This is a genomic window from Streptomyces sp. ISL-10 (genome assembly GCF_018614575.1).
Taxonomy (GTDB): Bacteria; Actinomycetota; Actinomycetes; order Streptomycetales; family Streptomycetaceae; genus Streptomyces.
This window is the reverse complement of the sequence record NZ_JAGGOJ010000025.1, coordinates 56145-112169: the sequence shown is the minus strand read 5'-3', so window position 1 is coordinate 112169 and position 56025 is coordinate 56145. Positions and strand designations below refer to the sequence as shown.

Here is a 56025-nt window from a genome sequence, read left to right as displayed (position 1 = left end):
TTCGGCCAGGGGATCACCGACGCGTGGTCCGCAGTGGCCAAGTTCATCCCGAAGTTCGTCGCCTTCCTGGCGATCCTGATCATCGGCTGGCTCATCGCCAAGGCGATCGCCAAGGTCGCCGATCGCCTCCTGCGCAAAGTCGGCTTCGAGCGCATGGCCGAGCGCAGCGGCATATCGAACAACCTGAGGAATGCGAAGTACGACGCCACCGGCATCATCAGCAGAATCCTCTTCTACGCGGTCATGCTGATCGCCCTGCAGCTGGGCTTCGGCGTCTTCGGACCCAACCCGGTGAGCACGATGATCAACGGCATCGTCTCGTGGATCCCGAAGGCGATCATCGCCTGTGTCATCGTCGTCGTCGCCATGGCCATCGCCCGCGCCGTCCGCGACATCATCCAGGGCGCCCTCGGCGAGACCTCGTACGGCCGGGTGCTCGCCACCGTGGCCTGGGGCTTCATCGTCGCGCTCGGCGTCATCGCCGCGCTCAGCCAGGCGCAGATCGCGACGGCGGTCACCGGTCCCGTCCTCATCGCCGTGCTCGCAGCCATGGCGGGCATCCTGATCGTCGGCGTCGGCGGTGGTCTCATCAACCCGATGCGTGAGCGCTGGGAACGCTGGCTGGCGACGGCGGAGGCCGAGTCCGGCCGCGCCAGGGATACCCTCACCGCCTACCAGCGCGGACGCGCGGACGCCGCAGCCGGGCAGCCCGTCACCGAGCGCCGGCCCGGCCGTACCGGTGGGAGCCGGATGGGCGGCAGGGAGATGGGACGCGACAGGGACATGGGCCGCGGCGAGGAGGACATGGGCCCCGGCACCGGAACCGGCCGCGACCCGATGTGACGCCTGCCGGTCCGTACGCCCCGCTCGACACCTGCGAGAAGACCGGACCCGGTCGGCAGTCGCCGTCCGGGTCCGGTTTTTCTTCGGTCGTCTCAGGTCGCGAGCAGATCGTGCTCACGGATCAGCCAGCACACCGCCGTCAGCCGCAGGGTGGCGAAGTCGTAGCCGACCGGCTCCAACCAGTCGATCTCCGTCAGCCAGTCGGTGAACCCCAGGACGTAGTCCGCGAGATCCTCGCGCCGCACCTTGTCGAACCGCTCCTCGCGGCGCGGCGGCGATCCGGCGCGGCGCTGGCCCGGCACCAGCGTCACAAGAAGGTCCCGGACGGCTGCGGCGTGCTGATCGACGGCCGCGACGAGCCCCGGCTCGAAGGCGAATTCCGAGAGCCGGGGCATGTAGGTGGCGGCCACGCCGACCAGTGGGCAGCCGGGTGGCCCGCTGAAGGGCGAAGCGTCCATCCCCCCACGTTAAACCGGGAGCAGACTCCCCAAGGCGTGACGTCTGTCGCATACCGTCCGTCAGACACCGCGCCGGCCGTCCGGTCATGCCCGGCCTTCCTCCACCCACAGCGCCGCCATCACGCCGGTGGCCACCGCCTGCCAGTGCGCCCTGCGGCGCTCGCGCTCCTCCGCGCCGGCCATGCGCTCCTGGTGGAAGCGGAGCACCGCCCCGTTCCCCGACCGGGCGGCGGAGACGGCGACCTGCACGGTGCTCGTGCCATAGGTCACGCGGATGCGGTCGCCGGGACGGTAGGAGCGGACCTCGCCCGTGAATGCCGTCGGCCGTCTCGTACGCCTCTCCCTTCCGCGTGGGCAGCCGGACGCCCTCGCCCAACCACAGCGCCACTCCCTCGGCGCTCGCGATGAAGTCCCATACGGCGGCGGGCGGCAGGGGCAGCGTCCTGAAGACGCCGATCTCCCAGCCCGCGTCCTTGGTCAGTCCGGTGGTCATGATCCGTCTCCCATGGCCTGACGGGCGCGGTGCGCCCGGACCTTGTTGCGGTTGCCGCAGTGCTCCATCGCGCACCAGCGGCGGCGGCCCGGGCGCGAGGTGTCGACGAAGAGCAGATGGCAGTCGGGCGCCGCGCACTCGCGGACGCGGTGCGCGTACGGCCCGGTGAACAGCTCCACGGCGTCGCGCGCGACGGTCGACAGCAGCTGGGCCACACAGGCCCGGCCCGGTGCCCACTGCCGTGATCCGTCGCCGGCGATGCCGAAGACCAGAGGCGGCTCGGCGGCGGCCGCGTTGACCGTCGACACGTCGGCCGGGTCGGGATCGCAGGAGTGCACCCGGGCGCCGGCCATCCGCCACAGCGCGTCCCTCAGCCGCCTGGCCTGGGCGACCGCGGCCTCGTCGACGTCCAGGCGAAGACCCCCGGGCAGGCGGCTGGCCGCCACCCAGCGCAGCAGGCTGCCCGGCTCATCGAGCACCTCGTAGCGCGCGAAGTCCCCCGGCCCCCCGGTGGTCAGCAGCTCCAGGCACAGCGCCCCCGCGTCGAAGCGGTAGGGGCGATCCTCCGCTGTCCGCAGGAGCACTCCCGGCGTTTCCGTTGCAGCCTCACCCACGTAACCACTATAACCGGTTACCATGACACTGCACTGGAAACTCGTGGTCGACGCAGCCGACCCGCACGCGCAGGCGGACTTCTGGGCCGACGCCCTCGGCTATCTCGTCGAGGACCACAGCCGGCTGATCGAGCAGGTCCTCGCGCACGGGGGCGCGCCGGTCGAGGCCACCGCGGAACGGCACGGCCGGCGCGCATGGCGCGATCTGGCCGCCGTCCGCCATCCGGACGACCCGTACGACGAGAACAGCGGCGCCGGACTGGGGCGGCGCATCCTCTTCCAGCGCGTCCCGGAGGCGAAGACCGTGAAGAACCGGATCCACATCGACGTGCACGCCGCGCCCGGCACGAAGGACGCGGAGTCGGAGCGGCTGCGGCGGCTCGGGGCGACCGTCGTACGGGAGGTGAGGGAGCAGGGCGGGGAGTGGGTGGTGATGGCAGACCCGGAAGGCAACGAATTCTGCGTCCAGTAAGGGGATTCAAAGGGGGCGGGGGCGATTGAGCGCGCCGAGGGGCACTTGAGGGGAATTCAACCGTTCGCCATGCGAACGTACGTGTCCGGATCCCGCTCTTGACGGTGTGTCAACCTCTCACTGACCATTCAGCACGCACAGCACACGCACAGCACACGCGCAGCGCACATCCAGCTCCAGCGCCCCGGGCCCCGCCGGTCCGGGGCGTCACGCACGTTCCGTCTCATCCCCGTACGGAATCCGGAGCCCCCACATGAACCTCTCCGTTCCCAGACGCACGCTCGCGGCCGCCGCCTTCGCCCTCGCCGGGCTGCTCGCCGGCGGCGCACAGGCGGCGACCGCCGCACCGAGCGGACCCGCGGCCGCCCTCGCCGCGCCGGACATACCGCTCGCCAACGTCAAGGCGCATCTCAACGAACTCCAGTCCATCGCCACCGCCAACGGCGGTAACCGGGCGCACGGCAGGCCCGGCTACAAGGCCTCCGTCGACTTCGTGAAGGCGAAGCTGGACGCGGCCGGATTCACCACGTCCCTCCAGCAGTTCACGTACAACGGCACGACGGGCTACAACCTGATCGCCGACTGGCCGGGCGGCGACGCCAACCAGACGGTCATGGCCGGCGCCCACCTCGACTCGGTCGGCTCGGGCGCGGGCATCAACGACAACGGATCCGGCTCGGCCGCCGTGCTGGAGACCGCGCTCGCCGTCTCCCGCGCACAGCTCCAGCCCGCGAAGCACCTGCGCTTCGGTTGGTGGGGTGCGGAGGAGCTGGGCCTCGTCGGCTCACGGCACTACGTGAACAACCTGCCGTCGACGGAGCGTTCGAAGATCTCCGGCTATCTGAACTTCGACATGATCGGCTCGCCGAACCCCGGCTACTTCGTCTACGACGACGACCCGGTGATCGAGAAGACCTTCAAGGACTACTTCGCCGGACTCGGCGTCGCGACGGAGATCGAGACCGAGGGCGACGGCCGCTCCGACCACGCGTCGTTCAAGAACGCGGGCATACCGGTCGGCGGCCTGTTCACCGGCGCGAGCAGGACGAAGACGAGCGCCCAGGCGCAGAAGTGGGGCGGCACCGCCGGCCAGGCCTTCGACCGCTGCTACCACTCCTCGTGCGACACGACGTCGAACATCAACGACACCGCGCTGGACCGCAACAGCGACGCCGTCGCCCACGCGATCTGGACCCTGTCGGCCGGCACGACCGTCCCGCCCGGTGACTTCTACGAGAGCACCGCCGACGTGGCCGTCCCGGACGCGGGAGCCGCCGTCACCTCGGCCCTGACCGTATCGGGCCGCTCGGGCAATGCCCCGGCCGCGCTCAAGGTCGGCGTGGACATCAAGCACACCTGGCGGGGCGACTTGGTGATCGACCTCGTCGCGCCGGACGGGACCGCGTACCGGCTGAAGAACTCCAGCAGCAGCGACTCGGCCGACAACGTCATCACGACCTACACGGTGGACGCCTCGTCCGAAGCGGCCAACGGCGCATGGAAGCTGCGAGTGCAGGACGTCGCCCGATACGACACGGGTTACATCGACAGCTGGAGGCTCACCTTCTGACGGCACCGGGCCGAGGACACGACCGCCGAGGCGGGCCGGTGAGGCAGGCCCGCGCTGACGTCCTCGCCGATGGCAAGCGCCCCGCCGTACGCAGCGTACGGCGGGGCTCACGACCTGCTTTGGTTCAGCTGTCCTCGTTGGCGGCCTTCACCAGGGCGTCCTTGGTGACCGCACCGACGTAGACCGTGCCGTCGTCCGTCATCAGGGCGTTCACCAGGCGGGTGCTGAAGACGGTGCCCGAGCCGAACTTGCCGGTGACCTTGTCGCCGAGCGCGTCCATGAACTGCTGGGCCTCGGCCGGGACATCGCCCTTCTCCGGAGCCTTGGCGTCCGCCCCGCCGGGCGCCTCGATTTTGGCGATGGACGTCCAGCCCTCGCCGATGACCTCCGGTCCGGCGAAGTGCTCGGGGCCACCCTCGAACTCCTCGCGCGCGTGCTCCTCGCCCACCGTCTCGCCGGCATCCTCCTCCGTCACCTTCGCCCCCTTGGGCGGGGTGAAGTCGAAGGTCGACGCGGCGGGCCGGGAGAAGTCGACCTTGGTGAAGCCCGCGTCGACAACGGCCTTGCCGCCGCTGCTCGGTGTCAGGGTGAACTTCAGCGGAGTGCCGGTCCTCGCGTCCACCGCGATGGTGACCGCACCGACCGTCGAGCCCTTCTGCTCCGGCTTGACGACCAGCTTGTACGCGTCCCGGCCGGCCACCTTGGCCGTGCCGCCGACGGTGATCGACGTGGTGCCCTCCGACGCCTTCAGCACCTCGTCCGCGAGCTCCTTCGGCGTGGCCGGCAGATCCTCGGGGCGCTTCTCCCGCTTGCCGGAGTCCTTGCGCGTGCCGTCGCCCTCGGCGTGGAAGACCTCGTTCGAGGCGCTGTCGTAGCCCCACACATCGTCGCCGTTGTGGATGAGGCTGTACTCGTCCGAGTCCCGCAGGACGGAGATCTTCTGCCGGTCGGGGCCGTCGGCGGCGATCCGCAGCGTGTGCGTGCCCGAGGCGAGTTCGGCCAGCTGGGCCTGCGGGTCGGCGGAGGATCCCGTGCCGTTCTCGCCGGCGGCCGCTCCCGCCAGGGAGCCGCCCAGCGCGTCGAGCGCGGGGAGCCCGAGGTCGGTGGTGATCTTCACGGTGCCGGAGAGCTGCTCGGTGTCGGACGCGGCGATCTTCTCGATCAGCTCCTGCGCGGTGATCTTCGGCAGATCGGGGTCACCGGAGTCGGCGAGCGCCGGGACGAGCCCGATGGTCCCCGCCGCCACCCCGGCCACCACGAAGGGGACGAGATAGCGGGAGGCCTTGCGGCGCCCCACGGCGAGGCCCTCGGCCTCATCGGTGGAGTGTGCGCTGTCGTTCGGTGCCATGGTGTGCCCTACCTCCGTGGTTGGCCGGGTGGTCATCACCATCTGACCAAAACGGCCGCGCGGAAGCGTCAACCCGCGGGCGCAAAACCGTGTACCCCTCCGGTATGACGCCGCCGGGCCCCAAGTCCCCCGACCCGTAGGGGTCGAGGGAACCGGATGGCAGGGGTCGAGGGCCGGACGGCAGGCGTCGAGGAACCGGACGGCAGGGACGAGGGGCCCGACGGGACCGGGGCTGGACGACAGGCGTAGAGGAAACCGGACGCCAGGGGTCGAGCAGTCCGGGCCGGTCAGCCGGCGCGGTGGACCACCGCGTCGCACAGCTCCTCGAGCGCCGCCTTCGCGAAGCAGTCGGGCAGCGGGCCCAGCATCGCCCGCGCCTCCTCGGCGTAGCGCACGGAGTCCTGCCGGGCCTGCTCCAGCGCCGGGTGCTCGCGCAGCCGGCGCAGCACCTCGGCGTGCCGCTCGTCGTCGCTGAGGTCGCCGTCGAGCAGGGCCAGGAGCTCCAGGTCCTCGGGGCGGCCGTGCGCCTCCGCCGCGGCCCGCAGGTGGAGCACCGGCAGCGTCGGAATGCCCTCGCGCAGGTCGGTGCCCGGCGACTTGCCGGACTCGTGTGAGTCGGAGGCGATGTCGAGGACGTCGTCGGCGAGCTGGAATGCGACGCCGAGCCGCTCTCCGTACTGGGTGAGGACGTCGACGATGCGCTCGTCGGCGCCGGACATCATCGCGCCGAAGCGGCAGGACACGGCGACCAGCGAGCCGGTCTTGCCGGCCAGCACGTCGAGGTAGTGCTCCACCGGGTCGCGGCCGTCGCGCGGGCCCGCCGTCTCCAGGATCTGCCCGGTGACCAGCCGCTCGAACGCCTCCGCCTGGATGCGCACGGCCTCCGGGCCGAGGTCGGCCAGGATGTGCGAGGCGCGGGCGAACAGGAAGTCGCCGGTGAGGACGGCCACGGAGTTGCCCCAGCGGGTGTTCGCGCTTGGCACGCCGCGCCGCACGTCGGCCTCGTCCATCACGTCGTCGTGGTACAGCGTCGCGAGGTGGGTGAGCTCGACGACGACGGCCGAGGGCACGACACCCGGCGCATGCGGGTCCCCGAACTGGGCGGTCAGCATCACGAGCAGCGGGCGGAATCGCTTCCCCCCGGCTCGTACGAGGTGCTGCGCGGCCTCCGTGATGAACGGAACCTCGCTCTTGGTGGCATCGAGCAGGCCCGCCTCGACAGCCGACAATCCGGTCTGGACATCGGCCTCAAGAGCCTGGTCCCGCACGCTCAGCCCGAACGGCCCGACGACGGTCACGAGGGGGTCTCCTGTCTGCTGACGATCACACGGATTGTCGATGTGTCGCTGGATTCACTCAAGTCAGCGTATCCGGTCGCCTTTCGATCACCATGAGCGCCTTCCCGCCACCCCCGGTATGTTCGTGATCAGCCGCAATGACCTGGAACAGGGGCATTCGCCCGTACCCGTGATGGTCCCCGCCGACCCCTCGGCGGGGCCGCGCCGCCGAGGTTCAGCCATGCGTATCCGCACAGATTTCCCGTACGAGACGGCTCACGAGGACGTCCGCGTCCGCCTGCCCGACGGCATCGCCCTGTACGCGCGGATGTGGCGGCCGGTGACGGACGAGCCCGTGCCCGCCCTGCTCGAGTACGCCGCGGACCGGCTCACCGACGTGACGGCGGTCCGCGACGGCGAGCGCCACCCGTGGTACGCGGGCCACGGCTACGCCTCCGTCCGGGTCGATGTACGCGGACACGGGAACAGCGAGGGGGTGCCGGGCGGCGAGAGCGACGCGGCCGAGCTCGCGGACGGTGCCGCGGTGGTCGAGTGGCTGGCCGGGCAGCCGTGGTGCACCGGCCGGGTCGGCATGATCGGCATCGGTCCGGCCGGCCGGACCGCGCTGCAGATCGCGGCGCTCGCACCGCCGGCGCTGCGGGCCGTGGTCGCGGTGTGCGCGAGCGACGACCCGTACGAGACCGACGGGCCCTTTCTCGGCGGATCGCTCACCTGCCGGTCGCTGCACTCCCGTTCCGCCGCCCGGCTCGCGCAGGCCGCCCGGCCGCCGGACCCGCTGCACACCGGCGACGCGTGGCGCACGATGTGGCTGCGCCGGCTGGAGGCGTTTCAGCCCGCCGTCCCTGACTGGTCGGAGCATCCGCTGCGCGACGTGTACTGGCGGAGCGCCGGGATCCGCGACGACACCGACGCGGTGCGGGCGGCGGTACTGGCGGTGAGCGGTCTGCACGACCCCGCCCGCGACACCGTGCTGCGGCTCGTGGAGCAGCTGCCGGCGGACCGGGTCCGCGGACTGCTCGGGCCGTGGCCGCGCCAGTACCCGGACCGGGACCCCGAATGGGGGATCGGCTTCCTGCAGGAGACGCTGCGCTGGTGGGACCAGTGGCTGAGGGACCGGGACACGGGCGTGCTGTCCGAGCCCCTGCTGCGCTGCCTGCTCGGGCCGGCCGCGCCGGGGCCGCGCCGGTGGACCGGGGAAGACGTCTGGCCGTCGCCGGACGTCACCGTCGTCCCGCACACGCCGGCCGGCGACCCGGTGCCGGTGCGCTCCCCGCAGCACACGGGGACGGACGCGGGCGCGCCGTGCCCCGTGGGCCACCCCGCCGACCTGCCGCCCGACCAGCGGGAGGAGGACGCTCGCTCCGTCTGCTTCGATTTCCCGGTCGGCGGCGCACCGGTCGTCGTCCTCGGACGGCCCCGGGTCGCCCTGCGACTGCGCCTGCAGACACCGCACGGACACGTGGTGGCCCGGCTCTGCGACATCGCACCGGACGGCGCCTCCACGCTCGTCACCCGCGGCGCCCTGGACCTCGCCGCCCCCGCGGGCCGTCGACGGGCGCTCGCGTGGCGCCCCGGTACGGCGGAGGACGTGTCCTTCGACCTGTCGCTCGCCGGGCACACCTTCGCGCCCGGCCACCGCATCCGGCTCGCGGTCTCCTCGGCGTACTGGCCGTGGCTCTGGCCGGATCCGGAGGCGGCGGGCTTCACCCTCGACCCGGCGGGCTCGCGCCTCGACCTGCCGGTCCGCGAACAGACCGGTGCGAGCGGCGCGTTCGCGGAACCCGAGCACAGTGAGCCGGCCGCGGTCGCGGTCCCGCAGACCCTCGACGGCGACCCTCCGCGCCTGCTGCTCACCCGGGACGTGGCGGCCGGGCTCTGGACCCTCGACGCCACGCCCCATCGCGGCGGCACCCATGTGCACCCGGACGGCCTGGAACACACGGAGGAGGCCCACGAGACGTACACGATCCAGCAGGACGATCCGCTCTCCGCCCTGGCGGAGACCACCTGGACGATCCGCCTCCACCGGCCGGAACTCGGCTGGGACGTCCGCATCGAGACCCGCTCCGCCGCCGGCTGCGACGCGACCGGCTTCCTGGCCACGGACGAGCTGGTGTGCCGCGACGGCGGCGAGATCGTGTTCCACCGCACCTGGGAGAAGCACGTGCCGCGCCCGGCGCGCTGACGGAGCGGCGGCCCGCGCCGGAGCGCGCGGAGTGTGATCCATTGGGCCCTGCCGCGGCGGCCGGGCGGGGACGTAACGTGTCACCCACACCCGTGGAAAGCGAGGCAGGCACCGATGTCCGAGCAGAGCCCGCTCGATCTGGCCGAGGGCGATCCCTTCGGCCCGCACAACCTCCCGTACGGCGTCTTCACCACGGCCGACGAGCCGGAGCGCCGCAGGCTCGGCGTCCGGATCGGTGGGCATGTGCTCGACGCCGGGGCCGCCGCCATCGTGCTCGGCTCCCCGTACGCCGAGGTGCTGGCGCAGCCGAGCCTCAACCCGCTGCTCGCCGCCGGGCGCACGGTCTGGCGCGATGTGCGGCGCGCCCTGACCGCGTGGGTCACCGTCCCCGCGCACCGCCTAGACATCGAGCCGCTGCTCCACCCCCTGGACTCGGTGACGATGCATCTGCCGTACGAGGTCGCGGACTACGTCGACTTCTACGCGAGCGAGCACCACGCCACCAACGTCGGAAGGATCTTCCGGCCCGACGGCGACGCGCTCACCCCCAACTGGAAGCATCTGCCGATCGGCTACCACGGCAGGTCGGGCACCGTCGTCGTCTCCGGTACGGACGTCGTCCGGCCGTCCGGGCAGCGCAAGGCACCGGCGGACGCGGCACCCGTCTTCGGCCCGTCCGTGAAGCTCGACATCGAGGCCGAGGTCGGCTTCCTCGTCGGCACGCCGTCCGAGCACGGCAGGCCGGTTCCGCTCGACGGCTTCCGCGAGCACGTCTTCGGCCTCTTCCTGCTGAACGACTGGTCCGCGCGCGACATCCAGGCGTGGGAGTACGTGCCGCTCGGCCCGTTCCTCGGCAAGTCCTTCGCCACCTCGGTCGCCGCCTGGGTCACCCCGCTGGAGGCGCTGGAGGCCGCCAGGACCACGCCGCCCGCACGGGACTTCCCGCTGCTGCCGTATCTCGACGACTCGGCCGAGGAGGAGCCCGGCGGCTTCGACGTGCACATCTCGGTCGCGCTCAACGGCCATGTGGTGGCCGAGCCGCCGTTCGCCACGATGTACTGGACGGCCGCGCAGCAGCTCGCCCATATGACGGTCAACGGCGCATCGCTGCGCACGGGCGACCTGTACGGCTCCGGCACCGTCAGCGGCCCCGAGGTGAACCAGCGCGGCTCGCTGCTGGAACTCACCTGGAACGGCCGCGACGCCCTCGAACTCCCCGACGGCAAGCGCACGTTCCTCGAGGACGGCGACGTGGTGACCATGACGGCCTGGGCCCCCGGCCCGGACGGCGTCCGCGTGGGCCTCGGCGAGGTCACGGGCCGGATCACGCCCTCCGTATGAACCGCGCCGTCCGGGGACGGCGGGACAAACCGGCCCGTAGGGCGGCCCGTCGAACCGGTATGCGCCGGCGTCGCAGCAGACATGGGGGCGCAGGGCGGCGGGTGGTCTGGTCAGCGCCCGCTCAGCCTGACACCGAGCATGAAGACCCCCGTAGCCACTAGGAGGACGACCCAGACCGAGGCGAGCATCCGCCTGCGGCGCAGCAGCGAGCGGATCGCGGCGACGAACTCGAAGACCGCGATGACCGTACCGGTCACACCGATGACCGCCGCTGTCCAGTAGCCCCAGGTGGACTCGCCCAGGAATCGCAGGAGCAGGAGTGCGGGGCCGATGAGCACCAGCGACACGGGGGCGGAGAACACCGATGCCTTGGGCTGCTCCTGGTCCTGTGCCGGTTCCCGCTCCTCTGCCGGTTCCCGCTCCTGGCCCTGACCCTGTGCCTGGTCCTGTGCCTGTGCCTGTTCCCGCATGACTCCCCCGTGTGAACGATCAAGGTCCAACGCCTTCCTGGGATGACGCCGGACCCTGATCGTTGGTTGCCTCCAGCGGGCGGCTCGGCGCACGACCCGGCCCGTCGCCGCCGCACGCCGCGACGGCGGAGCGCGGACCAGGCACGGCAACTCGCCGACCTGCTGCGCCACCAGGTGCGCCGGCGGTCTCCGCGGCAGCGACCGCCCCGTACGTCAGAAGGTCCGGCCCCTCCCCCGAGGAGACGCCGGACCTTCGCCGTGAGGCGGGACGTCAGCGCACGAACACCCCCGCCTGGCTCGCCAGATCCAGGAAGTACTGCGGCGCCACACCGAGCACCAGCGTGACGGCCACGCCGACCGCGATCGTGGTCATCGTCAGTGGCGACGGCACGGCGACCGTCGGGCCCTCCGGCTTCGGCTCGCTGAAGAACATCAGCACGATGACCCGGATGTAGAAGAACGCCGCGATCGCCGAGGAAATCACACCCACCACGACCAGCGCCCCCGCGCCGCCCTCCGCCGCCGCCTTGAAGACCGCGAACTTACCGGCGAAGCCCGACGTCAGCGGGATGCCGGCGAAGGCGAGGAGAAACACCGCGAAGACCGCCGCCACGAGCGGCGAACGCCGCCCGAGGCCCGCCCACTTGGACAGGTGCGTCGCCTCGCCGCCCGCGTCGCGGACCAGGGTGACGACCGCGAACGCGCCGATCGTCACGAAGGAGTACGCGAGCAGGTAGAAGAGGACGGACGAGATGCCGTCAGGCGTCGTGGCGATCACACCGGCGAGAATGAAGCCGGCGTGCGCGATCGACGAGTACGCCAGGAGCCGCTTGATGTCGGTCTGGGTGATCGCGACGATCGCGCCGCCCAGCATCGTCACGATGGCGATGGCCCACATGACCGGCCGCCAGTCCCAGGTCAGGCCCGGCAGGACCACGTACAGCAGCCGCAGCAGCGCGCCGAACGCGGCGACCTTGGTGGCCGCGGCCATGAAGCCGGTCACCGGGGTCGGCGCGCCCTGGTAGACGTCCGGCGTCCACATGTGGAACGGCACCGCGCCGACCTTGAACAGCAGGCCCATGAGGATCATCGCGCCGCCGATGAGCAGCAGCGCGTCGTTGCCCATGGTGTCCGCGAGCGCCGGGTCGATGGTGCGGATGCTGCCGTCGACGACATCGGCGATGCGGGCGTACGACACGGAGCCCGCGTAGCCGTAGAGGAGGGCGATGCCGAAGAGCAGGAAGGCGGAGGAGAACGCGCCGAGCAGGAAGTACTTCACGGCCGCTTCCTGCGACATGAGCCGCTTGCGGCGGGCCAGCGCGCACAGGAGGTACAGCGGGAGGGAGAAGACCTCCAACGCGATGAACAGCGTCAGCAGATCGTTGGCGGCCGGGAAGACCAGCATGCCGGTGATCGCGAACAGGACGATCGGGAACACCTCGGTAGTGGTGAACCCGGCCTTGACCGCGGCCTTCTCGTGGTCGCTGCCGGGTACCGCTGCGGCCTCGGCGGCGAACGAGTCGATCCGGCTGCCGTGCAATGCCGGGTCGAGGCGGCGCTCGGCGAAGGTGAAGACGGCGACCAGCGACGCAAGCAGGATGGTGCCCTGCAGGAACAGCGCGGGTCCGTCGACCGCGATCGCGCCCATGGCGGCGATGCGTGCCTTGGTGGTGCCGTATCCGCCGGCGGCGAGCCCGACGACCGCCGCGAAGGCGGCCGCGAGCGCGACGACGGTCAGGAACACCTGTGTGTGGTACCGGGCCTTGCGCGGGACGAAGGCCTCCACGAGCACACCCAGAACGGCCGCGCCAACGATGATCAGCACGGGTGCGAGCTGGGCGTACTCGATGTGGGGCGCGGGGATCTTACCGAGCGGCTCGACCTCCGCCGCTGTTGTCCACAGGCTGTGGACAGCTGTAGCGCTCACTTGGCCGCCTCCACCTCGGGCCGGGGGTCCTGCTTCTGTACGTCGGACATCGTGTGCTCCACTGCCGGGTTGACGATGTCCGTCAGCGGCTTCGGGAAGACGCCGAGGAAGAGCAGCAGCGCGATCAGCGGTGCGACGACCACCAGTTCGCGCGCCTTGAGGTCCGGCAGGGCACTGACTTCTGCCTTGACCGGACCGGTCATCGTGCGCTGGTAGAGCACGAGGGTGTAGAGCGCGGCGAGCACGATGCCGAAGGTCGCGATGATCCCGGCCACCGGATACGCGGCGAACGTGCCGACCAGGACCAGGAACTCACTGACGAACGGCGCCAGTCCGGGCAGCGACAGGGTGGCGAGGCCGCCGATCAGGAACGTGCCCGCGAGCACCGGGGCGACCTTCTGCACACCGCCGTAGTCGGCGATGAGCCGCGAACCGCGCCGCGAGATCAGGAAGCCCGCCACCAGCATCAGCGCGGCGGTCGAGATGCCGTGGTTGACCATGTACAGCGTCGCGCCCGACTGGCCCTGGCTGGTCATCGCGAAGATGCCCAGGATGATGAAGCCGAAGTGCGAGATCGACGCGTACGCCACCAGGCGCTTGATGTCCCGCTGGCCGACCGCGAGCAGGGCGCCGTAGACGATGCTGATCAGCGCCAGCGTGATGATCACCGGTGTTGCCCACTTCGACGCCTCCGGGAAGAGCTGGAGACAGAAGCGCAGCATCGCGAAGGTGCCGACCTTGTCGACAACTGCCGTGATCAGCACGGCGACCGGGGCGGTCGCCTCACCCATCGCGTTGGGCAGCCAGGTGTGCAGCGGCCACAGCGGGGCCTTGACCGCGAAGGCGAAGAAGAAGCCGAGGAACAGCAGCCGCTCGGTGGTGGTCGCCATCTCCAGCTGACCGGACGCTCTGGCCTCGGCGATCTCGGAGAGCGAGAAGCTGCCCGCGACCACGTACAGACCGATGACGGCGGCCAGCATGATCAGTCCGCCGGCCAGGTTGTACAGCAGGAACTTCACCGCCGCGTACGACCGCTGGGCCGCCGCGTGCTCGTCCGTGCCCGCGTGGGCGCGGTCGCCGAAACCGCCGATGAGGAAGTACATCGGGATGAGCATGGCTTCGAACAGGATGTAGAAGAGGAAGACGTCGGTGGCCTCGAAGGAGAGGATCACCATCGCCTCGACCATCAGGATCAGCGCGAAGAAGCCCTGGGTGGGCCGCCATCGATAGTTCTTGGTCTCCATAGGGGTCTCCCCGCCGGAGGCAGGGGAGGGGTCGGCGTCGTTCCAGCCGGCGAGGATCACGAACGGGATCAGCAGGGCGGTCAGCGCGATGAGCGCGACACCGATGCCGTCCACGCCCAGCTCGTAACGGACGCCGAAGTCCTTGATCCAGGCGTGCGATTCGACGAGCTGGTAGCGGTCGCCGCCGGGCTCGAACCGGACGAGCACGATCGCCGCGAGCACCAGGGTGCCCAAGGAGACGAGCAGGGCCAGCCACTTGGCGGCCGCCCGGCGCACGGCGGGCACGGCTGCCGTGGCGATCGCGCCGAGCGCCGGGAGCACGGCCGTTGCCGTCAGCAGAGGAAAGCCTGCGTTCACTACTTCGGACATACCGATCAGACCGCCCTCATCAGCAGGGTCGCGGCGATCAGGATCGCCGTACCGCCGAACATCGAGACCGCGTAGCTGCGGGCGTAGCCGTTCTGCAGCTTGCGCAGCCGGCCGGAGAGCCCGCCGAACGTGGCCGCCGTGCCGTTGACCACGCCGTCGACCAGGGTGTGGTCGACGTAGACCAGCGAACGTGTGAGGTGCTCACCGCCTCGGACCAGGACCACATGGTTGACGTCGTCCTGGAGCAGGTCGCGGCGGGCGGCGCGGGTGAGCAGGGAGCCGCGCGGGGCCGTGACGGGCACCGGGCGCCGCCCGTACATCAGATACGCGAGTCCCGCGCCGAGCAGCAGCACGACGATCGTCGATGTCGTGATGGCCGGGACGCTGATGACCGGGTGCGGGTGCTCGAACTGCGTGACCGGCTCCAGCCAGTGGACGAAGGACTCGTTCAGGCTGAACAGGCCGCCCGCGAAGACCGACCCGAAGGCGAGCACGATCATCGGGATCGTCATCGACTTGGGCGACTCGTGCGGGTGCGGCATCTCACCGGGGTGCACTTCGATGCCCGGCTCGACGCTGGGCACCTTGTCCGGGTCGGGAGCGGGCTGCCAGCGCTTCTCACCGAAGAAGGTCATGATCATCACGCGGGTCATGTAGAACGCGGTGATGCCGGCGCCCAGCAGCGCCACACCGCCGAAGATCCAGCCGCGGATCCCGTCGTCGTACGCGAACGCCGCCTCGATGATCTTGTCCTTGGACCAGAACCCCGACAGGCCCGGGAAGCCGATGATGGCCAGGTAGCCGAGGCCGAAGGTGACGAAGGTGACCGGCATGTACTTCCGCAGGCCGCCGTACTTGCGCATGTCCACCTCGTCGTTCATGCCGTGCATGACCGAACCGGCGCCGAGGAACAGCCCGGCCTTGAAGAAGCCGTGCGTGACCAAGTGCATGATCGCGAAGGCGTATCCGACGGGGCCGAGACCGGCCGCCAGGATCATGTAGCCGATCTGCGACATGGTCGAGCCGGCCAGCGCCTTCTTGATGTCGTCCTTGGCGCAACCGACGATCGCACCGAAGAGGAGCGTGACCGCGCCGACGATCACGACTGCCAGCTGGGCGTCGGGCGCGGCGTTGAAGATGGTGCCGGAGCGGACGATCAGGTAGACGCCGGCAGTCACCATGGTGGCCGCGTGGATCAGGGCCGAGACCGGGGTCGGGCCCTCCATCGCGTCCCCGAGCCAGGACTGCAGGGGCACCTGGGCGGACTTGCCGCACGCGGCGAGCAGCAGCATCAGGCCGATGGCCGTCAGCATGCCCTCGGACGTCTCACCCGTCGACTCCAGCACCGGCCCGAAGGCGAAGGTGCCGAAGGTGGTGAACATCAGCATGATCGCGATCGACAGGCCCATGTCGCCTACGCGGTTGACCAGGAAGGCCTTCTTCGCCGCGGTGGCCGCGCTGGGCTTGTGCTGCCAGAACCCGATGAGCAGGTACGAGGCGAGACCGACGCCCTCCCAGCCGACGTACAGCAGAAGGTAGTTGTCGGCGACGACCAGCAGCAGCATGGCCGCGAGGAAGAGGTTCAGATAGCCGAAGAAGCGGCGGCGCCGCTCGTCGTGCTCCATGTACCCGACGGAGTAGAGGTGGATCAGCGTGCCCACACCGGTGATCAGCAGCACGAAGGTCATCGACAGCTGGTCGAGCTGGAAGGCGATGTCCGCCTGGAAGCCCTCGACGGGCACCCAGCTGAACAGCCTGCTGTGCAGGGCGCGTTCGTCCGCGTCCTTGCCGAGCATGTCGGCGAAGAGTACGGCGCCGATGGCGAAGGACGCGGCCGCGAGCAGGGTGCCCAGCCAGTGGCCGGTGCGGTCGAGCCGGCGGCCGCCGCACAGCAGCACCGCCGCTCCGAGCAGGGGCGCCGCGACGAGCAGCGCAATGAGGTTCTCCACGATTCGTCCCTACCCTTACAGCTTCATCAGGCTGGCGTCGTCGACCGAGGCCGAGTGGCGGGAACGGAACACCGCGACGATGATCGCGAGTCCGACCACGACCTCCGCTGCGGCGACGACCATCGTGAAGAACGCGATGATCTGGCCGTCGAGATTGCCGTGCATCCGGGAGAAGGCGACGAACGCGAGATTGCAGGCGTTGAGCATCAGCTCGACGCACATGAAGACCACGATCGCGTTCCGCCGGATCAGCACGCCGGCCGCGCCGATGGTGAACAACAGCGCTGCCAGATACAGATAGTTGACCGGATTCACCGCGTGGCCTCCTGTCCGTCCCGGTCGTGCTCGTCCTTGTCGCGGCCGAGACGCTCCTCGGCGCGCTGTTCGAGCGCCTTGAGATCGCCCAGCGCGTCGCTCGACACATCGCGGATCTGGCCGCGCTCACGCAGCGTCTTGCTGACGGTGAGCTCGGAGGCGGTGCCGTCGGGCAGCAGACCGGGGATGTCCACCGCGTTGTGCCGGGCATAGACGCCGGGCGCGGGCAGGGGCGGCAGCTGCTTGCCTTCCCGTACACGCTGCTCGGACAGCTCCCGCTGGGTCCTGGCCCGCTCGGTGCGCTCGCGGTGCGTGAGGACCATCGCGCCGACGGCGGCCGTGATCAGCAAGGCGCCGGTGATCTCGAAGGCGAAGACGTACTTGGTGAAGATCAGGGCGGCAAGGCCCTCGACGTTGCCCCCGTTCGCGGTGTTGGCGACGCCCAGTCCGTTGAAGTTCTCCAGTGAGGCATGGCCGATGCCGGCGATCAGCAGGATGCCGAAGCCGAGTCCGCAGGCGGCGGCCAGCCAGCGCTGCCCCTTCAGCGTCTCCTTCAGCGAGTCGGCAGCGGTGACGCCGACCAGCATGACGACGAAGAGGAACAGCATCATGATCGCGCCGGTGTAGACGATGATCTGGACGACGCCGAGGAAGTACGCCCCGTTGGCGAGGTAGAAGACCGCCAGGACGATCATGGTCCCGGCGAGGCTGAGCGCGCTGTGCACAGCCCGCTTCATCAGGATCGTGCCGAGCGCCCCGACGACCGCGATCGTGCCGAGCACCCAGAACTGGACGGCCTCGCCCGTGGAGGTGGCGGAGGCGGCGAGCAGGTTCATGCCCCGATCACCTTCTTCGAGGCCGGTTCGCCCTCGCCGAACGTCGACTCGGCCTCCTGGACGGTCTCGCCCTTGGAGTGGGCCACCTGCTGGACCGTACCGGGCGCGGCCTCCGTGACCAGCCCCCGGTAGTAGTCCTGTTCGTCCATGCCGGGGTAGATGGCGTGCGGGCTGTCGACCATGTCCTCCTCCAGACCGGCGAGCAGTTGCTCCTTGGTGTAGATGAGGTTCGCCCGGCTGCTGTCGGCCAGCTCGAACTCGTTGGTCATCGTCAGCGCGCGGGTGGGGCAGGCCTCGATGCACAGGCCGCAGAAAATGCACCGGGCGTAGTTGATCTGGTAGACGCGGCCGTACCGCTCGCCCGGGGAGTAGCGCTCCTCGTCGGTGTTGTCCGCGCCCTCCACATAGATCGCGTCGGCCGGACAGGCCCAGGCGCACAGCTCGCAACCGACGCACTTCTCGAGTCCGTCCGGATGGCGGTTGAGCTGGTGCCGGCCGTGGAAGCGCGGCGCCGTGACCTTCTGCTGCTCCGGATACTGCTCGGTCAGCCGCTTCTTGAACATGGCCTTGAAGGTCACGCCGAAGCCGGCGACCGGGTTCTGGAACGTGCTCTCGGATTCCTCAGACACCGTCAGCCTCCTTTCCGTCCTGAGGACCATCACTGTCAGTATTGGGTCCGCCACTGACAATCAGTTCGCGATCTCGGCGCGGGCGCCTGCGCGGCACCGGCGGCAACTCCTGTCCGGGCAGCGGCGGTACGGGGAATCCGCCCGCCATCGGGTCGAACGGGCCGGGCTTGGCAGCCTGGGCGGCCTCCGCCTCCTTGTCCTTCTTGCCGCGGAAGACGTCGGCGACGAAGGACAGGAGCAGGACCGCGATCACCGCGCCGGCGACGTACAGCACGATCTGCTGGAAGTCGTAGTTCTCGTTCCGCAGCGCCCGCACGGTCGCGACCAGCATCAGCCAGACGACGGAGACCGGGATCAGGACCTTCCAGCCGAGCTTCATCAGCTGGTCGTAGCGCACCCGCGGCAGCGTGCCGCGCAGCCAGATGAAGAAGAAGAGGAGAAGCTGGACCTTGACGACGAACCAGAGCATCGGCCACCAGCCGTGGTTCGCGCCCTCCCAGAAGGCGGAGATCGGGTACGGCGCCCGCCAGCCGCCGAGGAACAGGGTGACCGAGACGGCGGCGACGGTGACCATGTTGACGTACTCGGCCAGCATGAACATCGCGAACTTGATGGAGCTGTACTCGGTGTTGAAGCCGCCGACGAGGTCGCCCTCGGACTCCGGCATGTCGAACGGCGCCCGGTTGGTCTCACCGACCATCGTGACGACATAGATGATGAAGGAGACCGGCAGCAGCAGGATGTACCAGCGGTCCGCCTGGGCCTCCACGATCGCCGACGTCGACATCGATCCGGAGTAGAGGAAGACGGAGGCGAACGCCGCGCCCATCGCGATCTCGTACGAGATCATCTGCGCGCAGGAGCGCAGTCCGCCGAGCAGCGGATACGTCGAGCCGGACGACCAGCCGGCGAGCACGATGCCGTAGATGCCGATCGAGGCGACCGCGAGGATGTAGAGCATCGCGATCGGCAGGTCGGTGAGCTGCATCGTGGTGCGGTGGCCGAAGATCGAGATCTCGTTGCCGGCCGGGCCGAACGGGATCACGGCGATCGCCATGAAGGCCGGGATCGCGGCGACGATCGGCGCAAGGATGTAGACCACCTTGTCCGCGCGCTTGACGATCACGTCTTCCTTGAGCATCAGCTTGACGCCGTCGGCGAGCGACTGGAGAAGTCCCCAGGGGCCGTGCCGGTTGGGGCCGATGCGCAGCTGCATCCAGGCGACGACCTTGCGCTCCCACACGATGGAGAAGAGCACGGTCACCATCAGGAACGCGAAGCAGAACACGGCCTTGACGACGACGAGCCACCAGGGGTCCCGCCCGAACATGGACAGGTCCTCAAGCGCCAGGCTGGTCATTGTGGTCACGCCTCCACCTCCGTCGCACCCGTCGCACCTGTCGCCGCCGTGATGCGGACCAGCTCACCCGGGCGTGCCCCGGTGTCGGCGGCGACGCCGCCGCCCACGGAGTTCAGGGGCAGCCACACCACCCGGTCGGGCATCTCGCTCACCTGGAGCGGCAGCCGCACCGATCCGGCCGGGCCGGATACCTGGAGTTCGTCGCCGTCCTTCACGCCCGTCTCGGCCGCGGTCGCCGCCGACAGCCGGGCCACGGCGGCGTGCCGGGTACCGGCCAGCGCCTCGTCGCCCTGCTGGAGCACACCCTGGTCGAGCAGGAGCCGGTGACCGGCGAGGACCGCCTCGCCCGCGCCCGGTCGGGGCAGCGGCCGGGCGGACTCGGCGGGCGCGCCGGCGCGGGGACCGTCCCAGCGGCCGAGCCGGTCCATCTCGGCGCGTACGGACTTCAGGTCCGGCAGGCCGAAGGGGATGTCGAGCGCGTCGGCGAGCATGTGCAGCACCCGGGCGTCGGTCGGCGCGGGGGGGCGGGTCATCTGCTCGGGCTTGAGTGCGGCTTCGAACATCCGGACCCGGCCTTCCCAGTTGAGGAAGGTGCCGGGCTTCTCCGCCACGGCCGCCACCGGGAAGACGACGTCCGCCCGCTCGGTGACCTCGCCGGGCCGCAGCTCCAGGGAGACCAGGAAGCCGACCGCATCCAGTGCCTCCCTCGCGCGTGCCACATCGGGCAGATCCGCGACCTCGACACCGGCGACGACGAGTGCGCCCAGTTCGCCGGTGGCCGCGGCCTCGACGATCTGGCCGGTGTCGCGGCCGTAGCGGTGCGGAAGTTCGCGTACCCGCCAGACCCCGGCGGTCTCCTCGCGGGCCCGCGGGTCGGTGGCCGGCCGGCCGCCGGGCAGCAGCGACGGCAGCGCGCCCGCCTCGACCGCGCCGCGGTCGCCTGCCCGGCGCGGGATCCACACCAGACGGGCCCCGGTGGCGGCCTGCGCGCGCAGGGCGGCGGTGAGGCCGCCGGGGACGGCCGCGAGCCGCTCGCCCACGACGATCACCGCGCCCTCGGCGCGCAGCGCCTCGGCCGCCTTCGCGCCGTCCGGGTCCAGGCCCGTGCCGGAGGCGAGGGCGTCGAGCCACTCGGTCTCGGTGCCGGGGGCCGCGTGCAGCAGCGTGCCGCCCGCCTTGGTGAGTCCCCGGGTGGCGTGGGTGGCCAGGGAGAAGGTGCGCTGACCGTGCTTGCGGTGGGCCTTGCGCAGCCGCAGGAAGACGCCGGGCGCCTCCTCCTCCGACTCGAATCCGGCGAGCAGGACCGCGGGAGCCTTCTCCAGAGAGGTGTAGGTGACTCCGGTCCCGGACAGGTCCCGGCCGCGGCCGGCGACGTGGGCCGCCAGGAAGTCGGCCTCCTCGGCGGAGTGGACCCGCGCGCGGAAGTCGATGTCGTTGGTTCCGAGGGCGACCCGGGCGAACTTGGCGTACGCGTAGGAGTCCTCGACGGTCAGACGGCCGCCGGTGAGCACACCGGCCCGGCCGCGTGCGGCCCGCAGGCCCTCCGCGGCCGCCTCCAGCGCCTCCGGCCAGCTCGCCGGCTCCAGCTCACCGGTGTCCTTGTTGCGCACCAGGGGGGTGGTGAGGCGGTCGCGCTGCTGGGCGTAGCGGAAGGCGAACCGTCCCTTGTCGCACAGCCACTCCTCGTTGACCTCCGGGTCCTCGGCGGCCAGCCGGCGCATGACCTTGCCGCGCCGGTGGTCGGTGCGGGTGGCGCAGCCGCCCGCACAGTGCTCGCACACGCTCGGCGACGAGACCAGGTCGAAGGGGCGGGAGCGGAAGCGGTACGCGGCCGAAGTGAGCGCGCCCACCGGGCAGATCTGGATGGTGTTGCCGGAGAAGTACGACTCGAAGGGGTCGCCCTCACCGGTGCCGACCTGCTGCAGCGCACCGCGCTCAAGCAGCTCGATCATCGGGTCGCCCGCGATCTGCTGGGAGAAACGGGTGCAGCGGGCGCACAGCACGCACCGCTCGCGGTCGAGCAGCACCTGTGTCGAGATCGGCACGGGCTTTTCGTAGGTGCGCTTCTTTCCCTCGAAGCGGGAATCCGCCTGGCCGTGCGAGACCGCCTGGTTCTGCAGCGGGCACTCGCCGCCCTTGTCGCAGACCGGGCAGTCCAGCGGATGGTTGATCAGCAGGAGCTCCATCACGCCCTTCTGCGCCTTCTCGGCGACGGGCGAGGTGAGCTGCGTCCTGACGACCATGCCGTCGGTGCAGGTGATGGTGCAGGAGGCCATCGGCTTGCGCTGGCCCTCGACCTCGACGATGCACTGGCGGCAGGCGCCGGCGGGGTCGAGAAGCGGGTGGTCGCAGAAGCGTGGGATCTCGATGCCGAGGATTTCGGCGGCCCGGATCACCAGGGTTCCCTTGGGGACCGAGAGCTCGATGCCGTCGATGGTCAGCGAGACGAGGTCCTCCGGCGGTACGGCAGCCTCCCCGCCACCGGAGGGCGCACTTGTCGTGACGGTCATGCGTTCACCTCCAGGTGCAACGAGTCGAATCGCCTTGCGTGACCCGAACCGGTGGGCAGGGCCGACGGAGCCGGCCGCCCGGGACGGCTCGCGGCGTGGCCGCGGACGACCGGGGCCGGGCGCGAGGACCCGCCGGTTTCCGTCCGCCCGCCGGGGCGGACCGCGGCGAAGCCGCGGCCGGCGCCGGGTGCGTGCGCCGGACTCATGCGGACACCTCCGTGCTGTGTCGGTCGGCCCAGACCGTCGACTTGGCCGGGTCGAAGGGGCAGCCCCCGCCCGTGATGTGCTGCTCGTACTCGTCGCGGAAGTACTTGAGCGAGGAGAAGATCGGCGATGCGGCCCCGTCGCCGAGGGCGCAGAACGACTTGCCGTTGATGTTGTCGGCGATGTCGTTCAGCTTGTCGAGGTCGCTCATGACGCCCCTGCCGGCCTCGATGTCCCTCAGCAACTGCACCAGCCAGTACGTCCCTTCACGGCAGGGCGTGCACTTGCCGCAGGACTCGTGGGCGTAGAACTCGGTCCATCGCGTCACGGCACGCACCACGCAGGTCGTCTCGTCGAAGCACTGGAGCGCCTTGGTGCCCAGCATCGAGCCGGCGGCGCCCACGCCCTCGTAGTCGAGCGGGACGTCGAGGTGCTCGTCGGTGAACATCGGGGTCGAGGAACCGCCCGGCGTCCAGAACTTGAGCCGGTGGCCAGGCCGCATGCCGCCGCTCATGTCGAGCAGCTGGCGCAGCGTGATGCCGAGCGGGGCCTCGTACTGGCCGGGGCCCGCGACATGGCCGCTGAGCGAGTAGAGCGTGAAGCCGGGGGACTTCTCGCTGCCCATGGACCTGAACCAGTCCTTGCCCTTGTTCAGGATCGCGGGAACCGAGGCGATGGACTCGACGTTGTTCACCACCGTGGGGCACGCGTACAGACCGGCCACCGCGGGGAAGGGGGGCCTGAGCCGGGGCTGGCCCCGGCGGCCTTCCAGGGAGTCCAGCAGCGCGGTCTCCTCACCGCAGATGTACGCGCCGGCACCCGCGTGCACGGTGACCTCGAGGTCGAGTCCGCTGCCCAGGATGTCCTTGCCGAGGAAGCCCGCTTCGTACGCCTCCCGCACGGCCTCGTGCAGCCTCCGCAGCACGGGGACGACCTCGCCGCGCAGGTAGATGAAGGCGTGGTTGGACCGGATCGCGTAGCAGGCGATCACGATGCCCTCGATGAGGGAGTGCGGGTTGGCGAAGAGGAGCGGGATGTCTTTGCAGGTGCCCGGCTCCGACTCGTCGGCGTTGACCACGAGGTAGTGGGGCTTGCCGTCGCCCTGCGGGATGAACTGCCACTTCATCCCGGTGGGGAAGCCCGCGCCGCCGCGGCCGCGCAGGCCCGACTCCTTGACGTAGGCGATGAGGTCGTCGGGCGACATCGCGAGGGCCTTGCGCAGCCCCTCGTAGCCCTCGTGCCTGCGGTACGTCGCCAGGGTCCAGGACTCCGGTTCGTCCCAGAAGGCCGAGAGCACCGGGGCGAGCAGTTTCTCCGGGCTCGCCTCGCCGCGGGCGTGCGGCTGGGAAGCGCCTCCGTATTCGGTGGACAAGGTCATCACTCCCCCTCCTCGGCCACGGGTCCGGCCGGGTGGTCCGGGTCGGACGCGGATGTCTGCTGGGGCGCGTCGTGCGAGCTGAGGTGCTCGCCGGGCGGCGGCTCGTGCGGCGGCGTGTCCCGGGGCGCCTCGCCGCGCGGGTGGACCACCCGCGCCGGGGCGGCCTCGCCCCTGGCCAGGCGGAGCCCGATCAACGACGCGGGCCCGGCGCCGCCGCTCGCCTCGACCACACCGGGGCGCTCGTCGGGGAAGCCGGCCAGGATGCGGGCGGTCTCCTTGTACGTGCACAGCGGTGCGCCGCGGGTGGGGCTGACCTGCTTGCCCGCCCGCAGATCGTCGACCAGCTTCTTCGCCGTCTGAGGTGTCTGGTTGTCGAAGAACTCCCAGTTGACCATCACGACGGGCGCGAAGTCGCAGGCCGCGTTGCACTCGATGTGCTCGAGCGTGACCTTGCCGTCCTCGGTCGTCTCGTTGTTGCCGACGCCGAGGTGCTCCTTGAGCTCCTCGAAGATCGCGTCGCCGCCCATCACCGCGCACAGGGTGTTGGTGCAGACGCCCACCTGGTAGTCGCCCGACGGCTTGCGCCGGTACATGGTGTAGAAGGTGGCGACCGCGGTGACCTCGGCGGTGGTCAGCTCCAGCATCTCCGCGCAGAACCGCATGCCCGTACGGGACACATGGCCCTCCTCCGACTGCACGAGGTGCAGCAGCGGCAGCAGCGCGGAGCGGGAGTCGGGGTAGCGGGCGATGACCTCCTGGGCATCCGCCTCCAGCCGGGCGCGCACATCGGCCGGATAGTCGGGGGCAGGCAGTTGCGGCATGCCCAGACTGGTCGCAGTTACGTCAGTCACCGGTCGACGCCTCCCATCACGGGGTCGATGGACGCGACGGCGACGATGACGTCGGCGACCTGGCCGCCTTCGCACATGGCCGCCATGGCCTGCAGGTTGGTGAAGGACGGGTCGCGGAAGTGGACCCGGAAGGGGCGGGTGCCGCCGTCGGAGACGACGTGGACGCCCAGTTCGCCCCTGGGCGACTCGACCGCGGCGTAGGTCTGTCCGGCCGGCACGCGGAAGCCCTCGGTCACCAGCTTGAAGTGGTGGATCAGGGCCTCCATGGAGGTGCCCATGATCTTCTTGATGTGGTCGAGGGAGTTGCCGAGACCGTCGGGACCGAGTGCGAGCTGCGCGGGCCAGGCGATCTTCTTGTCGGCGACCATGACCGGCCCCGGCTCCAGGCGGTCGAGGCACTGCTCGACGATCCGCAGGGACTGCCGCATCTCCTCGACGCGGATGAGGAAGCGGCCGTAGGAGTCGCAGGTGTCGGCGGTCGGGACGTCGAAGTCGTACGTCTCGTAACCGCAGTAGGGGTCGGTCTTGCGCAGGTCGTGGGCGAGGCCCGCGGAGCGCAGGATCGGTCCTGTGACGCCGAGCGCCATGCAGCCCGTCAGGTCGAGGTACCCGGTGTTCTGCAGTCGTGCCTTGAAGATGGGGTTGCCGGTCGCGAGCTTGTCGTACTCCGGCAGGTTCTTCTTCATCGTCTTCACGAACTCGCGCGTCTGGTCCACCGCGCCGGGCGGCAGGTCCTGGGCGAGTCCGCCAGGCCGGACGTACGCGTGGTTCATGCGCAGACCGGTGATCAGCTCGAAGATGTCGAGAATCAGTTCACGGTCGCGGAATCCGTAGATCATGACCGTCGTCGCACCGAGTTCCATTCCGCCGGTGGCGATGGCGACCAGGTGCGAGGCGATCCGGTTGAGCTCCATCAGCAGGACGCGGATGGTCGTCGCCCGGTCCGGGATCTGCTCCTCGATGCCGAGGAGCCGCTCCACGCCCAGGCAGTACGCCGCCTCGTTGAAGAACGGCGTCAGGTAGTCCATGCGCGTCACGAACGTGGTCCCCTGCGTCCACGTGCGGTACTCGAGGTTCTTCTCGATGCCCGTGTGCAGATAGCCGATGCCGCAGCGGGCCTCGGTGACGGTCTCGCCGTCGATCTCCAGGATCAGGCGGAGGACACCGTGTGTGGAGGGGTGCTGGGGACCCATGTTGACGACGATGCGCTGGTCGTCGGCCTTGGCCGCCGACTGGACGACCTCGTCCCAGTCGCCGCCGGTGACCGTGTAGACGATGCCCTCGGTGGTCTCGCGGGGGGAAGCAGGCGAAGTGCTCACGAGTACGACCTCCGCTGGTCCGGAGCCGGGATCTGGGCGCCCTTGTACTCGACGGGGATTCCGCCGAGCGGATAGTCCTTGCGCTGAGGGAAGCCCTGCCAGTCGTCCGGCATCATGATCCGGGTGAGGGCGGGGTGGCCGTCGAAGACGAGACCGAAGAAGTCGTAGGCCTCGCGCTCGTGCCAGTCGTTGGTCGGGTAGACCGACACCAGCGACGGGATGTGCGGGTCGCGGTCGGGGGCCGAGACCTCCAGCCGGATCAGCCTGCCGTGGGTGAGCGAGCGCAGGTGGTAGACGGCGTGCAGCTCCCGGCCCTTGTCCTGGAGGTAGTGCACCCCGCTCACGCCGGTGCACAGCTCGAAGCGCAGCGCGGGGTCGTCGCGCAGGGTCCTCGCCACCTGCGGCAGGTGTTCGCGTGCGATGTGGAAGGTCAGCTCGCCGCGGTCGACGACCGTCTTCTCGATGACGTCCTCGGGGACGAGGCCCTGTTCCTCCAGGGCTCCTTCGAGTTCGTCGGCGACCTCGTCGAAGTACCCGCCGTAGGGGCGGGTCGCGGGACCCGGAAGGCGCACGGAGCGCACGAGCCCGCTGTAACCGGACGTATCCCCTCCGTCATTGGCGCCGAACATGCCGCGCTGGAGGCGGATCTCCTCGCCGTGCTCACCGCGCTGGCCGGGAAGGTTCTGCGCGGAGAGCTCCTTCTCGGGATTGGGCTGATCGGTCATCGCAGCAGCCCCTTCATCTCGATCGTCGGGAGCGCCTTGAGGGCCGCCTCCTCCGCTTCGCGGGCCGCTTCCTCCGCGTTCACACCGAGCTTGGATCCCTGGATCTTCTGGTGGAGCTTGAGAATCGCGTCCATCAGCATCTCGGGTCGCGGCGGACAGCCGGGCAAATAAATGTCGACGGGGACAATGTGATCAACACCCTGCACAATCGCGTAATTGTTGAACATTCCGCCCGATGATGCGCAAACCCCCATGGAGATCACCCACTTGGGGCTGGGCATCTGGTCGTAGACCTGGCGCAGGACGGGCGCCATCTTCTGACTCACCCGCCCGGCCACGATCATCAGGTCGGCCTGGCGCGGCGAGCCGCGGAAGACCTCCATGCCGAACCGGGCCAGGTCGTAGCGCCCGGCGCCCGTCGTCATCATCTCGATGGCGCAGCAGGCCAGGCCGAAGGTCGCCGGGAAGACCGACGACTTGCGCACCCAGCCCGCGGCCTGTTCGACGGTGGTCAGCAGAAAGCCGCTCGGCAGCTTCTCTTCGAGTCCCATAGGAGTGCCCCTTCGCCCCTCAGTCCCATTCCAGGCCGCCGCGCCGCCACACATACGCGTAGGCGACGAAGACGGTGAGCACGAAGAGCAGCATCTCCACGAGCCCGAAGATCCCCAGGGCGTCGAACGTGACGGCCCAGGGATAGAGGAAGACGATCTCGATATCGAAAATGATGAAGAGCATCGCCGTCAGGTAGTACTTGATCGGGAAGCGGCCGCCTCCGGCCGGCGTCGGCGTGGGCTCGATGCCGCACTCGTACGCTTCAAGCTTCGCCCGGTTGTACCGCTTTGGGCCGATAAGCGTGGCCATGACCACGGAGAAGATCGCAAACCCTGCCCCGAGGGCGCCGAGCACAAGGATGGGCGCGTAAGCATTCACCCTCCCCGCTCCTTCCAGTCGTCCTTGACCGTTGGACCGCACCGGGCCATCGCCTCGCTGCCTCGCGAAGATCGTGTACATGTGAGGCAGTTCACAAGCCCGACTGCTCCGCATCCTATGCCTGTCGGCCTGTGATCTGCGACACGGGGTCGGGCATCGAGTTTGTGATCTCCACCACCGGACGAACGATCATGAACGAGGATGAGCGGTGATCTTCATACGTGAAGCTCCCGAGTGATCACCAGACGTGACATCCGATGCGGTTACCGCTGGTCAACGGTGCGCCGCTCTATCAAGCACCGACTCGTACAGGCAAATTGGCAATGGACCGCAATGGGTGATAGAGGACATCCGCTCACTCGACCGTGGGACAGGGCGGACGACGGTGGACACATGCGGGCGTTCACGGGGTCCCGGACGCCCAGGCGTTGACCATTCTGTGACCTGCGCCACTCCCTCAAGAGTTCAACAAAAGCGGGCTTGGCCACCGACGCAGAGGAGTGATAGGCCGACGGCAATTCGGACCTTTTACGGAAAGCCCATGATCACAGCCGTGATCATGCATGACCGGTTTGCCCGTTACGGCGTCAATAAGGATCCATACAGAGCGGATTCACTGATTCCGTTCGTAACTGTGGCGCAACCCACGTTTCTTGAAGGGAACCGTCACGCCCTGATAGCGGTTGTACTCATGTCCCACACCGCTCACATACCCAGCCACCGGAAGCCCCGCCGCGGAGCGTCGAAAGTCGTGATCCGAGCCGGAGTTGCCGGTGGCTTCCTCAGCACCATCGCGGTGGCCGGAGCTGCCGGGCCGGCGAACGCCGAGCCGGTGACCGCGACCATCGAGATGCCCGTCCTCACGTCCGCCGACCTCTCGGCCGCGGTCGGTCAGTCGGCCCAGGCCACGCAGCAGGTCGCGCTCGACCTCGAACTGCAGGCCCAGGAAGACGCCGCCGCGGAGCAGGCGGCGAAGGCCGCCAAGAAGGCCAAGGCAGAGGCGGAACGCAAGGCCGAGGCCAAGGCGAAGGCCGAAGCGAAGGCCCGCGCCGAGGCGGAGGCCAAGGAGCGCGCCTCCCGCACCGCCGAGCGCACCACGCTGTCCACGCTGTCCACCACCGCGCCCGCGAGCGGCTCGGCCGCCACCGTCGTCGCGTTCCTCAAGGCGCAGCTCGGCGACGCGTACATCATGGGCGCCACCGGTCCCAACGCCTGGGACTGCTCCAGCCTCGTCCAGGCCGCGTTCCGCCAGGTCGGCATCGACCTGCCGCGCGTCTCGCAGGACCAGTCGGTCGCCGGCACCCAGGTCGGCACGTCCAACCTCCAGGTCGGCGACATCCTGTACTGGGGCGGCGCGGGCTCCGCGTACCACACCGGCGTGTACATCGGTGACGGCCAGTACCTCGACGCGGCGAACCCGAGCAAGGGCGTCGTGATCCAGGACCTTTCCGGCTACCCGGCGAGCGGCGCGGTCCGCGTGCTCTGAGGGTCTTCGACACCGACGAAGGGCCGCCGCCCCGCGCACAGGGGCGGCGGCCCTTCGCGCGTACGCGGGCGGCCGCACGGCTCCCCGTGCGCTCAGGAACGACCGGACGCCTCCATCCGACCCGTTGCCGGGCCGAATGGAGGCGTCCGTCGCCCGTCGCCCGTCGCCCGTCGCGAACGGCTTCCCGAGCTGCGCCCCTGCGTGCCCGGCCGGTCAGCCCGCGCTCTGCGTCAGCCACGCGTCGACCGTCTGCGTCCCCCACGGGCCCGGGCCCCAAAGGGAGACACGTCGCCGGTCGCCCTCGCGTCGCGGCCCGCCACGCCCGGGAAGCGGACCGGCAGCCCAGCGGCACCGGGCGGGTGGGGGAGCAGGCGGCGGACCACGTCGTCGAGCACCTCCTCGTCAGGCCCCGCCGGTTCCGGGGCGATGTGTCTCTCCGTTCCGGGGCCGGGGGTCGGGGTCCGGGGTCCGGCGGACGGACGACCGCCCGCGATCCCGTCGGCGGTCGTTCCGGGCTGTCGGGAACCCACCCCGTTCAGGCGGCGTGGGTGACGCGGAGCTTGGACTGGCCGTGCGGCAGCCGTTCCCAGTCGTCCATGAAGCGGGCGGCGAGGCCGTGCCGCGCGGCCAGGGAGATCAGGGTCTGGGTGCGGTAGTAGAAGTCCTCGCCGAGCACCTGGTGCTCGCGCGCCTCGGTGCGATCGTAGGTGAAGTCGAAGAAGCCGCCGGGGGCGAGGACCCGCCCGACGTTCGCCAGGCATTCGTCGATGACCTCGAGCGGCGAGTGCGAGAAGACGCTGTGCGCGTGCACGACCGTGAACGAGGCGTCGGGAAGGAAGTCCAGCGTCAGGTTGTCCACGGGCGTCAGGTACGGAAGCTTGTGCTGGAGGCCGTAGCGGACGAGGGTCTTCTTGGCCTCGATGAGGATGTCGGGCGAGATGTCGATCCCGTAGTAGTGGCCGGGCTCCAGATGGTCGATGAACCGCCAGCCGGCCCGCAGATTGCCGCAGCCGATCTCCAGCATCCGATCGTGCGGGCCCAGCCCGTGCTCCCGCAGATAGTCGAACTGCATCTGACCGATGGCGAGCCAGCGCTCGTACGAGGGCCCGCCGCCGACCGCCGCCTCCGGGCTCCTCGCGGTGTCCGAGGCCATCACCGCCCGGTAGTACGCGACATGGCCGCCGCGGTGGCGCAGCCGCAGCCACGTGTCCCGGCCCGCCCGGCGCAGGTAGGGCACCACGCGCCGCGGATGCCGGAGCGCGTAGCGCACCTTGTGGCCCAGGCGCGCGCGGTTCGTCGACAGGCGGGATGCGGGTCGTTGCGGCATGACGGCCTCCGTGCCATCGGTGGACGGTCCCTTTCCGGATGCTAACCACGAGGGCGCCGGCCCGGCGCGGGCTCACCCGTTGGGAACGCGCTTTGGGCCGAGTGCCGGACCGGCCCGGGCACCGGACGGCGGCCGGCGGCAGCCTGACTTCCATGCGGAAGACAGACGTGATCGGAGAGACGCCGGCCGGCGCGGCGGTCGCGACGCGGCAGGGCACGGTGGCCGCGGCCGCCTCCGGGAGTCCCCTGCCGTGGCTCGCGGCCGTCTCCACCGCCTTCACACTCGTCCACCTCGCCCTGGTCGCACCGGGGCTCGGTCTCGGCTGGGACGAGTCGGTGTACGTCAGCCAGGTGAGCCCGCAGGCCCCCGCGGCGTTCTTCAGCGCGCCGCGCGCCCGGGGCATCACCTACCTCGTGGCCCCTGTCGCGGCGCTGACCACCTCCGTGACGGCGCTGCGCGTGTTCATGGCCCTGCTGGCCGGCTGCGGGCTGTTCCTCGCCCTGTGGGTGTGGCGCCGGCTGCTGCCCGCTCCCGTACTCGCCATGGCCGGGGCGCTGTTCGCGAGCCTGTGGATCACCATGTTCTACGCCTCGCAGGCGATGCCCAACCTGTGGGTCGCCTACGGTTCGCTCGTCGCGGTCGGCTGCTTCCTGCGCGCCGCCCAGCAGCCGAGCGACCGATGGGCGCCGGCCGGCATGGCCGCCGGGGTGGCGTTCGCCGCGCTGATGCGGCCCACGGACGCGGTGTGGCTGGCACTGCCGCTCGCGGTGGCGGCAGTGGTGATGCGGGCCTGGCGGTGGCCGCTGCTGCTCATCCTGCTCGCCACGGGCGTGGCTGCCGGCTGCGCCCAATGGATCGTGGAGGCATATCTCTCGTACGGCGGTCTCGCAGCCCGGCTGGACCGGGCCAGCGAGATCCAGGGCCGGCTCGGCTGGTACTTCTCCGTCGACGACCATGTGCGTGCCCTCGACGGACGCATGCTGTGCCGCCCCTGCGACGTGCCCTGGCGGCGTCCTGCCGCCTCGCTGTGGTTCTTCGCGCTGCCGCTGCTCGTGGCGGCCGGCCTGCGGGCCGCCACCCGCGCCCGCCGCCACCGCGCGGAGCTGGTCGTGGCGACCGTGGCCGGCGCCGCGCTGGCCGCGCCCTATCTGTTCACCGTCGGCTACGCGGCGCCGCGCTTCCTGCTCCCCGCCTACGCGCTGCTCGCCCTGCCCGTCGCGTACGGCCTGGTCAGGGCGTGCCGTCCCCGGCCATGGGGACGCCGGATCGCCGTCGGGCTCGTCGCCGCGGCCCTTGCCGCGCATCTGGCGGTCCAGTACCGGGTGGTCGACAGCGCGGCGGACCGGGTGCGCCGCGACACCGCCGAGCTCGGGCGCATCGCCGCCGAACTGAACGCCGTGGGCGTGCGCCCGCCCTGTGTGGTCAGCGGCACGGACGCGATCCGCATCGCGTTCCGGGCGGGCTGCGCCTCACGGCAGCGCAGCGGCCACGACGAGAGCATCACGCCGGAGGAACTCGCTGCCATGGCGCGCCACCGGCCGGTCGCGATCCTGGTGGCCGAGGAGGGACGTCCTCCCACGTGGGCCCGCGCATGGCCGGTCCATCCGCTGCCGGACCTGGGCAGACGGACCGGGCTGCGCGCCTACGTCCTGGGCGCGCGGCCCGCGGACACGAGCCGCTGAGGCGGCCGGCACCGGCCGGCCGGCGACCGCGACCGGCTGCCTCCCGCCGGGGGCCCTGCACGAGCCGGCCCTGGCGGGTGCCGACGTAGGTGAGTCCCGTGGCTCCCGGAGGTGACGCGGGCCGCGGGCGCGCCCTCTCCGCCTGGTCGACGGCTCAGCGGTGGATGTTCGTCTGGTCGCCGCCTGCCTGGTAGATGTGGCTGCCGCCCGAGGCCCTTGCCTCTTGTACCAGCGTGCCGCGGTGTGACCGGTCCTCCGCCGTCGGCAGGAGCGGGGCCAGCTCCTCGTCGAGCACACGGCGAAGTTCACGTGCCAGGTCGGGATCGTCCCGCAGCAGCCGCTGGAGCCTGCGCTGCCAGTCCGAAGCGAGATGGCCTTCAGTTTCGGGGTCGTTGGTCTGTCGTGCCTCCAGCACCTCGGCGCGTACCTCCGCCAGCTCGGCCTCGACGGCCGGAACCCGCTCGGGATGGACGCGCCGCCACAACTCCACGGCGGAGGTGCGCGCCTGCTGCCAGGCGTCGGTGGCCATCGCACCGACCAGGGCGGTCGCGGCGGCCGCTGCCAGTGGGTCCATGTCAACCTCCAGGAAATGACAGTTCTGCATGGTCGTCGACGGGGCTCATGGAGAGAGGCGCGGTACACGGGCGGCACCGTGTCCGGCCGGTTCAGCGGTCCGCGGACGCGCCGGGTGGAGGACCCCAGACGACCGCGTCGAACTCCACGGTGGGCATGACCCCCTCCGGGGTCCGCGTCGCCCGCAGGCGGGCGACCCGGCCGCCGTCGGTCTTCACGCACACGACGGTGCCCGGTCGCACGGGGACGGAGGAAGCGGCAGCGGCTTCGACAGTGTCGGCGCAGTCCCCGTAGTCCGGCAGCTCTCCGTCGGTCCGCCACAGCGACACGGCCCCGGCGCTGCCCGGGAATACATCGAAACCGCCGCTGGCGCCCGACCCGAGACCGAGACCGAGATCGCCGTAGGTGAACTGCGACGGCTTGGTGGGCTGGCCGTCGTCCAGCTCCTTGCCCTCCAGGCCGAGCACCATGATGCCGCTCCATTGGACCGACGGCTCGGGGCGCGCGGAGGGCGGGCTCGGAGCGCCGGTGTCCTCCTCCGGTGCGGCGGTGGGACCGGTTGCCCGCGGTCGGTCGCCGCCCGCCTGCGGGCCGCCGCCCGGCGTGCCGTCGGGTGAGGAGTAGGGCTGACGGCTGGTGCGAGTCGGGATCCGGCCATCGATCATCGCGTAAGTGGCCACCGCACCGACGATCGCGGCGATGAACGCTGCCAGCACGATGTGTCTCTTGCGGTGGGCCCGGGACCGGTCTGCGGCTGCGCCGCCGGCGGTTGCCGCGGCTCCGGGGTGGCCGGGTGGGGGGAGGTAGAAGACGTTGTTGTTGCTGCTGTTGAGGTTGAGTTGTCCGCCCCCGGCCTGGTGCACAGAGCCCGACGTCTCTGCTCTCCCCCGCATGCTGACGGCGGAATCGGACTCCTCGGGCCGTCGCTCGCCGCTCGCGCTCTGGTTGCCAGACATCCCCCGCCTCGGCAGTTGCTTCCCCCGCTGTCCCCGTGGGGCAAGCGTATGCCGTCGCCTCGACCGGCCATCGGACTTTCGTCGAATTCCCCGCCCGCGGGGGCGGGGTGGCGGCTCCCCGATGCCCCGAGGCACCCGAGGCCGGCTACGAACGCGAACGAGGGTGCCGGCTGCAGCGGGAACGCAGGACAGCCGCAGTGCTCGCCGAGGCACGCATGAGTACCCACTGCTCCCGCTGTACGCGGCTCAAGTCTGCGCCCGCCGCCGCGCACCGGCAGCCCACACCAGCGGAGTTCCCCGTGATCCCGGTTGAAGGATCACGAACGTGGGGCCACCTTCGACAGGCCGTTGATGATGCGGTCCATCGCGTCGCCGCCGGTCGGGTCCGTCAGGTTCGCCAGCATCTTCAGCGTGAACTTCATCAGCAGCGGGTGCGTCAGGCCGCGCTGGGTGGCGACCTTCATGACCTTCGGGTTGCCGATCAGCTTCACGAACGCGCGGCCCAGCGTGTAGTAGCCGCCGTAGGTGTCCTTGAGGACCTTCGGGTAGCGGTGCAGGGCCAGTTCGCGCTGGGCGGGTGTCCGGCGGGCGTGGGCCTGGACGATGACGTCCGCCGCGATCTGGCCGGACTCCATCGCATACGCGATGCCCTCGCCGTTGAACGGGTTGACCAGGCCGCCCGCGTCACCGACCAGCAGCAGGCCCTTGGTGTAGTGCGGCTGGCGGTTGAACGCCATCGGCAGGGCCGCCCCGCGGATCGGGCCGGTCATGTTCTCCTCGGTGTAGCCCCAGTCCTCCGGCATCGAGGCGCACCACGCCTTCAGCACCTCGCGCCAGTCCAGCTCCTTGAAGGACGCGGAGGTGTTGAGCACGCCCAGGCCCACGTTGGACGTGCCGTCGCCCATGCCGAAGATCCAGCCGTAGCCGGGCAGCAGCCGGTCCTCGCCCGGGCCGCGCCGGTCCCACAGCTCCAGCCACGACTCCAGGTAGTCGTCGTCGTGGCGCGGGGAGGTGAAGTACGTACGGACCGCGACGCCCATGGGGCGGTCCTCACGGCGGTGCAGGCCCATCGCAAGGGAGATGCGCGAGGAGTTGCCGTCGGCGGCGACGACCAGGGGGGCGTGGAAGGTGACCGGGGTCTTGTCCTCGCCGAGCTTGGCGTGCACACCGGTGATCCGGCCGGTGCGGTCGTCGATGACCGGCGCGCCCACGTTGCAGCGCTCGTACAGCCGCGCGCCCGCCTTCTGCGCCTGCCGTGCCAGCTGCTCGTCGAAGTCGTCGCGCTTGCGGACCAGTCCGTAGTCCGGGTACGAGGCGAGTTCCGGCCAGTCCAGCTGGAGGCGCACCCCGCCGCCGATGATCCGCAGGCCCTTGTTGCGCAGCCAGCCGGCCTCTTCCGAGATGTCGATGCCCATCGAGACGAGCTGCTTGGTGGCGCGGGGGGTGAGGCCGTCGCCGCAGACCTTCTCGCGCGGGAACGCGGTCTTCTCCAGCAGCAGGACGTCGAGTCCGGCCTTGGCGAGGTGGTACGCGGTCGTGGAGCCGGCCGGGCCGGCCCCGACGACGATCACATCGGCAGTGTGCTCGGTGAGGGCTTCGGTCACGGCGGGATCTCCCGAGGATTCGATTCGATATTGCGTACCGAACGGCACAGGACAGGGGCAGTCTATGGGGGCGAACAGATCCGCCGACCGAAGGGCTCCTTACATGAGCAGCAGGCCGCTCCCCGTCATCCAGCTGCGGGTTCCCACCGACGAGGACGCCCTGGCCTGGCACCGGGTGTTCGACGACCCGGAGGTCATGGAGTTCCACGGGGGCAGGTCTGCCGAGCTGTCGGAGTACGAGGAGCTCACGGCCCGGCAGCGCAAGCACGACGCCGAGCGCGGCTTCTGCTTCTGGACGATGCTCGACGAGGACGGCGAGGTCATCGGTTTCACGGGAGCGCAGCCGTGGCCGCACGAGAGTTTCGGCCCGGTCGGCGAGATCGAGATCGGCTGGCGGCTGGCCCGTTCCGCCTGGGGCAAGGGCTGTGCGACGGCCGCCGCCCGCACCACGCTGGAGCGGGTACGGGCGGCGGGGGTGGAGCGGGTGGTGGCGATGGTGAATTCCCGCAACGAGCGGTCCATCGCGCTGGCCCGGCGGCTCGGCATGGAGCTCGCGGAGACGTTCACGACTCCGGTGTCCCAGCAGCAGGCGCTCTGCTTCCGGCTGGAGCTGGCCTGAGTCAGCCGGCCCTGAACGTGTCGACGGCCGTCGCGAACACCACGTCCTTCTCCGGGTCCCAGCGGTCCGCCCGGCCGGCGACGAGGACGGCGTACTCGGTGCCGTCCGCGGCGACGAATGCCTGATCGATGACATGGCGCACGAGGCCGCCCTCGTCGGGCTCGGGGATGTGCGTGAACTCCCAGATCGCGCCCGGGCGGCCCTGGAAGGTGTTCCGCTCCAGCCGCACGCGCCGGTAGTCGCTCTCGGCGTTCGCCAGGTGCTTCTTCTCCAGGCCGGTGAAGTTCTCGTACGAGCTCATCGGGGTGTTCGGGATGACGCCGATCTGGAGGTAGTCGCCGCCGGTCGGCGCCTCGTAGAAGACCTGGCTGCCCGCCTGCCGGCGCGTCCAGCCCTCCATGACCGCCACGGTGAAACCGGCGGGGTCCTGACGCAGCGTGAACCCGGCCGGGAGCGTGCCGTCACCGCCGGGGGCGGCCGACGGGGAGCCGGTGGCGGCATCGGTGGGTGCGGCGGAGGGCGTGGCGGAGGGTGTGACAGGGGGTGTGGCCTCCGGCTTGGCGTCGGGGGTCTTGGCCGAGGGCGTGTCCTGCGCCACGGGCACAGTGCCGCCCTTGTCCTGCTTGTTCTGCTTGTCCTGCCAGATCAGCGCTCCGGCGGTGGCGCCTCCGCCGATCACGAACGCGGCGACGAGCGTGACCGTCCACACGAGGACCCGGCGCCGGCGAGCGCCGTCCGCCCCCGGGGCGGATGCGTCGGGCGATGCCGCGGGCGCACCGAGTTGCACGGTGTACGGGTCGTGCGCGGCGGCAGGGTCGTGGGCCGGGGCGACGTACGGCGTGGGCGGGGCAGCGGCCTCGCCATGCGACGGGGCGACGTACGGCGTGGGCGGGGCAGCGGCCTCGCCATGCGACGGGGCGACGTACGGCGTGGGCGGGGCCGTCGTCGGCGTGCCAGGGACGACCGGGGTGTACGGCGGCGCACCGTACGGGGGCGCGGGCAAGACCGCGGCCTGCTGCCCCACCAGCCGCAGAACGTACGGGCCCAGGAAGGTCGCACCGCCCACCCACAGCAGGCCGAACAGCAGCGCGTCCGGCACGCTCGGCGCGATCTCGCTGACGCCTTGGCCACTGAAGTCCGCGAGCGCTCCCGCCAGTTCGGTCGAGACACCGCTGACCCCGGTGAACAGCAGCACCAGCCCCAGAGCGAACGCTCCCGCCGACAACTGCTCGCGCCGGTCGGCCGAGCGGCGCGCCGCCCACACGCCGAGGGTCAGCGCCGAGACGACGCCGAGCCCCACCGCGCCCGCCACCGCGCCGCCGCCCCACAGGTCGGAGATCTCACCGAGGCCGAAGCCGCCGTGCTCGGCGCCCGAGCCGACCATGCCGACATCGCCCCGGACGTCGTACGTCACGGGTACTCCCCAGCTCAGGCCGAGCACCGTGAACCCGATGTTCGGCAGGAGCGGCAGCGCGATCAGCAGGGCCGTGCCGTCCACGTCGTCGTTGCTCGCGTAGACGGTGAAACCCACCAGCGAGCACAGCGCGATCACGACCGCGAGCGCGCGGATCGCCGTGCCGAAGGCGCGGACCGTGGACCGGGCCGCCGGGCGCTGCGCCAGCCAGTCGGCGAGGTCGTCGCGCTGGAGCACCCCGGCGGTCACGGCCGCCGAGAGCACCAGCGCCCCGAGCGCCGCGAGCAGCGGGGACGAGGAGACCTCGATGCCCGCGACCTCGGGCTGCGCGAACAGGCCGAGCACCAGGACGGCGGCGGTGACCGACAGCGAGACGCGTACGGCGGCGTCGAGCCCCGCCCCCCGTGCGCGGAGCATCCGCGCGCCCAGGCAGAGCGCGGCGATCCACAGCACGGTCACGGTCAGCGGGACGAGCGAGAGCGACGCGCTGCCCTGCGCGAGGGCGTCCGTACCGGAGCCGGAGAATCCGGAGCCGTCGCCGTAACCGTCCGAGCCATTGCCCCACGAGAAACGTCCGCCGTCCGACGACGAGCCGCCGGTGCCGAATCCGGCCCCGTCGGCCGCCGTCAGCTCGAACCCGCCGCCGAGGCCCTGCATCAGCAGCGCGAGGGCGATCCGCAGCCGGTCGCTCCAGCCGACGACGACCTCGTCCTCCTGCCCGTACGACGGCACCGCCAGCGCGGTCGCGAGCACCAGCAGCAGCCCGGTCGGCCAGAGCGCCGCCCGCACCGATGCCGCCCAGTCGCCGCGCAGGGCCCGCCCGACGAAGGCCGCGACGGGCGAGGGGGCGACGGGTGAGGGGGCGACCGGTGAGGGGCCGGCAGGAGCGGGTCCGTACGCCGGCGGGGGCGGCACGGGTGCCGGGGGCGGGGGAACCGGCGGCGGGGCGGTTTCGGGCAGGCGCTCCTTTCCGCACTTCATGCAGAAGCGGGCCTCATCCGGGGATGGGGCACCGCAGTGGCCGCAGTACGACGCCATGGGGAGACTCCGAAAACGGTGAGCGGAAACGGAAGTTGACGCACGAGAGGGAAGACGTAAGCAACTGACTCATCCTGCCACCCGCCCGGTTCCCGGCTCAGAAAACCGACAGCCCGGTCAGCGTCGTGAACCTGTCCAGCGCCGCCACCCCGGCCACCGAGTTGCCCCGCGCGTCGAGCCCGGGACTCCACACGCACAGCGTGCAGCGCCCCGGCACGACCGCCACGATCCCGCCGCCGACCCCGCTCTTGCCGGGGAGACCGACGCGATAGGCGAAGTCACCGGCCGCGTCGTACGTACCGCAGGTGAGCATCACCGCGTTGATCTGCTTGGCCTCGCTGCGGGTGAGCAGCCGCGAGCCGTCCGCGCGCAGTCCGTGCCGGGCCAGGAAGCGGGCGGCGCGCGTGAGATCGGCGCAGCTCATCTCGATGGAGCACTGCCAGAAGTAGTGGTCGAGGAGGGCCGGGACGGGGTTGGTGATGTTGCCGTACGAGGCCATGAAGTGGGCGAGCGCGGCGTTGCGGTCGCCGTGCGCGGACTCCGACTCGGCGACCTCCGGGTCGAAGGCGAGGTCCTTGTTGCCGCTCTCCTCCCGCAGGAATTCGAGCAGTTCGCTGCTGGCGTCGCCGGTGAGGGTCTGGAGCGCGTCGGTGACGACGAGGGCGCCGGCGTTGATGAACGGGTTGCGCGGGATGCCGTTCTCGTACTCCAGCTGCACCAGCGAGTTGAACGGGTTGCCGGAGGGCTCGCGGCCCACCCGCTGCCACAGGCTGTCGCCGCCGGCGGCCAGCGCGAGCGCAAGGGTGAAGACCTTGGTGATCGACTGCACGGAGAAGGGGTGCCGCCAGTCCCCCACCCCGTACACATTGCCCTGCAGATCGGCGACGGCCATGCCGAAGCGGTGCGGTTCGACATCGGCGAGGGCCGGGATGTACTCGGCGGGCCGGCCGCTGCCGACCAGCGGGGCAATGTCCTGTGCGATCTGCTCCAGGACCGCCTGGTAGTCCACGGCGATCGACTGGTGGTCCACGTCGGCGGCCTACAGCGGCTTGGTGCCGCGGTGCAGCGCGACGATGCCGCCGGAGAGATTGCGCCAGGCGACCTTCGTCCAGCCGGCCTGCTGGAGCCTGCGGGCGAGTGCGCGCTGGTCGGGCCAGCTGCGGATCGACTCGGCGAGGTAGACGTACGCGTCCGGGTTGGAGGACACGGCGCGGGCGATGGGCGGCAGGGCCCGCATCAGGTACTCCTCGTACACGGTGCGGAACGGCGCCCATGTCGGGTGCGAGAACTCGCAGATGACCACCCGGCCGCCCGGCTTGGTGACGCGGTGGAGCTCGCGCAGCGCCTGGTCGGTGTCCTGCACGTTGCGCAGCCCGAAGGAGATCGTCACGGCGTCGAAGACGTCGTCGGCGAACGGCAGACTCGTCGCGTCGCCCGCGGTCAGCGGCAGCCAGGGGTGGCGCTTCTTGCCCTCGCGGAGCATGCCGAGGGAGAAGTCGCACGGGACGACGTACGCGCCGGTGGCGGTGAACGGCAGGGAGGAGGTGCCGGTGCCGGCCGCGAGGTCGAGGACCTTCTGCGCCGGGCGCGCGTCCACGGCCTTGGCGACCTCCTTGCGCCAGCGCCGGTCCTGGCCGAGCGAGAGCACGTCGTTGGTGAGGTCGTAGTTCGCCGCCACGTCGTCGAACATCTTGGCGACTTCGTGCGGCTGCTTGTCCAGGGTTGCTCGGATCACGGCCCCATTCAAGCAGCCTGCCCCGGCGGACGGCCCGGCGGACGCCCCGTGCCTGCCTCCGGGGACCGGGCGGGCCCTTACGCAAGGTGATCAGGGCGGACGCCGTCGCACCGCAGCCGGTCCTGCACGACACGACCAGCACCTCGGGGCCGCCCTCGTACGGGTCGGCCGCGTCACGACCGGGCCGGGCGACGATCACGTGCGCCGGCGCCTTGGCGCCGCGGATCCGCTCGGTCGGCGGATGCCGTACTGAGGCGCCGAGCGCCGCCGCGCGGGCGGCTCAGCGGATGCAGTGGGATCAGACGACCGCCGACGACTCAACGGACGCGGTGGACCAGACTGACCGCCGACGACTCAACGGGCGCGGTGGACCAGGCGGCCGCCGAGGACCGTCGCCACGCAGCTGCGCGCACCCCGCAACCGCAGTGCCTGTTCCGGGAGTTCGTCCATCGGGACGTCGAAGACGGCGAATTCGGCGGGGGTGCCGACGCTCAGGTCGCCGTCCAGCAGCGCGTTCAGCGGGAAATGCACAAAGGGATCGAGCGCGAGGGCCGTCACCTCGTGGCGGCTGCCCTTCAGCGGGGCACGCACCCCCAGCCCCGACCGCGCCACCGCCGTCCGCACGGCCGGACGCGTGAACGGCCCGTCGAGTGCGGTGACACCGTGCGCCATCAGCCGCTGCAGACCGCGCCGGGCGCTCGCTCCCCAGCGCGTGTCGTCCATCGTGAGGGCCGCCAGGGCCTCGCCCGTCAGCGGCTCGGTGCCCAGCTCGCCGGCCTCGCGCGGGTCCGGGTGGTACGCGCCCTCCAGCAGCGGGACGGCCTGCGGATGGCGGAGCCCCGGCAGCAGCAGACCCGGCCAGCGGCGCATCCGCGCCTGCGGGTGCTCAGCGGCCAGCCGCTCGTACGGACCGATCGCGACGATCAGCCCGCCGTCCACGGCCACGGCGTCCTCGCCCTCGGGGCGGTCGAGGACGCGGTCGGCGACGTGGATCGTCTGCAAGGCGGCCTCAGTTGGCGCTGAGCAGCTTCAGCTCCGGATGCGCCGTCCCGCCCTCGATCGCCGTGGACGAGAAGTGCGAGACCACGCGCGCGTCGACCGGGTCGTCCGCGGGGTTCTCGTGCACGACGATGTGCTCGTACGTCGTCGTCCGCTGCGCCGGGACGCGGCCCGACCTGCGGATCAGGTCGATGATCTCCATGCGGTTGGAGCGGTGCTTCGCGCCCGCCGAGGAGACGACGTTCTCCTCCAGCATGATCGAGCCGAGGTCGTCGGCGCCGTAGTGCAGCGACAGCTGGCCGACCTCCTTGCCCGTGGTCAGCCAGGAGCCCTGGATGTGGGCGACGTTGTCGAGGAAGAGCCGCGCGATGGCGATCATGCGCAGGTACTCGAACAGGGTCGCCTGCGTACGGCCCTTCAAGTGGTTGTTCTCGGGCTGGTACGTGTACGGGATGAACGCGCGGAAGCCGCCCGTGCGGTCCTGCACGTCGCGGATCATCCGCAGGTGCTCGATCCGCTCGGCGTTGGTCTCGCCCGTGCCCATGAGCATCGTGGAGGTCGACTCGACCCCGAGGCCGTGCGCGATCTCCATGATCTCCAGCCACCGCTCGCCGGACTCCTTGAGCGGGGCGATCGCCTTGCGCGGGCGCTCCGGCAGCAGCTCGGCGCCGGCGCCGGCGAAGGAGTCGAGACCGGCCGCGTGGATGCGGGAGATCGCCTCCTCCACCGACACCCCGGAGATCCGCGCCATGTGCTCCACCTCGGACGCGCCGAGGGAGTGGATCACCAGCTGGGGGAAGTCCTTCTTGATGGCCGCGAAGTGCTTCTCGTAGTACTCGACGCCGTAGTCGGGGTGGTGGCCGCCCTGGAACATGATCTGGGTGCCGCCGAGCTCGACGGTCTCCGCACAGCGGCGCAGGATGTCGTCGAGATCGCGGGTCCAGCCCTTGGCGGCGTCCTTCGGCGGGGCATAGAAGGCGCAGAACTTGCAGGCCGTGACGCAGACGTTGGTGTAGTTGATGTTGCGTTCGATGATGTACGTCGCGATGTGCTCCGTGCCGGCGTACCGGCGGCGGCGCACGGCGTCCGCGGCGGCGCCCAGCGCGTGCAGGGGCGCGGAGCGGTAGAGGTCGAGCGCTTCCTCGGGTGTGATCCGCCCGCCTGCGGCGGCACGGTCCAGGACGGACTGAAGGTCGGCCTTCTCGGTCACCGGGCGTCACCCTTCGGCGGTCTTTCTGCGGATCAACGGACCGATCCAGGCTACGCCACGGCCCCGGTGCCCGGCCGCGGGCCTCCCCGGCCGTGGCCGGCCGGCCCGCCACCTCGGTGGGCGTCGCGGTGGGCGGTCAGCGCACCAGCTTCGTGAGCGTCGCGGTGGGCGTGCCCGCGGCCTCCTCCTGGGAGCGGTAGCGCAGGGTGCCGTCGTCGGCGAGTGTGAACACCAACACCGCCTTGCCGCCGGTGCACTTGCCGGCCGTGCCCTTGCGCTCGGGGTCGGTGCGCTCCTCGACGCGCAGCATCCGGGAGGTGCCGGACACCAGCCGGCCGACGCCGTAGCACTCGACGCTCACGTCCAGGATCGAGATGGAGTTGGTGCTGCGGACGACGTCCTGGCCTTTCCTGCCGGGGGTGAAGGTCACGGTCAAGGTGCCGTGCGGCAGGCCGGACCGCTCGGTGGCGGGGCCGCTCCAGGTGCCGAGGAACTCCGTGGGCACTTCGTCCACCTGCCCCGGGGACGAGGGGGCGGTCGCGGCGGGCGGCGGCTGGGCCGTGTCGTTCGAGCCCTCGTCGCCGTCGGCGCCGTGGCCCGGCCAGAGGTCGAGGAGGAAGCCGCCGGCGACGGTGACGGCCGCGAGCGCGCCCGCCATCGTGAGGGCGAGCGTGCAGCTGATCCGGCGGCCCTTGCGGCCGCCGGCCGCCGAGACGGAGAAGCCCCCGCCCTGAGGCGGCCCCTGCGTGCCGGACGACGCGCCGCAGTCGGGGTCGGCCGCGGGCCTGCCCCACTGCGCGGCGGCCCGGTCGGGTTCGACCGGCGGGCCGAAGACTCCGAGGGCGGGGCTGGAGAAGGCGACCGGGCCCGAGACGGCCGGGTCTGACGCCGCCGGCGGGGCGGCGTCGACGGCCTCCACGGGCTCAATGAGCTCTGAGGGCTCTACGGGGAAGGACTCCAGGTGCAGCAGGCCCACCGCCGCGCGGCTGATCTCCTCCACGACCGGGCCCGGCAGCCAGCCGGCCCCGCCGACGGCATCGAGCCGGTCGGCGACCTCTGCGGGCGTCGGCCGGGCGGCCGGGTCCTTGGCGAGGCAGGCGCTCACCAGCTCCCGTATGCCGCCGTCCAGAGCGCCCAGTTCGGGCTCCTCGTGCACCACCTTGTAGAGCAGCGCGGCCGAGGAGTCGCCGGCGAAGGGGGCCTCGCCCGTCGCCGCGTAGACGAGGACCGCGCCGAGCGAGAACACGTCGGCGGCGCCCGTGACGCCCCTCCCGAGGATCTGCTCGGGCGACATGTAGCCCGGTGAGCCCACCGAGACACCGGTGGAGGTGAGCGACGCGGTGCCGTCGGTGGCGCGGGCGATCCCGAAGTCGATGAGCCGCGACCCCTCCATGGTGAGGAGCACGTTCGACGGCTTCACGTCCCGGTGCACGAGGTCCAGGGCGTGCACGGCGACCAGCGCCCTGGCCAGCCCCGCGCCCAGCACGCGCACCGAGGGCGTGCGCAACGGTCCGTGGTCGGTGACCGCCCGGGACAGAGGGGGACCCGCGATGTATCCGGTCGCGACCCAGGGCACGGGTGCGTCGGGGTCGGCGTCCAGCACGGGGGCGGTCCACTCACCGCCGACCCTGCGCGCGGCCGCCACCTCGCGCCGGAACCGCGCGCGGAACTCCTCGTCGAGCGCGAAGTGCGGATGGACGACCTTCACCGCGACCGTGCGGCCGCCGGCGCTGCGCCCCAGGTAGACGCGGCCCATCCCGCCCGCGCCCAGTCTGCCGAGCAGCCGGTACGCACCGATGACGTGCGGCTCACCCGGATCCAGCGGCTGCATCTCAACTCCCCCGTCAGTCCTGGCGCCAGGACCCTGGCGCAGACCGTCGGCCCACAGCCTAGGGGGTGGGCGGAGGCTGTCGAGGAAACCGGCGTGAGCGGGTCAGCGGTCACCGGTCGAGGAGCCCACGGTGAGGCGGGTCGGCGGTCACCGGCCCATGGTGAGATGGGTCAGCGGTGGCCGTCGAGCAGTTCCACGTGCACATCGGCCGGGAAACCGGTCGTCGGACCCGTCCTGCGCGCGAACTCCCGTACGCCCGCGAGCTGATCGGGGCCGAAGCGGAAGTCCAGCGTCGTGAAGTAGCGCTCCAGCAGCTCCGCGTCGAAGCTCTCCCAGCGCGCCGCCTGCTCGGCGACCTTCCCGACCTCTTCCAGGGACAGGTCGCGCGAGGCGAGGAAGGCCTCGTGGACCTGGCGCACGACGCCGGGCTCGCGGGCCAGATAGTCCTTGCGGGCCGCCCACACGGCGAAGACGAACGGCAGCCCGGTCCAGTCCTTCCACATCTGCCCGAGGTCGTGGACCTTCAGCCCGAGACGGGGCGCGTCGTGCAGCGAGGCACGCAGGGCGGCGTCGCCGATGAGGACGGCGGCGTCCGCCTCCTGCATCATCACGCCGAGGTCCGGCGGGCAGGTGAAGTAGTCGGGCGCCACCCCGTACTGCTCGGCGAGCAGCAGCTGGGCGAGGCGCACGGAGGTGCGGGAGGTGGAACCGAGCGCGACCCGTGCCCCGTCCAGCTGCTCAAGCGGCAGCTGGGAGACGATCACGCAGGACATCACGGGGCCGTCGCAGCCGACCGCGAGGTCGGGAAATGCGACGAGCTCACCGGCATTGCGAAGGAATTCCACGAGCGTGATCGGCGCGATGTCGAGTTCACCGCGCACAAGGCTCTCGCTGAGCTTCTCCGGGGTGTCCTTCGTCAGCTCCAGGTCGAGAAGAGTTCCCGTTCTCGCAAGGCCCCAGTAAAGAGGCAGACAGTTCAGGAACTGGATGTGGCCGACCCGCGGCCGGCTGCGACGGCTGGCGGTTGTTGCTGTGCTTTCACCGTGACTGTCCACGTCGTGAGGCTAGCCCCGGGTCCGGGGGCGGCACGCGCCGGGGCCGTGCGGTGGCGTCCGTGCGGCCGGTCCGAGCTGCGGTTCGTCAGCGCAGCGGGCCCCGAATCAAACGTCCGGGTGACGTGATCTTTCCCTCTACCGCTGCGCGCACGCTGCGTGCTAGGCTCAACGCAAGTTGCAGTTTGGTTTCCCTTGCAGTACAGAGCCTGCGGAGCATGTAACCCGCAGGCTTTTGTAGTTTTCAGACTTCTTGCAGGTTCTGGAGCAGGGCAACCCTTTGGCCCATGGGAGGGCTTATGGCTACCGGAACCGTCAAGTGGTTCAACGCTGAAAAGGGCTTCGGCTTCATCGCCCAGGACGGCGGCGGCCCGGATGTCTTCGTCCACTACTCCGCGATCAACGCGTCCGGGTTCCGCTCCCTTGAGGAGAACCAGGTCGTGAACTTCGACGTCACCCAGGGCCCGAAGGGCCCGCAGGCGGAGAACGTCACCCCGGCCTAGTCAGCCGGGGTCGGCGATCGCGCACGACTCAGCAGTACCCAAGGAGCCCCGTTCCGTTCGGATCGGGGCTCCTGCCCTTTCCGGAGCGGGCGCTACCGCCTGGCCGGCGGCCTCGCGAACAGTGCGTCGATCTCCGCCGCGCAATCCCGTTCGATCTCTGCGTGTCCACGTCACGGCATGACGTACGGAGGGTGAGGCTGTCACCCGAACGCGCGGACCGCCTTGCCTGCCGTGCGGACCGGCTGTCGCATGGAGTCATGTTCGTTCGTACGACGTATGCGACAGGTGATCCGGCCACCCTCGACGAGGCCGTGCAGGCACTGACCACGGAAGGCAGGCGGCAGCTCGCCGGGGAGCCCGGCTTCCGGGGCGCGGGCATGTTCGCGGACCGCGAGCTCGGCAAGCTGGTGACCGGGACGTGGTGGGAAGACGAAGCGGCCATGCGGGCGAGCGCCGACCGCATGGAGAAGGTGCGCGCCCAGGTGCTGTCGTCGTTCGCGACGACCGTGACGGTCGACAACTGGGAGGCCGCGGTCGCAGCCCGTGCGGAGTCCGTGCCCGAGGGCGCCCGCTTCCGGCTGGTCCGGCTTGATCTCGCCCCGTCCGACGCGGACAGCCTGGTCGACGCCTTCGAGAACGGCGTCCTGCCGCGGCTGCGGACCATGACCGGCTTCCTCGGCGGATCGCTCCTCGTCGACCGCGCCGCCGGGCGCGGCGCGGTGGGCACGCTCTACGCCGACAAGGACAGCCTCGCGGCCTCGCGCAGTCCCGTCGCCGCGCTGCGGGGCGAAGCCACGAGCAGGGCGCGGGCGACCCTGCGGTCGCTGGAGGAGTTCGAGGTGGTCATGGTGGAGAGCCCGCCGCCGTCCTGACGCCGGGGAAAGCGCCGACCGGACGGGAGCGACGGCGAGCCGGGGCCCCAGGGGACGTCACTGCGGGCTCCAGCGCTCCCCGCGCATCAGGCGGTCGAGGCCCGTCCAGGCGAAGTTCATCAGCAGGCCCGCGGACTCCTTGGCCGAGACACCGCCCGTCTCGTTCGCCCACGCGGCGAGCGACTCGGCGGCGCCCACCAGTGCCTGGGCCAGGCCGGCCACGTCCCGCTCGGCCAGTTCGGCGTCGCGGTGCGCCGCGGGCGGCACGCCCTGGCGGGCGGCGGCCGCGATCAGCCCCGTCACGAACGCCGCGATCTCCTCGCGCATCTTCGCCACTTCGGCGGCGAACGGCTCCCCGTGCGTACACGCCTGGTGGTGCAGTACGGACCACCCGTCGGGGTTCTCGGCGGTGTGCCGGAAGAACGCCTCGAGCCCCGCCCACATCTGCCGGTCGGCCGAGAGGCCGGGCTCAACAGCCGCCTGCACGGCCTCCGTCAGAGCCTTGGCCTCCCGCCGTATGCAGGCGGTGAACAGCTCTTCCTTGGAGTTCAGATACAGATAGACGAGCGGCTTGGACACCCCGGCGAGCTCGGCGATCTCGTCCATCGAGGCGGCCCGGTAGCCCCGCTGCCCGAAGGTCTGCACGGCGGCGTCCATCATCTGCTGCTCGCGCACGGCCCGCGGCATGCGCTTGGCCCTCACGCTCTTCACCGCACCCATTGTCGACGTTCCTCCCCCACCCCGTGGTCTTACTCAGCGGTAAGACTACGACCCGACAGAAGCACCGGCCGAACGCCGCGGGACGGCGAAGAGAAAGATCGTCCTGATGTGATCGGTCCCACTCGTCTGCGGCCGGCGGCCCCCGCGAGCGCGCGAGCGCCCCGGATCCCTGCGGTTCCGGGGCGCTACGGCCTGCGGCTGCGAACCTCAAAGCTCCCCTTTGGGGCCCCCAACGGCCCCGCGGGCCACGCGCAGCTCCTGTGACCCCCGCACGGCGCACGCGCTACTGCGTGACGCCGTCCTCCTGCGAGCGGTTGGCCTCCAGGCGCGCCTTGGCCTTGTCCACCTTGGTGACGATCTGCTCGGACATGGCGTCGCGCTGCTTGCGCAGGAGCACGAAGCTCAGCGGTGCGGACAGCACCAGGGCGAGCAGGATCACCCAGGCGAAGTTGGCGTCGCCGAGCCCCTTGGGCAGGGCACCGACCTGGACGAGAGCGGCGACGACGACGAAGCAGCCGACGAAGATCGCGAGCCGCATCGCGGTGTACCGGATGGCGGCGCTCGACTTTCCTGCGGACACGGCGGGCCTTCTTCCTTGGTACGACTTCGGGTGCCTGTCCAGTGAAGCATGCGGCCAGGAAGATCAGTTCAGCGGCAGGAGCATGATGACGTCGTCGCGGTCGTCGCCCTCCGCGACGCGGATCGCGCCCGGCACGCGGCCGACCTCCTTGTACCCGCAGGCGGCATAGAAGCGGTCGGCACCGCTGCCGCCGCGGCAGGTGAGGCGTATCGCCTCGATGCCTTCGAGGCCGCGGGCGGCGTCCGCGGCGGCGGCCATCAGCTCGCGCCCGTAGCCCTTGCCCTGGTGACGGGGGTGGACCATGACGGTGTAGAGCCAGATCCAGTGGCTCATCAGGCGGTGGGTGTTGTGCGCGAGGAAGGCGGTGGCCGCGATCTCGCCGTCCTCGTCGCGTCCGACGAGGAGCCGCATCCGCCCCTCGGCCATGGCGGTGAGGTGCTTCACCCACTCGGGCCGGATGTCGTCGACCGTGACGGGCGGCACGAATCCCACGGAACCGCCCGCGTTGCTGACGTCCGCCCACAGGGAGAGGACGCCGTCGCGCAGGGCGGGCCCGCCGGGCGGGTCCAGTTCGAAGGTGAGGGCCATGGGACCCAGCGTAGGAAACACGTCCGCCGGGCCCCCGGGCTTTCCACTGGGCGAGACGCACCGCCCGGCACACCGCCCACCGCGCGCGTCGGGCCGAGCGCCCGAGCTGGTCAGACGCGCATCGGCTGCGGAGACTCGCGGCGGTCGGCGTCCGGGCCCGGGTACTCGCGGATGATCTCGTAGCGCGTGTTGCGCTCGACCGGGCGGAAGCCGGCGTCGCGGATCAGGTCGAGCAGATCGTCACGGGTCAGCTTGTTGGGCGTTCCGTAGTTGTCCGCGTCGTGCGTGATCTTGTACTCGACGACCGAGCCGTCCATGTCGTCGGCCCCGTGCTGGAGGGCGAGTTGGGCGGTCTGCACACCGTGCATCACCCAGAAGACCTTGACGTGCTGGACGTTGTCGAACAGCAGGCGGGAGACCGCGAACGTCTTGAGCGCCTCGGCGCCCGTCGCCATGGTCGTGCGCGCCTGGAGTTTGTTGCGGACCTTGCCGTCCTGCATGTCGACGAAGTCGTGCTGGTAGCGCAACGGGATGAAGACCTGGAAGCCGCCGGTCTCGTCCTGCAGTTCACGCAGGCGCAGCACGTGATCGACGCGGTGGCGCGGCTCCTCGATGTGCCCGTACAGCATCGTGCACGGGGTCTTGAGGCCCTTCTCGTGCGCCAGGCGGTGGATGCGCGACCAGTCCTCCCAGTGGGTGCGGTGGTCGACGATGTGCTGCCGGACCTCCCAGTCGAAGATCTCGGCGCCGCCGCCGGTCAGCGACTCCAGACCGGCCTCGATGAGCTCGTCGAGGATCTCGGACGCGCTGAGGCCCGAGATGGTCTCGAAGTGGTGGATCTCGGTGGCGGTGAACGCCTTGAGGGAGACGTTCGGCAGGGCCTTCTTCAGCTCGGAGAGCGAGCGGGGGTAATAGCGCCACGGCAGGTTGGGGTGGAGGCCGTTGACGATGTGCAGCTCGGTGAGGTTCTCGTTCTCCATCGCCTTGGCGAGGCGGACGGCCTCCTCGATGCGCATGGTGTACGCGTCTTTCTCACCCGGCTTGCGCTGGAACGAGCAGTAGGCGCACGACGCGGTGCACACGTTGGTCATGTTGAGGTGGCGGTTGACGTTGAAGTGGACGACGTCGCCGTTCTTGCGCGTGCGCACCTCGTGGGCGAGACCGCCGAGCCAGGCCAGGTCGTCCGACTCGTAGAGGGCGATGCCGTCCTCGCGGGTCAGCCGCTCACCGGCCCGGACCTTCTCCTCCAGCTCGCGCTTGAGACCCACATCTTGAATAGATGCAGTCATCCGGCCGCCTCCCATATCTCCACGTAAAACAAGCTCCGCCCACCGTACTCCCCCGCCCTCACGTCACTTCACGGGCGGGGCGGCACGGCGGGCGGGGTGCTGCGGCGGGCTGATTTCAGGCCTCGTCGGGCAGGTCGCCGACGCGGTTCTCCCACTTGGTGGACAGGACGATGGTGGTGCGCGTGCGCGAGACGCCGCGGGTGCCGGAGAGCCGGCGGATGGTCTTCTCCAGACCGTCGACGTCGCTCGCGCGCACCTTGAGCATGTACGAGTCGTCGCCCGCGATGAACCAGCAGTCCTCGATCTCGGCGAGGTCCCTGAGCCGGCGCGCCACGTCCTCGTGGTCGGCGGCGTCGGAGAGCGAGATGCCGATGAGCGCCGTGACACCGAGGCCGAGCGAGGCCGCGTCCACCGTGGCGCGGTAGCCGGTGATGACCCCCGCCGCCTCCAGGCGGTTGATGCGGTCGGTCACGGAGGGGCCGGAGAGCCCCACGAGCCGGCCGAGCTCGGCGTACGAGGCCCTGCCGTTCTCGCGCAGGGCCTGGATGAGCTGCCTATCCACGGCGTCCATATGCCTGAGCCTTCCATTATTCAGCGATACCACAAGTTTACGTGTAGAATCTAAGGCACGCAGGGTCGACACCCTGCGAATCACTCAAACGATCACAGCTGATCCCACAAGGATCCGGATCCATACAGGAGATGACACTCACCGTGTACACGATCGAGATGGCCTACGCCCACATGCGACAGCTGCAGGAGCTGGCCAACCGCTCGCGTGCCCACCGGCCCTCTGCCGCCCGCCAGGTCGACCGGACCCGCGCACCGCGCCGCGGCAAGAAGCGCTAATCGTCTGCGGAGCCACCACCGAGCTCCCCCTTCCAGCGGCGGTACAGGCTGTGCGGCACTCCTGCCGCGTCCAGCACCCGCCCGGCGACGAAGTCCACCAGATCCTGGATGTGCGTCGCCCCCGCGTAGAACGCCGGAGAGGCGGGCAGCACCACGGCGCCCGCCTCGTCCAGCGTCACCAGATGCTTCAGCGTCTGCCCGTTCAGCGGGGTCTCCCGCACGGCGACCACCAGCCTGCGCCGCTCCTTGAGCGTCACGCTCGCGGCCCTCTGGAGAAGGTCCTTCGAAAGCCCCAGCGCCACACCCGCCACGCACGCGGTCGACGCGGGCACGATCAGCATCCCCTTGACCGGGTACGAGCCCGACGACGGTCCGGCGGCGAGGTCCCCCGCGGCCCAGTGGCGCACATCGTCCACATCGACGTCGAATGCGTCCGGCTTGCCGTCAGCGCCCCTCGCCAGCCACTGACGCAGGTCGTCCCGCCAGTGCGCGTCCCGGAACGCGATCCCCGTCTCGTCGAGCAGCGTCAGCCGCGAGGCGCGGCTGACGACGAGGTCCACGCTCTCGCCGGCGGCGAGCAGCGCCCGCAGCACGGCGGCGGCGTACGGCGTGCCGGAGGCACCCGACACCCCCACGACCCACGGCCGACGACTGTTCCATTCCTGCGGCTCCACACGGGTGAGCCTATCCGGCCGCGCGGGCACGGAACTGCGCCAGGTGCGCCGGACGTTCCGGTGGGTGTAAGACGTACGACCCCAGGGGGATCGCGATGGCAGACACTCACCTCGCAGGGCGCCGGAGCGATCGGGCCCGAGCGGCGGTCAAGTTGATGCTGGCCTGGGTCGCCCTGCTGTGGCTGCTGGAAGCGGTCGACGTGGCGACGGGCCACGCGCTCGACGCGTACGGAGTCGTGTCGCGCGAGCCCGGCGAGCTGATCGACGTCGTCCCGTCGGCATTCGTGCACTTCGGATTCGGTCACGTCGCGGCGAACAGCGTCCCCCTGCTGATCTTCGGCTTCCTCGCCGCGCTCGGCGGCATCCGCCGCTTCCTCGCCGTGTCCCTGCTGATCATCCTGATCGACGGCGTCGGCGTCTGGCTGTTCTCCCCCGCGAACGTCAACACGGCGGGCGCGTCGGGCCTGGTCTTCGGACTCTTCGGCTATCTGGTGGCCCGAGGCTTCGTCGAGCGCCGGCTGCGGGACGCGGTGGTGGGTCTGCTGGTCGGCGCGGTCTGGGGCAGCTCGATCCTGGCCGGCATATCCCCGGCGAACACGGGGGTCAGCTGGCAGGGCCACCTGTTCGGCCTGCTGGCGGGCGTGGCGGCGGCGTTCGTCTTCCGGGCCTCCCGTCCGCCACGGACGAGGTGAGCCGGCCGGGGCGCGTCCGGAGCGCGGGTCCACCGGCAGCTCGGACGTGTCCACGGTAAACGTGCCGATGCCCGTCTCCACGGTGATGGTCTTGCCGTAAGGAATGGCGTCCCGGCCGAGGTATCCGTCCGGCCCCGGGTTCCACAGCGTCACGCAGTGCTGCTTGTACGGGTCGAAGATCAGGTAGTGCGGGATGCCCCGCCGGGGCGTACGCCCGGTCCTTGACCTCGTAGTCGTTGCGCACGCTGCTCGGCGAGACGACCTCGACGGCGAGCTCGATGAGCTCTGGGGAGTACGCGCTGCGGTTCCCGGCGACCTCGGCGGCGGGGATCACGGCGAGGTCGGGGCAGAATTCGTTGGCGTCGTCGAGGGGGATCGCCACGTCGCAGAGGAACCCCCAACCCGCAGGCACCTGCGATCTCAGAGTGCGCCACAGGCTGTGGACCGTGTGACCGCAGGTCGGCCGTCTTCCACTCAGCACCTTTGCACCGCCGACGATGTCGACCTGGTGTCCTGGGTACGCATCCTCGAGCGACGCAAGTCGCGAGCGAGGAGAGTCGCTGTCTGTCCCGGACACAACCGCCTCCCCATGCCCGCAGGGGCGGGGAGCACTTCACCGTGAACGGTTTCCTGGGCATCGCCCTCGGAACATCCTCAGCGGGGAGCAACGCGTCACACGCCACGACGTCCCATCACGCCGTACTGCGACTCGACCGCCGATCACCCGATCGGGCTAGAACGTGAGCCCCCGAGCGAGGAGGTCCACCAGGGCGAAGACGAAGAGCGAGATCCCGATGAAGCCGTTCGTCGTGAAGAACGCCCTGTTCAGGCGCGACAGATCGTGCGGGCGCACGATCGTGTGCTCGTAGAGGAACGCCGCCGCCACGATCGCCAGGCCCAGCCACAGGAACACGCCCGCGTCCGTCGCCAGCGCGTACCAGACGAACAGCGCCATCGTCACGATATGGCAACCGCGCGCCCCGTACAGCGCCGCCGGGACGCCGAAGCGGGCCGGGACCGACAGCACGCCGTGGGCCCGGTCCGCCTCGACGTCCTGGCAGGCGAAGATCAGATCGAAGCCGCCGATCCACACACCCACCGCGAGCCCGAGGACCACCGCCTCCCACGACCACGCGCCCGTGATCGCGATCCACGCGCCGACCGGGCCCATTGCCTGGGCGAGACCGAGGATGGCGTGCGGGAAGTTGGTGAACCGCTTGCCGTACGGATAGACCACCATCGGCACCACGGCGACCGGCGCGAGCGCCAGGCACAGCGGGTTGAGCAGGGCCGCGGCCCCGAGGAAGACGACGACGGCGACGAGCGCGCCCGTCCACGCCGAGCGGACGGACACCGCGCCGGTGACCAGCTCGCGCGAGGCCGTGCGCGGATTGCGGGCGTCGATCTCGCGGTCGATGATCCGGTTGCACGCCATCGCGAAGGTCCGCAGGCCGACCATCGCGACGGTGACGAGCAGGAGCTTCACCCAGTGGACGTTCCGGTCGAGCTGGAACATCGCGGTGAGCGAGGCGATGTAGGCGAACGGAAGCGCGAAGACCGAGTGCTCGATCATCACCAGGCGCAGGAACGCCTTGGTGCGGCCGGGCTGCCGGGCCGGGCCCGGACCCACGACCCCGTCGGCGGTCGTCATCATGCGAGGCTCCCGAGGAACGCGTCGAGGTCGGCCAGCAGCCCGGCGACGGGCAGGGGGCCCGTCGCCACGGTGAGCGGTGTCGCGGCGTCGTCGGGCGGCGTGAGGTGCGCCGTGAAGGCGTACGCGTCCGGGCCGGCCGGTCGGCCGTCCAGACGCAGCACGGCGCCGCCGTCGACGGTGAACGGCCCGGCCGCCGCGGCGAGCTCGGCGCGCAGCCGCTCCGCGAAGCCGGCCGGCTCCGCGTCGCGCACACCGGGCAGCTCGAAGCCGTCGCCCTCACCGCCGTTCTCGAAGAGGACCGTCCAGGTGTCACCGGGACCCGCGAACTCCTCGGGCGCGACGCCCGCCTGCTCGGCGGCCAGCCGGACGCCCGGGTCGGCGGGGTCGAGCTCGGGGCGCACCAGGGCCACATAGTCGGTGTCGGTGCCGATGAAGAGGGCCGGACCGCCCACGGCGGGGCTCACAGTCCGTACTCCTTCCAGCGGCGGTCGACCTTGGCCGCCGTATCGGGGTCCGACTCGACCATCTCCGGCCAGCCGCCGTCCCGGGTGTAGCCCTCCTCGGGGAGCTTCCTTGTCGCGTCGATGCCCGCCTTGCCGCCCCAGAACTGCTGGTAGGAGGCATGGTCGAGATGGTCGACCGGGCCCTCGACGACAGTGAGGTCGCGGGCGTAGTCCGTGTTGCCCAGCGCCCGCCAGGAGACTTCGTGCAGGTCGTGCACGTCGCAGTCGGCGTCGACGACCACGATCAGCTTGGTGAGCGACATCATGTGCGCGCCCCAGATGGCGTGCATGACCTTCTGCGCGTGCTTCGGGTACTTCTTGTCGATCGAGACGATCGCGCAGTTGTGGAAGCCGCCCGACTCCGGCAGGTGGTAGTCCACGATGTCCGGCACGATGATCTTGAGCAGGGGCAGGAAGAACCGCTCGGTCGCGCGGCCCAGCGGGCCGTCCTCCGTCGGCGGCCGGCCCACCACGATCGACTGCAGCAGCGGCCGCTTGCGCATCGTGACGCAGTCGATGGTCAGCGCCGGGAACGGCTCCTGCGGCGTGTAGAAGCCGGTGTGGTCACCGAAGGGGCCCTCGGGCAGCATCTTCCCCGGCTCCAGCCAGCCCTCCAGCACGACCTCCGCGTTCGCCGGGACCTGGAGCGGCACGGTCTTGCAGTCGACCATCTCGATCCGCTTGCCCGCGACGAACCCCGCGAACAGGTACTCGTCGATGTCGCCGGGCAGCGGCGCGGTCGACGCGTACGTCACGGCCGGCGGGCAGCCGAAGGCGATGGCGACCGGCAGCCGCTCGCCCCGCTTGGCGGCGACCTGGTAGTGGTTGCGGCTGTCCTTGTGGATCTGCCAGTGCATGCCGATGGTGCGCCTGTCGTGGCGCTGGAGGCGGTAGAGACCGAGGTTGCGCACGCCCGACTCCGGGTCCTTGGTGTGCGTGAGCCCCAGGTTGAAGAACGAGCCGCCGTCCTCGGGCCAGGTGAACAGCGCGGGCAGGGCGTCCAGGTCGACGTCGTCCCCGGTGAGGACGACCTCCTGCACGGGCGCGTCCTTCACCTTCTTCGGCGGCACGTGCACCATCGAGCCGAGCTTGCCGAACGCCTCGCGCACCCCGACGAAGCCGTGCGGCAGCTCCGGCTTGAGCAAGCCGCCGATCTTGTCGCTGATCTCCTCGTAGGACGTCAGCCCGAGCGACTTCAGCAGCCGGCGGTCGGTGCCGAAGACGTTCATCGCGAGCGGCATCGCGGAGCCGCGCACGTTCTCGAAGAGGAGGGCGGGGCCGCCGGCCTTGTTCACCCGGTCGACGATCTCCCCGACCTCCAGATACGGGTCGACTTCGGCCTTGATGCGCTTGAGGTCGCCCTCGCGCTCCAGCGCCCGGAGGAAGGAGCGAAGATCGTCGTAAGCCATGGGGTCAAGTATCGGCCAAGGGCTACCCTGGGCCCGTCACCGGGGCCGGGGAACACGGCCCCGCCTATGTCTTCAGGGGGCTGTCCCACATGCTCAGGGCACTGATGTACATTCTGCCGCTGGCGCTGACGATCTACGCGTTCATCGACTGTCTGAACACCCCCGAGGACGAGGCGAAGCACCTGCCCAAACTCGCCTGGATCTTCATCATCCTGCTGTTCTGGGTCGTCGGGCCGATCGTCTGGTTCGCCGCGGGGAAGATGCGGCACGCACCCGCCGGCGGCCGCACCCCTTCCGAGTGGCACCGCAACCACCGCACGCAGTGGGTCGCGCCGGACGACAATCCGGAGTTCCTGAAGTCCATCAAGGAAGAGAACAAGAAGGACGAGTCTCTGCTCAAGGACTGGGAGGCAGACCTGCGCCGCCGCGAGGAGGAGCTGAAGCGCCGCGAGCAGGGCGAGGACAAGGACAACTGATGGAGCTCCGGCTCCTGGTGACCTTCGAGAAGGTCGCGACCGTCCTCAGCTT

Annotated in this window: 54 protein-coding genes and 1 pseudogene (2 of these 55 running past the window's edge); 14 read left to right on the top strand and 41 right to left on the bottom strand. The window is 70.7% G+C overall.

Annotated elements, in window-relative coordinates; genetic code table 11:
• Positions 1–843: the 3' portion of a hypothetical protein gene (locus J7E88_RS26585; protein ID WP_215185421.1), read on the top strand. The gene continues 30 nt to the left of window position 1, outside the view; only the last 843 of its 873 coding nucleotides appear in the window; its start codon lies off the left edge, out of view; it ends in the stop codon at positions 841–843.
• A gap of 92 nt (positions 844–935) precedes the next feature.
• On the opposite strand, the gene J7E88_RS26580 is transcribed toward J7E88_RS26585, so the two are convergent.
• From J7E88_RS26580 to J7E88_RS26570, 3 genes and pseudogenes are all read right to left on the bottom strand, one after another.
• Positions 936–1301 carry a DUF6401 family natural product biosynthesis protein gene (locus J7E88_RS26580; protein ID WP_215185419.1) on the bottom strand — a complete coding sequence of 122 codons (366 nt, stop codon included), beginning with the start codon at positions 1299–1301 and terminating at the stop codon, positions 936–938.
• Positions 1302–1385: 84 nt separating this feature from the next.
• Positions 1386–1794, bottom strand: a pseudogene (locus tag J7E88_RS26575) (SRPBCC domain-containing protein).
• Positions 1791–2432: an ABATE domain-containing protein gene (locus tag J7E88_RS26570; protein WP_215185417.1), complete on the bottom strand. Its 642-nt coding sequence runs from the start codon at positions 2430–2432 to the stop codon at positions 1791–1793. Before J7E88_RS26570 ends, J7E88_RS26575 begins: the two are co-directional and overlap by 4 nt.
• Between J7E88_RS26570 and J7E88_RS26565 the strand changes: the two genes are divergently transcribed.
• Together J7E88_RS26565 and J7E88_RS26560 are read left to right on the top strand one after the other, a co-directional pair.
• Complete coding sequence (locus J7E88_RS26565) at positions 2431–2880, top strand: VOC family protein (protein WP_215185415.1); 450 nt, start codon at positions 2431–2433, stop codon at positions 2878–2880. The two genes, J7E88_RS26570 and J7E88_RS26565, sit on opposite strands and share 2 nt — an antisense overlap.
• A 253-nt stretch (positions 2881–3133) precedes the next feature.
• Complete coding sequence (locus J7E88_RS26560) at positions 3134–4450, top strand: M28 family metallopeptidase (protein ID WP_215185413.1); 1317 nt, start codon at positions 3134–3136, stop codon at positions 4448–4450.
• 124 nt (positions 4451–4574) lie between these two features.
• Here J7E88_RS26560 and J7E88_RS26555 read toward each other — a convergent pair whose 3' ends face one another.
• Positions 4575–5798, bottom strand: coding sequence for a DUF2092 domain-containing protein (locus tag J7E88_RS26555; protein ID WP_215185411.1), 1224 nt, complete (start codon positions 5796–5798; stop codon positions 4575–4577).
• Positions 5799–6085: 287 nt separating this feature from the next.
• Positions 6086–7096: a polyprenyl synthetase family protein gene (locus tag J7E88_RS26550; protein ID WP_215185409.1), complete on the bottom strand. Its 1011-nt coding sequence runs from the start codon at positions 7094–7096 to the stop codon at positions 6086–6088.
• Positions 7097–7316: 220 nt separating this feature from the next.
• Between J7E88_RS26550 and J7E88_RS26545 the strand changes: the two genes are divergently transcribed.
• Positions 7317–9281, top strand: a complete 1965-nt coding sequence (locus J7E88_RS26545; protein WP_215185408.1) for a CocE/NonD family hydrolase — start codon at positions 7317–7319, stop codon at positions 9279–9281.
• A 114-nt stretch (positions 9282–9395) separates the two neighbouring features.
• A complete protein-coding gene (fahA, locus tag J7E88_RS26540; protein ID WP_215185406.1) occupies positions 9396–10622 on the top strand; it encodes a fumarylacetoacetase in 1227 nt (408 codons plus the stop codon).
• A gap of 110 nt (positions 10623–10732) precedes the next feature.
• On the opposite strand, the gene J7E88_RS26535 is transcribed toward fahA, so the two are convergent.
• From J7E88_RS26535 to J7E88_RS26465, 15 genes are all read right to left on the bottom strand, one after another.
• Positions 10733–11092, bottom strand: a complete 360-nt coding sequence (locus J7E88_RS26535; protein WP_215185404.1) for a hypothetical protein — start codon at positions 11090–11092, stop codon at positions 10733–10735.
• Positions 11093–11363: 271 nt separating this feature from the next.
• Positions 11364–13019 carry an NADH-quinone oxidoreductase subunit NuoN gene (nuoN, locus tag J7E88_RS26530; RefSeq protein ID WP_215185402.1) on the bottom strand — a complete coding sequence of 552 codons (1656 nt, stop codon included), beginning with the start codon at positions 13017–13019 and terminating at the stop codon, positions 11364–11366.
• On the bottom strand, positions 13016–14632 hold the full coding sequence (locus tag J7E88_RS26525) for an NADH-quinone oxidoreductase subunit M (RefSeq protein ID WP_215185400.1): 1617 nt from the start codon (positions 14630–14632) through the stop codon (positions 13016–13018). Before J7E88_RS26525 ends, nuoN begins: the two co-directional genes overlap by 4 nt.
• Before the next feature lie 5 nt (positions 14633–14637).
• Positions 14638–16581, bottom strand: a complete 1944-nt coding sequence (nuoL, locus tag J7E88_RS26520; RefSeq protein WP_215185398.1) for an NADH-quinone oxidoreductase subunit L — start codon at positions 16579–16581, stop codon at positions 14638–14640.
• Positions 16582–16596: 15 nt separating this feature from the next.
• Positions 16597–16896: an NADH-quinone oxidoreductase subunit NuoK gene (nuoK, locus tag J7E88_RS26515; protein WP_215185396.1), complete on the bottom strand. Its 300-nt coding sequence runs from the start codon at positions 16894–16896 to the stop codon at positions 16597–16599.
• Complete coding sequence (locus tag J7E88_RS26510) at positions 16893–17732, bottom strand: NADH-quinone oxidoreductase subunit J (protein ID WP_215185394.1); 840 nt, start codon at positions 17730–17732, stop codon at positions 16893–16895. Before J7E88_RS26510 ends, nuoK begins: the two co-directional genes overlap by 4 nt.
• Positions 17729–18391, bottom strand: a complete 663-nt coding sequence (gene nuoI / locus J7E88_RS26505; RefSeq protein ID WP_251023233.1) for an NADH-quinone oxidoreductase subunit NuoI — start codon at positions 18389–18391, stop codon at positions 17729–17731. Before nuoI ends, J7E88_RS26510 begins: the two co-directional genes overlap by 4 nt.
• The gene (nuoH, locus tag J7E88_RS26500) at positions 18354–19721 is read right to left on the bottom strand and encodes an NADH-quinone oxidoreductase subunit NuoH (protein WP_215185457.1); all 1368 of its coding nucleotides are present in this window, start codon (positions 19719–19721) and stop codon (positions 18354–18356) included. Before nuoH ends, nuoI begins: the two co-directional genes overlap by 38 nt.
• 5 nt (positions 19722–19726) lie before the next feature.
• Positions 19727–22231, bottom strand: a complete 2505-nt coding sequence (locus J7E88_RS26495) for an NADH-quinone oxidoreductase subunit G (RefSeq protein ID WP_215185390.1) — start codon at positions 22229–22231, stop codon at positions 19727–19729.
• 202 nt (positions 22232–22433) lie between these two features.
• Positions 22434–23813: an NADH-quinone oxidoreductase subunit NuoF gene (nuoF, locus tag J7E88_RS26490; protein ID WP_215185388.1), complete on the bottom strand. Its 1380-nt coding sequence runs from the start codon at positions 23811–23813 to the stop codon at positions 22434–22436.
• Positions 23813–24634 carry an NADH-quinone oxidoreductase subunit NuoE gene (gene nuoE / locus J7E88_RS26485; RefSeq protein WP_215185455.1) on the bottom strand — a complete coding sequence of 274 codons (822 nt, stop codon included), beginning with the start codon at positions 24632–24634 and terminating at the stop codon, positions 23813–23815. The genes nuoF and nuoE overlap by 1 nt, the downstream gene beginning before the upstream one ends.
• A 26-nt stretch (positions 24635–24660) precedes the next feature.
• Positions 24661–25983, bottom strand: coding sequence for an NADH-quinone oxidoreductase subunit D (locus tag J7E88_RS26480; protein WP_215185386.1), 1323 nt, complete (start codon positions 25981–25983; stop codon positions 24661–24663).
• A complete protein-coding gene (locus tag J7E88_RS26475; protein ID WP_215185384.1) occupies positions 25980–26708 on the bottom strand; it encodes an NADH-quinone oxidoreductase subunit C in 729 nt (242 codons plus the stop codon). Before J7E88_RS26475 ends, J7E88_RS26480 begins: the two co-directional genes overlap by 4 nt.
• Positions 26705–27259, bottom strand: coding sequence for an NADH-quinone oxidoreductase subunit B family protein (locus tag J7E88_RS26470; RefSeq protein WP_030742049.1), 555 nt, complete (start codon positions 27257–27259; stop codon positions 26705–26707). The genes J7E88_RS26475 and J7E88_RS26470 overlap by 4 nt, the downstream gene beginning before the upstream one ends.
• Positions 27260–27278: 19 nt before the next feature.
• Complete coding sequence (locus J7E88_RS26465) at positions 27279–27638, bottom strand: NADH-quinone oxidoreductase subunit A (RefSeq protein WP_003974383.1); 360 nt, start codon at positions 27636–27638, stop codon at positions 27279–27281.
• A gap of 691 nt (positions 27639–28329) precedes the next feature.
• Between J7E88_RS26465 and J7E88_RS26460 the strand changes: the two genes are divergently transcribed.
• Positions 28330–29124, top strand: coding sequence for a C40 family peptidase (locus tag J7E88_RS26460; protein ID WP_215185382.1), 795 nt, complete (start codon positions 28330–28332; stop codon positions 29122–29124).
• A 535-nt stretch (positions 29125–29659) separates the two neighbouring features.
• Here the strand turns inward: J7E88_RS26460 and J7E88_RS26455 are convergent.
• Entirely contained in the window at positions 29660–30451 is a 792-nt protein-coding gene (locus J7E88_RS26455) for a class I SAM-dependent methyltransferase (RefSeq protein WP_215185380.1), read from the bottom strand.
• Positions 30452–30603: 152 nt separating this feature from the next.
• Between J7E88_RS26455 and J7E88_RS26450 the strand changes: the two genes are divergently transcribed.
• On the top strand, positions 30604–32133 hold the full coding sequence (locus tag J7E88_RS26450) for a glycosyltransferase family 39 protein (protein ID WP_251023232.1): 1530 nt from the start codon (positions 30604–30606) through the stop codon (positions 32131–32133).
• A gap of 154 nt (positions 32134–32287) precedes the next feature.
• Here the strand turns inward: J7E88_RS26450 and J7E88_RS26445 are convergent, their stop codons facing one another.
• The 3 genes from J7E88_RS26445 to J7E88_RS26435 form a co-directional block, all read right to left on the bottom strand.
• Complete coding sequence (locus J7E88_RS26445; protein ID WP_215185378.1) at positions 32288–32707, bottom strand: hypothetical protein; 420 nt, start codon at positions 32705–32707, stop codon at positions 32288–32290.
• Positions 32708–32798: 91 nt separating this feature from the next.
• On the bottom strand, positions 32799–33662 hold the full coding sequence (locus J7E88_RS26440; RefSeq protein WP_215185377.1) for a hypothetical protein: 864 nt from the start codon (positions 33660–33662) through the stop codon (positions 32799–32801).
• Between the two features lie 317 nt (positions 33663–33979).
• Positions 33980–35266 (bottom strand): geranylgeranyl reductase family protein, encoded by a 1287-nt coding sequence (locus J7E88_RS26435; protein WP_215185376.1) that lies wholly within the window; start codon positions 35264–35266, stop codon positions 33980–33982.
• A 103-nt stretch (positions 35267–35369) separates the two neighbouring features.
• Between J7E88_RS26435 and J7E88_RS26430 the strand changes: the two genes are divergently transcribed.
• Positions 35370–35885, top strand: a complete 516-nt coding sequence (locus J7E88_RS26430; RefSeq protein ID WP_215185374.1) for a GNAT family N-acetyltransferase — start codon at positions 35370–35372, stop codon at positions 35883–35885.
• Between the two features lies 1 nt (position 35886).
• On the opposite strand, the gene J7E88_RS26425 is transcribed toward J7E88_RS26430, so the two are convergent.
• The 7 genes from J7E88_RS26425 to J7E88_RS26395 form a co-directional block, all read right to left on the bottom strand.
• Positions 35887–38337 carry a zinc-ribbon domain-containing protein gene (locus J7E88_RS26425; protein WP_285427596.1) on the bottom strand — a complete coding sequence of 817 codons (2451 nt, stop codon included), beginning with the start codon at positions 38335–38337 and terminating at the stop codon, positions 35887–35889.
• A gap of 97 nt (positions 38338–38434) precedes the next feature.
• Positions 38435–39346, bottom strand: coding sequence for a glutaminase (locus tag J7E88_RS26420; RefSeq protein WP_215185451.1), 912 nt, complete (start codon positions 39344–39346; stop codon positions 38435–38437).
• A 30-nt stretch (positions 39347–39376) separates the two neighbouring features.
• Positions 39377–40072 (bottom strand): demethylmenaquinone methyltransferase, encoded by a 696-nt coding sequence (locus J7E88_RS26415; protein ID WP_215185370.1) that lies wholly within the window; start codon positions 40070–40072, stop codon positions 39377–39379.
• A 354-nt stretch (positions 40073–40426) separates the two neighbouring features.
• Complete coding sequence (locus tag J7E88_RS26410) at positions 40427–41074, bottom strand: hypothetical protein (protein WP_215185369.1); 648 nt, start codon at positions 41072–41074, stop codon at positions 40427–40429.
• A gap of 7 nt (positions 41075–41081) precedes the next feature.
• The gene (gene mqnC, locus J7E88_RS26405) at positions 41082–42281 is read right to left on the bottom strand and encodes a cyclic dehypoxanthinyl futalosine synthase (protein WP_215185367.1); all 1200 of its coding nucleotides are present in this window, start codon (positions 42279–42281) and stop codon (positions 41082–41084) included.
• Between the two features lie 136 nt (positions 42282–42417).
• Positions 42418–44112: a serine/threonine-protein kinase gene (locus tag J7E88_RS26400; protein WP_215185365.1), complete on the bottom strand. Its 1695-nt coding sequence runs from the start codon at positions 44110–44112 to the stop codon at positions 42418–42420.
• A gap of 170 nt (positions 44113–44282) precedes the next feature.
• Positions 44283–45167: a menaquinone biosynthetic enzyme MqnA/MqnD family protein gene (locus J7E88_RS26395; protein WP_215185363.1), complete on the bottom strand. Its 885-nt coding sequence runs from the start codon at positions 45165–45167 to the stop codon at positions 44283–44285.
• A 296-nt stretch (positions 45168–45463) separates the two neighbouring features.
• Between J7E88_RS26395 and J7E88_RS26390 the strand changes: the two genes are divergently transcribed.
• Both J7E88_RS26390 and J7E88_RS26385 read left to right on the top strand, forming a co-directional pair.
• A complete protein-coding gene (locus J7E88_RS26390; RefSeq protein ID WP_003967102.1) occupies positions 45464–45667 on the top strand; it encodes a cold-shock protein in 204 nt (67 codons plus the stop codon).
• Between the two features lie 257 nt (positions 45668–45924).
• Complete coding sequence (locus tag J7E88_RS26385; RefSeq protein ID WP_215185361.1) at positions 45925–46539, top strand: antibiotic biosynthesis monooxygenase; 615 nt, start codon at positions 45925–45927, stop codon at positions 46537–46539.
• A 57-nt stretch (positions 46540–46596) separates the two neighbouring features.
• Here the strand turns inward: J7E88_RS26385 and J7E88_RS26380 are convergent, their stop codons facing one another.
• The 5 genes from J7E88_RS26380 to J7E88_RS26360 all read right to left on the bottom strand — a co-directional run bounded on the left by J7E88_RS26380 (position 46597) and on the right by J7E88_RS26360 (position 50287).
• On the bottom strand, positions 46597–47259 hold the full coding sequence (locus J7E88_RS26380) for a TetR/AcrR family transcriptional regulator (RefSeq protein WP_215185359.1): 663 nt from the start codon (positions 47257–47259) through the stop codon (positions 46597–46599).
• A 283-nt stretch (positions 47260–47542) separates the two neighbouring features.
• Positions 47543–47839 (bottom strand): DUF4229 domain-containing protein, encoded by a 297-nt coding sequence (locus tag J7E88_RS26375; RefSeq protein ID WP_308307612.1) that lies wholly within the window; start codon positions 47837–47839, stop codon positions 47543–47545.
• Positions 47840–47902: 63 nt separating this feature from the next.
• The gene (locus J7E88_RS26370) at positions 47903–48427 is read right to left on the bottom strand and encodes a GNAT family N-acetyltransferase (RefSeq protein ID WP_215185357.1); all 525 of its coding nucleotides are present in this window, start codon (positions 48425–48427) and stop codon (positions 47903–47905) included.
• Between the two features lie 110 nt (positions 48428–48537).
• Entirely contained in the window at positions 48538–49716 is a 1179-nt protein-coding gene (mqnE, locus tag J7E88_RS26365; protein WP_374196321.1) for an aminofutalosine synthase MqnE, read from the bottom strand.
• Positions 49717–49831: 115 nt separating this feature from the next.
• On the bottom strand, positions 49832–50287 hold the full coding sequence (locus J7E88_RS26360; RefSeq protein ID WP_177148502.1) for an Lrp/AsnC family transcriptional regulator: 456 nt from the start codon (positions 50285–50287) through the stop codon (positions 49832–49834).
• Positions 50288–50418: 131 nt separating this feature from the next.
• On the opposite strand from J7E88_RS26360, the gene J7E88_RS26355 reads away from it, so the two are divergent.
• The gene (locus J7E88_RS26355; protein WP_215185353.1) at positions 50419–50565 is read left to right on the top strand and encodes a hypothetical protein; all 147 of its coding nucleotides are present in this window, start codon (positions 50419–50421) and stop codon (positions 50563–50565) included.
• On the opposite strand, the gene J7E88_RS26350 is transcribed toward J7E88_RS26355, so the two are convergent.
• Positions 50562–51239: a UbiX family flavin prenyltransferase gene (locus J7E88_RS26350; protein WP_215185352.1), complete on the bottom strand. Its 678-nt coding sequence runs from the start codon at positions 51237–51239 to the stop codon at positions 50562–50564. The genes J7E88_RS26355 and J7E88_RS26350 overlap by 4 nt on opposite strands.
• A gap of 95 nt (positions 51240–51334) precedes the next feature.
• On the opposite strand from J7E88_RS26350, the gene J7E88_RS26345 reads away from it, so the two are divergent.
• Positions 51335–51931 carry a rhomboid family intramembrane serine protease gene (locus J7E88_RS26345; RefSeq protein ID WP_215185350.1) on the top strand — a complete coding sequence of 199 codons (597 nt, stop codon included), beginning with the start codon at positions 51335–51337 and terminating at the stop codon, positions 51929–51931.
• Here J7E88_RS26345 and J7E88_RS26340 read toward each other — a convergent pair.
• The 4 genes from J7E88_RS26340 to J7E88_RS26325 form a co-directional block, all read right to left on the bottom strand.
• Positions 51843–52412 carry a Uma2 family endonuclease gene (locus tag J7E88_RS26340; RefSeq protein ID WP_308307615.1) on the bottom strand — a complete coding sequence of 190 codons (570 nt, stop codon included), beginning with the start codon at positions 52410–52412 and terminating at the stop codon, positions 51843–51845. The genes J7E88_RS26345 and J7E88_RS26340 overlap by 89 nt on opposite strands.
• Before the next feature lie 252 nt (positions 52413–52664).
• Complete coding sequence (mqnP, locus tag J7E88_RS26335; RefSeq protein WP_215185348.1) at positions 52665–53585, bottom strand: menaquinone biosynthesis prenyltransferase MqnP; 921 nt, start codon at positions 53583–53585, stop codon at positions 52665–52667.
• Positions 53582–54049 (bottom strand): hypothetical protein, encoded by a 468-nt coding sequence (locus tag J7E88_RS26330; RefSeq protein WP_215185346.1) that lies wholly within the window; start codon positions 54047–54049, stop codon positions 53582–53584. The genes mqnP and J7E88_RS26330 overlap by 4 nt, the downstream gene beginning before the upstream one ends.
• Positions 54046–55497: a menaquinone biosynthesis decarboxylase gene (locus J7E88_RS26325; protein ID WP_215185344.1), complete on the bottom strand. Its 1452-nt coding sequence runs from the start codon at positions 55495–55497 to the stop codon at positions 54046–54048. Before J7E88_RS26325 ends, J7E88_RS26330 begins: the two co-directional genes overlap by 4 nt.
• 89 nt (positions 55498–55586) lie before the next feature.
• Between J7E88_RS26325 and J7E88_RS26320 the strand changes: the two genes are divergently transcribed.
• Both J7E88_RS26320 and J7E88_RS26315 read left to right on the top strand, forming a co-directional pair.
• Positions 55587–55973, top strand: a complete 387-nt coding sequence (locus tag J7E88_RS26320; RefSeq protein ID WP_215185342.1) for a PLD nuclease N-terminal domain-containing protein — start codon at positions 55587–55589, stop codon at positions 55971–55973.
• On the top strand, positions 55973–56025 hold the 5' portion of the coding sequence (locus J7E88_RS26315) for a LysR family transcriptional regulator (protein WP_215185340.1). Its footprint extends 838 nt past the window's final position; the window shows 53 of its 891 coding nt (coding positions 1–53); it begins with the start codon at positions 55973–55975; its stop codon lies beyond the right edge, outside the window. Before J7E88_RS26320 ends, J7E88_RS26315 begins: the two co-directional genes overlap by 1 nt.

What these genes read in the sequence shown, in the direction of transcription:
- J7E88_RS26580 (WP_215185419.1), bottom strand. Translation starts at nt 1,301, where the DNA reads ATGGACGCTTCGCCCTTCAGCGGGCCACCCGGCTGCCCACTGGTCGGC.
- J7E88_RS26565 (WP_215185415.1), top strand. Translation starts at nt 2,431, where the DNA reads ATGACACTGCACTGGAAACTCGTGGTCGACGCAGCCGACCCGCACGCG.
- J7E88_RS26570 (WP_215185417.1), bottom strand. Translation starts at nt 2,432, where the DNA reads ATGGTAACCGGTTATAGTGGTTACGTGGGTGAGGCTGCAACGGAAACG.
- J7E88_RS26560 (WP_215185413.1), top strand. Translation starts at nt 3,134, where the DNA reads ATGAACCTCTCCGTTCCCAGACGCACGCTCGCGGCCGCCGCCTTCGCC.
- J7E88_RS26555 (WP_215185411.1), bottom strand. Translation starts at nt 5,798, where the DNA reads ATGGCACCGAACGACAGCGCACACTCCACCGATGAGGCCGAGGGCCTC.
- J7E88_RS26545 (WP_215185408.1), top strand. Translation starts at nt 7,317, where the DNA reads ATGCGTATCCGCACAGATTTCCCGTACGAGACGGCTCACGAGGACGTC.
- fahA (WP_215185406.1), top strand. Translation starts at nt 9,396, where the DNA reads ATGTCCGAGCAGAGCCCGCTCGATCTGGCCGAGGGCGATCCCTTCGGC.
- J7E88_RS26535 (WP_215185404.1), bottom strand. Translation starts at nt 11,092, where the DNA reads ATGCGGGAACAGGCACAGGCACAGGACCAGGCACAGGGTCAGGGCCAG.
- J7E88_RS26525 (WP_215185400.1), bottom strand. Translation starts at nt 14,632, where the DNA reads ATGTCCGAAGTAGTGAACGCAGGCTTTCCTCTGCTGACGGCAACGGCC.
- J7E88_RS26510 (WP_215185394.1), bottom strand. Translation starts at nt 17,732, where the DNA reads ATGAACCTGCTCGCCGCCTCCGCCACCTCCACGGGCGAGGCCGTCCAG.
- nuoI (WP_251023233.1), bottom strand. Translation starts at nt 18,391, where the DNA reads ATGGTCCTCAGGACGGAAAGGAGGCTGACGGTGTCTGAGGAATCCGAG.
- nuoH (WP_215185457.1), bottom strand. Translation starts at nt 19,721, where the DNA reads ATGACCAGCCTGGCGCTTGAGGACCTGTCCATGTTCGGGCGGGACCCC.
- J7E88_RS26495 (WP_215185390.1), bottom strand. Translation starts at nt 22,231, where the DNA reads ATGACCGTCACGACAAGTGCGCCCTCCGGTGGCGGGGAGGCTGCCGTA.
- nuoF (WP_215185388.1), bottom strand. Translation starts at nt 23,813, where the DNA reads ATGACCTTGTCCACCGAATACGGAGGCGCTTCCCAGCCGCACGCCCGC.
- nuoE (WP_215185455.1), bottom strand. Translation starts at nt 24,634, where the DNA reads ATGCCGCAACTGCCTGCCCCCGACTATCCGGCCGATGTGCGCGCCCGG.
- J7E88_RS26475 (WP_215185384.1), bottom strand. Translation starts at nt 26,708, where the DNA reads ATGACCGATCAGCCCAATCCCGAGAAGGAGCTCTCCGCGCAGAACCTT.
- J7E88_RS26470 (WP_030742049.1), bottom strand. Translation starts at nt 27,259, where the DNA reads ATGGGACTCGAAGAGAAGCTGCCGAGCGGCTTTCTGCTGACCACCGTC.
- J7E88_RS26460 (WP_215185382.1), top strand. Translation starts at nt 28,330, where the DNA reads ATGTCCCACACCGCTCACATACCCAGCCACCGGAAGCCCCGCCGCGGA.
- J7E88_RS26455 (WP_215185380.1), bottom strand. Translation starts at nt 30,451, where the DNA reads ATGCCGCAACGACCCGCATCCCGCCTGTCGACGAACCGCGCGCGCCTG.
- J7E88_RS26450 (WP_251023232.1), top strand. Translation starts at nt 30,604, where the DNA reads ATGCGGAAGACAGACGTGATCGGAGAGACGCCGGCCGGCGCGGCGGTC.
- J7E88_RS26445 (WP_215185378.1), bottom strand. Translation starts at nt 32,707, where the DNA reads ATGGACCCACTGGCAGCGGCCGCCGCGACCGCCCTGGTCGGTGCGATG.
- J7E88_RS26440 (WP_215185377.1), bottom strand. Translation starts at nt 33,662, where the DNA reads ATGTCTGGCAACCAGAGCGCGAGCGGCGAGCGACGGCCCGAGGAGTCC.
- J7E88_RS26430 (WP_215185374.1), top strand. Translation starts at nt 35,370, where the DNA reads ATGAGCAGCAGGCCGCTCCCCGTCATCCAGCTGCGGGTTCCCACCGAC.
- J7E88_RS26425 (WP_285427596.1), bottom strand. Translation starts at nt 38,337, where the DNA reads ATGGCGTCGTACTGCGGCCACTGCGGTGCCCCATCCCCGGATGAGGCC.
- J7E88_RS26400 (WP_215185365.1), bottom strand. Translation starts at nt 44,112, where the DNA reads ATGCAGCCGCTGGATCCGGGTGAGCCGCACGTCATCGGTGCGTACCGG.
- J7E88_RS26390 (WP_003967102.1), top strand. Translation starts at nt 45,464, where the DNA reads ATGGCTACCGGAACCGTCAAGTGGTTCAACGCTGAAAAGGGCTTCGGC.
- J7E88_RS26385 (WP_215185361.1), top strand. Translation starts at nt 45,925, where the DNA reads ATGTTCGTTCGTACGACGTATGCGACAGGTGATCCGGCCACCCTCGAC.
- J7E88_RS26380 (WP_215185359.1), bottom strand. Translation starts at nt 47,259, where the DNA reads ATGGGTGCGGTGAAGAGCGTGAGGGCCAAGCGCATGCCGCGGGCCGTG.
- J7E88_RS26370 (WP_215185357.1), bottom strand. Translation starts at nt 48,427, where the DNA reads ATGGCCCTCACCTTCGAACTGGACCCGCCCGGCGGGCCCGCCCTGCGC.
- mqnE (WP_374196321.1), bottom strand. Translation starts at nt 49,716, where the DNA reads ATGACTGCATCTATTCAAGATGTGGGTCTCAAGCGCGAGCTGGAGGAG.
- J7E88_RS26360 (WP_177148502.1), bottom strand. Translation starts at nt 50,287, where the DNA reads ATGGACGCCGTGGATAGGCAGCTCATCCAGGCCCTGCGCGAGAACGGC.
- J7E88_RS26355 (WP_215185353.1), top strand. Translation starts at nt 50,419, where the DNA reads ATGACACTCACCGTGTACACGATCGAGATGGCCTACGCCCACATGCGA.
- J7E88_RS26345 (WP_215185350.1), top strand. Translation starts at nt 51,335, where the DNA reads ATGGCAGACACTCACCTCGCAGGGCGCCGGAGCGATCGGGCCCGAGCG.
- mqnP (WP_215185348.1), bottom strand. Translation starts at nt 53,585, where the DNA reads ATGATGACGACCGCCGACGGGGTCGTGGGTCCGGGCCCGGCCCGGCAG.
- J7E88_RS26325 (WP_215185344.1), bottom strand. Translation starts at nt 55,497, where the DNA reads ATGGCTTACGACGATCTTCGCTCCTTCCTCCGGGCGCTGGAGCGCGAG.
- J7E88_RS26320 (WP_215185342.1), top strand. Translation starts at nt 55,587, where the DNA reads ATGCTCAGGGCACTGATGTACATTCTGCCGCTGGCGCTGACGATCTAC.